This is a genomic window from Microseira wollei NIES-4236 (genome assembly GCF_020521235.1).
In the GTDB taxonomy this organism is placed as follows: domain Bacteria; phylum Cyanobacteriota; class Cyanobacteriia; order Cyanobacteriales; family Aerosakkonemataceae; genus Microseira; species Microseira wollei.
The window spans coordinates 1-57,671 of sequence record NZ_BLAY01000021.1 but is presented as its reverse complement, the minus strand read 5'-3'; the positions used below and the strand labels follow the sequence as shown (position 1 = coordinate 57,671).

At 44.4% G+C, this 57,671-nt stretch carries 41 protein-coding genes (1 of these 41 running past the window's edge); 20 read left to right on the top strand and 21 right to left on the bottom strand.

The genetic code is table 11. From position 1 onward, the window contains the following. From hoxU to ppsA, 5 genes are all read right to left on the bottom strand, one after another. On the bottom strand, positions 1–40 hold the start of the coding sequence (gene hoxU, locus MiSe_RS09185; protein WP_226577820.1) for a bidirectional hydrogenase complex protein HoxU. It extends 677 nt beyond the left edge of the window; the window shows 40 of its 717 coding nt (coding positions 1–40); the start codon lies at positions 38–40; its stop codon lies beyond the left edge, outside the window. Positions 41–347: 307 nt separating this feature from the next. Continuing rightward, positions 348–1,934 (bottom strand): NuoF family protein, encoded by a 1,587-nt coding sequence (locus MiSe_RS09180; RefSeq protein WP_226577817.1) that lies wholly within the window; start codon positions 1,932–1,934, stop codon positions 348–350. A gap of 151 nt (positions 1,935–2,085) precedes the next feature. Continuing rightward, on the bottom strand, positions 2,086–2,601 hold the full coding sequence (gene hoxE / locus MiSe_RS09175) for a bidirectional hydrogenase complex protein HoxE (RefSeq protein ID WP_226577814.1): 516 nt from the start codon (positions 2,599–2,601) through the stop codon (positions 2,086–2,088). 110 nt (positions 2,602–2,711) lie between these two features. After that, complete coding sequence (locus MiSe_RS09170; protein ID WP_226577812.1) at positions 2,712–3,251, bottom strand: universal stress protein; 540 nt, start codon at positions 3,249–3,251, stop codon at positions 2,712–2,714. Between the two features lie 205 nt (positions 3,252–3,456). Then, entirely contained in the window at positions 3,457–5,967 is a 2,511-nt protein-coding gene (gene ppsA, locus MiSe_RS09165) for a phosphoenolpyruvate synthase (protein ID WP_226577808.1), read from the bottom strand. A 469-nt stretch (positions 5,968–6,436) separates the two neighbouring features. Here ppsA and MiSe_RS09160 point away from each other — a divergent pair, with 469 nt between their 5' ends. From MiSe_RS09160 to MiSe_RS09115, 10 genes are all read left to right on the top strand, one after another. Next, the gene (locus MiSe_RS09160; RefSeq protein WP_226577806.1) at positions 6,437–7,897 is read left to right on the top strand and encodes a sigma-70 RNA polymerase sigma factor region 4 domain-containing protein; all 1,461 of its coding nucleotides are present in this window, start codon (positions 6,437–6,439) and stop codon (positions 7,895–7,897) included. Between the two features lie 15 nt (positions 7,898–7,912). Further along, entirely contained in the window at positions 7,913–9,274 is a 1,362-nt protein-coding gene (locus MiSe_RS09155) for a DUF1822 family protein (RefSeq protein WP_226577803.1), read from the top strand. 193 nt (positions 9,275–9,467) lie between these two features. Further along, complete coding sequence (locus MiSe_RS09150) at positions 9,468–11,948, top strand: ABC transporter substrate-binding protein (protein WP_226577800.1); 2,481 nt, start codon at positions 9,468–9,470, stop codon at positions 11,946–11,948. A 29-nt stretch (positions 11,949–11,977) separates the two neighbouring features. Beyond that, positions 11,978–14,494: an ABC transporter substrate-binding protein gene (locus MiSe_RS09145; protein ID WP_226577797.1), complete on the top strand. Its 2,517-nt coding sequence runs from the start codon at positions 11,978–11,980 to the stop codon at positions 14,492–14,494. A 19-nt stretch (positions 14,495–14,513) separates the two neighbouring features. Next, positions 14,514–17,057 carry an ABC transporter substrate-binding protein gene (locus tag MiSe_RS09140; protein WP_226577794.1) on the top strand — a complete coding sequence of 848 codons (2,544 nt, stop codon included), beginning with the start codon at positions 14,514–14,516 and terminating at the stop codon, positions 17,055–17,057. A gap of 20 nt (positions 17,058–17,077) precedes the next feature. Then, complete coding sequence (locus MiSe_RS09135; protein ID WP_226577791.1) at positions 17,078–19,633, top strand: ABC transporter substrate-binding protein; 2,556 nt, start codon at positions 17,078–17,080, stop codon at positions 19,631–19,633. Between the two features lie 217 nt (positions 19,634–19,850). Beyond that, a complete protein-coding gene (locus MiSe_RS09130) occupies positions 19,851–21,899 on the top strand; it encodes a S8 family peptidase (RefSeq protein ID WP_226577788.1) in 2,049 nt (682 codons plus the stop codon). Positions 21,900–22,029: 130 nt separating this feature from the next. After that, complete coding sequence (locus MiSe_RS09125; protein ID WP_226577785.1) at positions 22,030–22,392, top strand: DUF4359 domain-containing protein; 363 nt, start codon at positions 22,030–22,032, stop codon at positions 22,390–22,392. Positions 22,393–22,620: 228 nt separating this feature from the next. After that, complete coding sequence (locus MiSe_RS09120) at positions 22,621–23,358, top strand: PspA/IM30 family protein (RefSeq protein ID WP_226577782.1); 738 nt, start codon at positions 22,621–22,623, stop codon at positions 23,356–23,358. Positions 23,359–23,385: 27 nt separating this feature from the next. Further along, entirely contained in the window at positions 23,386–24,729 is a 1,344-nt protein-coding gene (locus MiSe_RS09115) for an ABC transporter substrate-binding protein (RefSeq protein ID WP_226577779.1), read from the top strand. 196 nt (positions 24,730–24,925) lie between these two features. Here the strand turns inward: MiSe_RS09115 and MiSe_RS09110 are convergent, their stop codons facing one another. The 3 genes from MiSe_RS09110 to MiSe_RS09100 form a co-directional block, all read right to left on the bottom strand. Then, positions 24,926–25,645: a DevA family ABC transporter ATP-binding protein gene (locus tag MiSe_RS09110; RefSeq protein ID WP_226577777.1), complete on the bottom strand. Its 720-nt coding sequence runs from the start codon at positions 25,643–25,645 to the stop codon at positions 24,926–24,928. A 13-nt stretch (positions 25,646–25,658) separates the two neighbouring features. Continuing rightward, on the bottom strand, positions 25,659–26,834 hold the full coding sequence (gene devC / locus MiSe_RS09105) for an ABC transporter permease DevC (RefSeq protein WP_226577774.1): 1,176 nt from the start codon (positions 26,832–26,834) through the stop codon (positions 25,659–25,661). Between the two features lie 170 nt (positions 26,835–27,004). Then, positions 27,005–28,645, bottom strand: coding sequence for an efflux RND transporter periplasmic adaptor subunit (locus MiSe_RS09100; protein ID WP_226577770.1), 1,641 nt, complete (start codon positions 28,643–28,645; stop codon positions 27,005–27,007). A gap of 145 nt (positions 28,646–28,790) precedes the next feature. On the opposite strand from MiSe_RS09100, the gene MiSe_RS09095 reads away from it, so the two are divergent. Beyond that, positions 28,791–29,417 carry a TetR/AcrR family transcriptional regulator gene (locus tag MiSe_RS09095; protein WP_226577767.1) on the top strand — a complete coding sequence of 209 codons (627 nt, stop codon included), beginning with the start codon at positions 28,791–28,793 and terminating at the stop codon, positions 29,415–29,417. 300 nt (positions 29,418–29,717) lie between these two features. Here the strand turns inward: MiSe_RS09095 and MiSe_RS09090 are convergent, their stop codons facing one another. Next, the gene (locus MiSe_RS09090) at positions 29,718–29,876 is read right to left on the bottom strand and encodes a hypothetical protein (protein WP_226577764.1); all 159 of its coding nucleotides are present in this window, start codon (positions 29,874–29,876) and stop codon (positions 29,718–29,720) included. Between the two features lie 101 nt (positions 29,877–29,977). Here MiSe_RS09090 and MiSe_RS09085 point away from each other — a divergent pair, with 101 nt between their 5' ends. The 3 genes from MiSe_RS09085 (at position 29,978) to MiSe_RS09075 (ending at position 31,317) form a co-directional block, all read left to right on the top strand. Next, on the top strand, positions 29,978–30,166 hold the full coding sequence (locus tag MiSe_RS09085; RefSeq protein WP_226577761.1) for a CsbD family protein: 189 nt from the start codon (positions 29,978–29,980) through the stop codon (positions 30,164–30,166). Between the two features lie 67 nt (positions 30,167–30,233). Continuing rightward, positions 30,234–30,671, top strand: a complete 438-nt coding sequence (locus MiSe_RS09080; RefSeq protein ID WP_226577758.1) for a hypothetical protein — start codon at positions 30,234–30,236, stop codon at positions 30,669–30,671. A gap of 115 nt (positions 30,672–30,786) precedes the next feature. After that, positions 30,787–31,317 carry a hypothetical protein gene (locus MiSe_RS09075; RefSeq protein WP_226577755.1) on the top strand — a complete coding sequence of 177 codons (531 nt, stop codon included), beginning with the start codon at positions 30,787–30,789 and terminating at the stop codon, positions 31,315–31,317. A 277-nt stretch (positions 31,318–31,594) separates the two neighbouring features. Here the strand turns inward: MiSe_RS09075 and MiSe_RS09070 are convergent, their stop codons facing one another. Then, a complete protein-coding gene (locus MiSe_RS09070) occupies positions 31,595–32,071 on the bottom strand; it encodes a hypothetical protein (protein ID WP_226577752.1) in 477 nt (158 codons plus the stop codon). A 53-nt stretch (positions 32,072–32,124) separates the two neighbouring features. Here MiSe_RS09070 and MiSe_RS09065 point away from each other — a divergent pair, with 53 nt between their 5' ends. Continuing rightward, entirely contained in the window at positions 32,125–32,574 is a 450-nt protein-coding gene (locus tag MiSe_RS09065) for a GNAT family N-acetyltransferase (protein WP_226577749.1), read from the top strand. Here the strand turns inward: MiSe_RS09065 and MiSe_RS09060 are convergent. From MiSe_RS09060 to MiSe_RS09050, 3 genes are all read right to left on the bottom strand, one after another. Continuing rightward, entirely contained in the window at positions 32,540–33,520 is a 981-nt protein-coding gene (locus tag MiSe_RS09060; protein WP_226577747.1) for a ferredoxin family protein, read from the bottom strand. The two genes, MiSe_RS09065 and MiSe_RS09060, sit on opposite strands and share 35 nt — an antisense overlap. A 131-nt stretch (positions 33,521–33,651) precedes the next feature. Beyond that, positions 33,652–34,803, bottom strand: coding sequence for a cupin domain-containing protein (locus MiSe_RS09055; protein WP_226577744.1), 1,152 nt, complete (start codon positions 34,801–34,803; stop codon positions 33,652–33,654). Between the two features lie 154 nt (positions 34,804–34,957). Continuing rightward, the gene (locus MiSe_RS09050) at positions 34,958–35,110 is read right to left on the bottom strand and encodes a hypothetical protein (protein ID WP_226577741.1); all 153 of its coding nucleotides are present in this window, start codon (positions 35,108–35,110) and stop codon (positions 34,958–34,960) included. A 423-nt stretch (positions 35,111–35,533) separates the two neighbouring features. Here MiSe_RS09050 and MiSe_RS09045 point away from each other — a divergent pair, with 423 nt between their 5' ends. Further along, the gene (locus tag MiSe_RS09045) at positions 35,534–35,722 is read left to right on the top strand and encodes a CsbD family protein (protein WP_226577737.1); all 189 of its coding nucleotides are present in this window, start codon (positions 35,534–35,536) and stop codon (positions 35,720–35,722) included. Between the two features lie 204 nt (positions 35,723–35,926). Here the strand turns inward: MiSe_RS09045 and rpe are convergent, their stop codons facing one another. Continuing rightward, a complete protein-coding gene (rpe, locus tag MiSe_RS09040; protein ID WP_226577733.1) occupies positions 35,927–36,628 on the bottom strand; it encodes a ribulose-phosphate 3-epimerase in 702 nt (233 codons plus the stop codon). A 130-nt stretch (positions 36,629–36,758) separates the two neighbouring features. Between rpe and MiSe_RS09035 the strand changes: the two genes are divergently transcribed. Continuing rightward, positions 36,759–38,348, top strand: a complete 1,590-nt coding sequence (locus MiSe_RS09035; RefSeq protein WP_226577866.1) for a S8 family serine peptidase — start codon at positions 36,759–36,761, stop codon at positions 38,346–38,348. Between the two features lie 145 nt (positions 38,349–38,493). Further along, a complete protein-coding gene (locus tag MiSe_RS09030) occupies positions 38,494–38,763 on the top strand; it encodes a hypothetical protein (protein ID WP_226577730.1) in 270 nt (89 codons plus the stop codon). Here MiSe_RS09030 and MiSe_RS09025 read toward each other — a convergent pair. Then, the gene (locus MiSe_RS09025) at positions 38,760–41,504 is read right to left on the bottom strand and encodes an EAL domain-containing protein (RefSeq protein WP_226577726.1); all 2,745 of its coding nucleotides are present in this window, start codon (positions 41,502–41,504) and stop codon (positions 38,760–38,762) included. The two genes, MiSe_RS09030 and MiSe_RS09025, sit on opposite strands and share 4 nt — an antisense overlap. A gap of 263 nt (positions 41,505–41,767) precedes the next feature. Here MiSe_RS09025 and MiSe_RS09020 point away from each other — a divergent pair, with 263 nt between their 5' ends. Beyond that, positions 41,768–42,112, top strand: coding sequence for a hypothetical protein (locus MiSe_RS09020; RefSeq protein WP_226577723.1), 345 nt, complete (start codon positions 41,768–41,770; stop codon positions 42,110–42,112). 202 nt (positions 42,113–42,314) lie between these two features. Beyond that, the gene (locus MiSe_RS09015; RefSeq protein WP_444980473.1) at positions 42,315–43,715 is read left to right on the top strand and encodes an LCP family protein; all 1,401 of its coding nucleotides are present in this window, start codon (positions 42,315–42,317) and stop codon (positions 43,713–43,715) included. 378 nt (positions 43,716–44,093) lie between these two features. On the opposite strand, the gene MiSe_RS09010 is transcribed toward MiSe_RS09015, so the two are convergent. The 6 genes from MiSe_RS09010 to MiSe_RS08985 form a co-directional block, all read right to left on the bottom strand. Beyond that, complete coding sequence (locus MiSe_RS09010) at positions 44,094–45,353, bottom strand: hybrid sensor histidine kinase/response regulator (RefSeq protein ID WP_226577720.1); 1,260 nt, start codon at positions 45,351–45,353, stop codon at positions 44,094–44,096. Positions 45,354–45,446: 93 nt separating this feature from the next. Continuing rightward, positions 45,447–47,180, bottom strand: a complete 1,734-nt coding sequence (locus MiSe_RS09005; protein WP_226577717.1) for a GGDEF/EAL domain-containing response regulator — start codon at positions 47,178–47,180, stop codon at positions 45,447–45,449. A gap of 265 nt (positions 47,181–47,445) precedes the next feature. Then, positions 47,446–52,803, bottom strand: a complete 5,358-nt coding sequence (locus MiSe_RS09000; RefSeq protein ID WP_226577714.1) for a trifunctional serine/threonine-protein kinase/ATP-binding protein/sensor histidine kinase — start codon at positions 52,801–52,803, stop codon at positions 47,446–47,448. A gap of 327 nt (positions 52,804–53,130) precedes the next feature. Beyond that, entirely contained in the window at positions 53,131–54,102 is a 972-nt protein-coding gene (locus MiSe_RS08995; protein WP_226577711.1) for an aldo/keto reductase, read from the bottom strand. Positions 54,103–54,266: 164 nt separating this feature from the next. Beyond that, positions 54,267–55,574 (bottom strand): histidine phosphatase family protein, encoded by a 1,308-nt coding sequence (locus MiSe_RS08990; protein WP_226577707.1) that lies wholly within the window; start codon positions 55,572–55,574, stop codon positions 54,267–54,269. After that, a complete protein-coding gene (locus MiSe_RS08985; RefSeq protein WP_226577704.1) occupies positions 55,558–57,414 on the bottom strand; it encodes an ABC transporter ATP-binding protein in 1,857 nt (618 codons plus the stop codon). Before MiSe_RS08985 ends, MiSe_RS08990 begins: the two co-directional genes overlap by 17 nt. Positions 57,415–57,671: the final 257 nt, after the last annotated feature.

Here is a 57,671-nt window from a genome sequence, read left to right as displayed (position 1 = left end):
CGATTTCACTGCCATTAATTGTTAAAGTCTTTACCGACATGTATCCTCCTCTGTTGTTTGCTAATGGCTAATGGCTAATGGCTAATGGGAAGAAAGACCTATTAGCAATTAGCAATTAGCAAATTGTTAAAGTCTTTACCGACATGTATCCTCCTCTGTTGTTTGCTAATGGCTAATGGCTAATGGCTAATGGGAAGAAAGACCTATTAGCAATTAGCACTTAGCAAATTGTTAAATTCTTTACCGACATGTGTCCTCCTCTGTTGTTTGCTAATGGCTAATGGCTAATGGCTAATGGCTAATGGGAAGAAAGACCTATTAGCAATTAGCAATTAGCAATTAGCCAATTATTTCTGAATCAACGCTAAATACTCATCTCGGAAATAACGCAGCGTACTCAACACCGGATTGGGCGCAGATTGTCCTAAACCGCACAAACTCGTGCATTTCACCATATCGCACAAAGCTTCTAACTGTTCCAAATCCGCCATTGTTGCTTGCTTGTTGAGGATTTTAGTCAATGCTTGATACATCTGTACCGTTCCTACGCGGCAGGGGATGCACTTCCCGCAGGACTCGCCGCGACAGAATTCCATGTAAAACTGGGCAACTTCCACCATGCTCGTAGTATCATCCATCACCACCATGCCGCCGGAACCCATCATCGATCCGAGTTGCACGAGGGAATCGTATTCGACTGGGGTATCCAATAACGATGAGGGAATGCAACCACCAGAAGGCCCCCCGGTTTGCACCGCTTTGACTTCGCCTTCGATGACGCCGCCGCCCATTTCTTCCACGATTTCTCGCAGGGTAATCCCCATCGGTACTTCGATTAAACCGTTGTTGCGGATTTTACCCGTGAGGGCAAAAACTTTAGTGCCTTTGCTTTTTTCGGTGCCGATGCTGGCGTACCAGTCTGCACCTTCGCGCACGATCGCAGCAATATTAGCGAAGGTTTCCACGTTATTAATCAGCGTCGGACAACCCCACAATCCCGATTGGGCGGGGTAAGGTGGACGGGGGCGCGGGTTACCCCTACCGCCTTCAATCGAAGCAATCAGCGCCGTTTCTTCGCCGCAGACAAAGGCACCGGCACCGATGCGGATGCTGACTTTAAAGTCAAAGGGCGAGTCAAAAATTTGACTGCCTAAAATACCGAGTTTTTTGGCTTGTTTGATCGCAATTTCCAGACGTTCGATCGCTAGGGGATATTCGGCGCGGACGTAGATGTAGCCTTCGCTAGCACCGACGGCATACGCTGCGATCGCCATCCCTTCCAACACCCGATGCGGATCGCTTTCCAATACCGACCGATCCATAAATGCACCCGGATCGCCTTCGTCGCCGTTACAGACCACATATTTTTGTCCGGGAGGCATTTTTGCCACCGTTGCCCATTTCAACCCCGTAGGATAGCCAGCACCGCCTCTCCCGCGCAAGCCGCTTTTACTAATTTCTTCCACGACTTGCGCGGGGTTCATGTCGTGTATGACTTTATACAAAGATTGATAGCCCCCGGCGGCGATATATTCTTCGATGCGTTCCGGGTCAATTTTGCCGCTAGTTTCGCGCACGATGCGCTTTTGACGGGTAAAGAATGGGTGTTTAAAATCACCTTCTTGTGCGGTTGTCGTGCCGCCATTGAGCGAGTCAATAATACTGGCAGCTTGTTCTGGTTCGACTCGTTCGTAGAGTTTATCTTGCGGATCGATTTCTACGAGTGGGCCATTGCCGCAAAAACCCATGCATCCCACGCCGACGACTTGGATGCGATCGCTCATTCCCAACTCTTTGACTGCCCCTTCTAAATTCTTCTTCACCGCTACAGAATTGGCAGCGCGACATCCAGTTGAGGTACAGCAATGCACGCGAATCGGTTTGTAATTGTTGCGCTCTTTTTCGGCAATTTCGAGTAGTTCTGGTAAGTCCATAATTGCTAATTGCTAATTGCTCATTGCTAATTGCTAATTGCTCATTGCTAATTGCTCATTGCTAATTGCTGATTGCTCATTGCTGATTGCTAATTGCTAATAGGTTTTTCTGTCCATTAGCCATTAGCCATTAGCCATTAGCCATTAGCCATTAGCCATTAGCCATTAGCCATTTTTCGATTCTTTCTAGTGCCTGTTCTGCCGATACTTTTCCGGCGACTTCGCCATCGAAAACAACGGCGGGGGCAATGCCGCAAGCACCAATACACCGCGCTGTCATTAATGACATTTGTCCATCTGGTGTGGTTTCGCCTTGATGAATGCAAGCTTTCTTTTCTAGCGCTGCTAACACTTCGCCGCTGCCTTTGACGTAACAAGCTGTTCCTAAACAAACTACGCAGCTATGAGCGCCGCTGGGTTTAAGGGAAAATAGATGGTAAAAAGTGGCAACTCCGTAGACGCGACTGAGGGGTAATTTTAGACCGCGCGCGATGTATAGCAGTACGTCTTCTTCTAGGTAACCGAAAGCTTCTTGCGCTTTGTGCAGGATTTCAATTAAAGCATCTTGGCGATATTGATTCCGCTTCATGGTAATATCCAGCGCTTTGAAGCGTTTATCGCCGCTGGGATGTTGTTTTTGAGTTGATTTTTCTGCGTTTGCAACCATGTTGTTTATTCCATTTGAAGAAGAATTATTTAACCGCGAAGACGCGAAGATCGCGAAGGAAGAGACAGAAGGAAGGGAGTAAGAATTTCTACGAGCGTGCTTTTTCCTGATTAATAACTAAGATTTGATTTTTCTAGGTTAGATTGTTCGGTTGTGGTTTTAACAGTTTGTACGGTTAAAACGGAGCAGGGGGCGTGGTGGAGTACGTAGTTGCTGACGCTACCTAGTAAGAATTCGCCCAAACCAGAAAGACCGCGACGACCGAGTACAATTAAGTCGGCGCCCCAAGTGCGAGCGATCGCGCAGATGGTTTTGCCGGGATTGCCGACGTTTTGAGTGAATTCGGCGCTGACGCCTGCGGTGTTCGCTTGGGCGGTGAGCGATCGCAGCATGTCTAAACACTGAGTTTCAAATTCATCCCACTGTTTGCGATAACTCATCAACATTTCTTCGGAGACTTCTGGTGCTAAATCTGGATAAATTTCCAAACCAGAAAAAGCACCGGCAATTCTGGGACTGCTTTCTTCAACTGGCGTTAGTACGTGCAACAGCAGCAGGTGGGAATTCATTGCCTTACCTAATGTCAAAGCTGAGTCAAAAACTTGCTGACTGCTGTCAGAATCCATTGCTACTAAAATTTTGTGAAACATAGTTTTTATGGGGAATTGGTAATTGGTAATTGCTAATTGCTAATTGCTAATTGCTAATTGCTAATTGCTGGTTGATTGGCGATTTTTCGCTTTTTTACTCCTTCCCTAGCCTTTTGGGAAAGGGAAAGAGTAATAGGAATTGCGACTCTGGTTCAATTGCTAATTACCAATTACCTATGAGCAATTAGCAATTAGCAATTAGCCATTAGCCATTAGCTATTTCGGCTTCGGTTTTGGCGATTTCCAGCATCGTCTTGAGAACGGTGTCCGGGTTCAAGCTGATCGAGTCAATTCCCTGTTCAACTAGGAAGCGGGCAAATTCTGGGTAGTCAGAAGGCGCTTGACCGCAAATACCGATCTTGCGATTGTTTTTCTTCGCCCGTTCGATCACCCAGCGCACCATTTCTTTGACGCCTTCGTTGCGTTCGTCGAATAGGTGGGCGACTAAGGCGGAGTCGCGGTCTAGACCTAATGTGAGTTGCGTTAGGTCGTTGGAACCGATGGAGAATCCGTCGAATACTTCGCTAAATTGATTCGCGAGGATGACGTTGTTGGGAATTTCGCACATCACGTAGACTTGCAAATTGTTTTCACCGCGTTTCAGGCCGTATTTTTCCATTTCCGCCAATACTCGGCGACCTTCGTCGGGGGTGCGGCAGAAAGGTATCATCGGGATGACGTTGGTTAAGCCCATTTCGTCCCGTACCCGTTTGAGGGCGATACATTCTAAACCGTAAGCGGCGCGGTATTTTTCATCGTAGTAACGAGATGCGCCCCGCCAACCGATCATCGGGTTTTCTTCGTGGGGTTCAAATTGCTTACCACCCAAGAGGTTGGCGTATTCGTTGGATTTGAAGTCGGACATCCGCACGACTACTGGATTGGGATAGAATGCGGCTGCGATCGTGCCGATACCGTGGGCGAGTTTATCGACGAAGAAGTCGGGTTTGTTGTCATACAATGCCGTCAGTTCGGCAATTTCTTTCTTCACCAACGGATCTTCGAGGGTATCGAAGTTCATCAAAGCTAATGGGTGGGCTTTGATGTGGTTGGCGATAATGAATTCTAGCCGTGCCAATCCAACGCCATCGCAAGGAATTGCCGATAAACCGAATGCTTCTTCTGGGTTACCCACGTTCATCAAAATCTTGGTGCGGGTGCGAGGTAGGTTATCGAGTTGGGTTTCTTGGACTTCAAACGGCACTAAACCCTCATAAACGCGCCCTTCTTCCCCTTCCGAACAAGAAACGGTAATTTCTTGTCCTGTCTTCAACGTGCCGGTAGCGTTACCGCAACCAACGATCGCCGGAATTCCCATTTCCCGTGCAATAATTGCTGCGTGGCAGGTGCGTCCACCTTGGTTGGTGACGATCGCACTCGCGCGTTTCATGATCGGTTCCCAATCAGGGTCGGTCTTATTTGTTACCAACACTTCACCAGGTTGGAATTCGTCGATGCGGTGAACGTCTAGAATTACGCGGGCTTTACCTGCACCGATCATTTCGCCCACTGCACGTCCGGTTACCAAAACGTTACTCGTACCGTTGAGCTTAAAGTTCTTGATGACGCTGGCGGATTTTTGCGATTGTACTGTTTCGGGGCGGGCTTGGACGATGAACAGTTCGCCGGTTAAACCATCTTTTGCCCATTCAATGTCCATCGGGCTGTACGTACCCCGGACATCGGAATAGTGGTCTTCAATAATGCAAGCCCACTTACCTAATGTGAGAATTTCGTCATCGTTGATGGCATATTTGCCCCGTTCTGATTCTGGGACGGGGACGTTCTTGGTTTGCTTACCGCCGCCCACGTCGTAGATCATTTTGATTTCTTTACTGCCGAGGCGTTTTTCCAGAATCGGCTTGAAGCCTTGTTTCAGCGTGGGTTTGAAAACAAAATATTCGTCGGGGTTGACGGCACCTTGGACGACGTTTTCACCCAAACCGTAGGCGGCGGTAATTAATGCCGCATTCTTGAAGCCAGTTTCCGTGTCGATGGAGAACATGACGCCGGAAGATGCTAGGTCAGACCGTACCATCTTTTGCACGCCGACGGAGAGGGCGACTTCAAAGTGGTCGAAGCCTTTAATTGTGCGATAGGAAATAGCGCGATCTGTGAAGATGGAGGCAAAGCATTTATGGCAAGCTTCCAATACTGCATCAACGCCGTATACGTTGAGATAGGTTTCTTGTTGACCGGCAAAACTGGCATCGGGTAAATCTTCCGCCGTGGCGCTGGAACGGACGGCTACGTCAACGTCGCTGCTGTAGCGCTTGCATTCTTCTTGTTCTTCCGGCGGGAGTTTTTCGCAGAATTCGGCGCTGGTGCCGTAGCGATCGCATAATTTCAGGTAAGCCTGAGTAATCGCTTCTTCTAGTTCTTCCGGGAATGGCGTGTTGAGAATTAAAGCACGCGCTTGTCGCCCCCGCATCCGCAGGTTCTTGACGTTTTCCACATCCAGGTCAGAAAATAGCTGGCGCAGTGTTTTTTCTAATCCAGCTTGTTCGATAAAGTACCGATAAGCATAAGCTGTAGTGGCAAAGCCAGTGGGTACGTTCACCCCTTTGGGGGTCAACTGGCGAATCATTTCACCCAATGAAGCGTTTTTGCCGCCCACTAATGGAATATCGGCGATACCAACGTCCTCGAACCACAGGACTAAGGCTTTTTCTTTCGGAGTTTGGAGAGTTTGTTCTCTTTCAGTTGCTTGCACCATAAAACTCAATCCGCCTCACAATTCGGTTTCTAGAGCTTTTGCATTCCTTGCTACCCCTGGCTGTTGAATCACCCACGATTACACTTCCTTCGCATCTCGAGCATCGCTCTGAGCGATCCAACAAACGCGATCTGAGAGACTCCGTAGGCTGAAATGCTTTTAGGCTCTACATCTTGAGTTATAGGACAACAATTTGAGGAACTTGTGAGGATGGGTAATGGGTAATGGGTAATGGCTAATGGCTAATGGCTAATGGCTAATGGCTAATGGCTAATGGCTAATGGCTAATGGCTAATGGCTAATGGCTAATGGCTTATGCTTCGGGTGTTGGGTTTGGTTCCTCAACCAACCTAGATTTTGCTCGCATAAATTTTTGCACCGGACTCAATCGATAAGTGTAGACCCCAATACAGGAGTCGAACGGAGAAGCTAGTTTAGAGCGCTCAACCTAGTTACTCAGGTCACTATTATGCCATTGGAATGTTTTTATACCTTACCCAACCGCGTAGAAGAACATCGCATTTTCTGGCAAATCAAGCCCCGATTGCAACAGAACATTGAATATTTGTGTCAAATCATACAACCAGTTGACTATTTAGTTAACGACCCGTGGGAGGCGGCGATCGCTCGCTATCTATTCGAGCAGTTCCAGCAGCATCCAGAGTCGGAACTATTGCGAACCCATTGGATTGCGTTTCTGCAAAGGCGTTGCGAAATACTAGCCAAGAGAATTTTGCCTCTGATCGACACTCATCAGAATCTTGGTTTCCAAGACTTATTTATGATGGCGTCTCTTGCAGCAATTGCTCCAGCTAAGTTCTTTAACAATTTTGACGAAAGTCGCGTTAAAATGCGCTGTTGGTATCCGACATTCATCAGGTTTACTGACATCAAACTCAAGCATCTTTTACTACCCGAATTAAGGAGGGCTACAGGAAACAATATGTTTGGACAAACTAAGTTAGGTTTAGTGGCACGCTCGAGTCGAACACGAGTCAGAGAAGCACTAGAACGCTCTGGTTACACAAAAGCACAAATCTCTCAATATCTGCTCGTTTGGCAATGTTTTAAGGAATACAGCGAGTCAGTCTACCTCAGCGTCAATACATTTAGAACCCAAGATTTTCAAAATATCGCCGACCGTTATAATGAGTTGAATGAAACTGAAAATAGCGTTAGCGGCTCGGAAATTAAAACCTGGTTGGAGAACATCTCTGAAGCGATTCGACGATTATCAGATCCAACCCGTAATTCTTTTTGGGATCGTTTTTATTCCAACTTTGAGCGGGAAACAAATTTGCTAGAAAACATTCCATTTGAGACAAGCTACGATGAGGAGATGGATGAAACTGTAAACGCATTCAGGCAAGCGATCGCTAATCTTTTGAATGGGTTACAAGAAGTGAAAGACAAACGAATTCTTTTTCTCAAGTATGGGTTAGAACTGAATCAAGGTCAAGTTGCTAGCGAAATAGGAGGTATAAATCAATCGACAATCAGTCGCTATCTCCAGAAGTTAAACAAGCATATTTTGTCGCAAATTTGGGATTGGGTCAGAAAAGAGCTAAAAATCGAACCGAGTTTTACAGGATTGGCTGAAATACAAGCCGTGTTGTCGCAACATTATTCTGAGGAAATCGACCGCTTTGTTCAAAATTCAATTCGTTCATTGGACGAGCAAAGCTGGGAATTCTTAAAGTTGTTTTATCTGGTGAAAAAGCCACTTTCAGACATGGGAAAAATGATTCAAAGAACTGAAGAGGAAGTGCGCGATCGCTTAAAAGCAATGCAACAAAGGTTATACAGCAACACGCTCGCTCAAATTCAAGCTGAATTTAACCTCGAATTGCAACCAGAGGGTGCAGCTATCAAGAGCATTCCTGCAATAGTCGAAACTCGACTAGAAACAATTCTGCAATATTTACACTAAGCGGGGGAAAAAACAATGAAATTGAGCAATACCAGCCTCAGCAATATTTATTCCGAGCATTTGTGCTTAGAACTTTCGGACAGCGATTTGGAATTAGCTCGCCCAAATCCTAAAAATTATTCAAACGATACGGGACGCAATTATGCTTTTTTCAATCTCCTGTGTTTGAATAAATTTTTGCATTGGTGCGAGGAAAACTTAGGATTAGAAACTCCCCCCAGTGTATTTCCCAATCGGGAAGTTTTACCCATGCTTTGGGAATTTTTTACTGGTTCTGGAATTAATCTTTACGGTAAACGACTGGTACTGATTCCCACCGATACCGTCGATATGGAAGATTTCGCCGTACCTCAAGAATGGGTGGATATTCCCAATTTAGCAGCGGATTATTATTTACCCGTCCAGGTTGATATAGAAAACCGCTCGGTTCATTTTTGGGGTTTTGTTTCCCGACGCACTTTGAAAGCTAAAGCAGATTACGACCCGATTTATCGCCTGTATTACGTCGAGGGAGACTGGGTTATTCCTAATTTAGAGATGCTGGAGGGTGCGTCTAATTTGTGCGACGAAAAAGGACAAGTTGCACCTTTAGCAACACTATCCAATCAGGAGGCAGAAAATTTAATAGCAGAATTGAGCAAACGTTCACCTTATTCTCCCCGCTTGAATAAAAAATTTCAAAAGTGGGTTGCATTGTTAAATGAGAGTCGTTGGTTACAGCAACTCTATAAACGGCGAGTTACCCCCGTCTTTAATCTCAACATATGGTTGGATGGGATAGTTGAAGCAGGTTGGCAAACATTTGATGAATGGTTCAATGCCAAAATCCCAGCATTTCGAGCCAAACAAGTGAAGGGAATTGAACTAGACTCACCAGAAAAAATTAAACGAGCAGTCAAGCAGTTTCGTAACAGTCAAAGTGATGTAAATTTTCCGGCTGACATTGAAGATCGAGAGGCGTTGGTGCATTTGTTACAGTATACTCGCGATGAAACAGTTCGCTGGAAAGCGGCTGAGTATTTGTGGGCAATAGATCCAAATTATACCTATCCGGCGATCAGAAGGGTGATGGATTTAGGCGTCCAGTTGATGGGGAATCCCATCGCTTTAATGATTGCTGTTTTGCGAAAAGTAGATGGGAGAATTGCCGTGTTGCTGCGAGCGTATCCAATGGAAAATCAGACTAAATTACCTCCCGATTTGCGATTGATTGCACTCGATGAAAATGGCGCTCCAATTCCGCGTTTGGAAGCTGTTGCAAGGCGAGAACCGCTGGATGATTACATTGCGCTTTATTTTACGGCGGATGTTGGCGATCGCTTCAGTGTCCGCCTAACTTTAGAAGACACCAGCATCACCGAACAATTCGTGGTTTAACCAACATATTATCTGCACAAACGTAGGTTGGGTTGAGGCAACGAAACCCAACTATACTGCTGGGTTTTTGGTTGGCGATCGCTCAATTAAATAACTTATGTAAAGGTTTATTAAAATAAAATAAACCTATTTTGTTTTATTTATTTTTTTGGTATCATACAACTCAATAATTATACCTCAAGGAAGAAGAGAAATGAGTAAGCGAGTCATCTTCAGAATTGACAATGGTGATATTGATCGAGGTTTTACAGTCACCTTAACGATTAAGGTGAATGGGGAAGTTTGCGCTGAAGAGGTTAAGGGTAAGCTTGCACCCGCACCAGAAATTCTCAACCTCTATAATGACTGGCAACAAGTCTATCGCTCTTGGGGACAAAGCAAGCGCTGGTGGAGAAGGAAAATTGTTGTTCCAGATGAAATCGTTACAAATACTTCGTCTGGTTCCAGTGAGAAAGATGTTATAGAGTCGGCTCGCCAAGTTAAAATTGCTCTAAATGAATGGCTTGCTGGTTCTTTCTTAGAAAAACTTAAAAATCGCCTCCTACGAACAGTTAATGAAACCGAATCAGTCAGTTTTATTATCCAGACTGACAACCAAGAATTACAGAAGTTACCCTGGGAGTTATGGGGTTTCTTGCAAGAGGAATATAACCAGGCTGAAATTGCTTTGAGCAGCAGAATAGCACCCAAAACAGGACGTTTGAGCAGTCCAGTCAAAATCTTGGTAATTTTGGGGAGTGATGAGAAAATTGATATTCAAACCGACTGGAATATTCTCCAAAAAAAGTTACCCAATGCCAAATTAGTTCCACTACAAAAACCTCGCGTCGATGAACTCAAAGACCAACTGAGGAGTCGGTCTTGGGATATTATTTTCTTTGCCGGACATAGTTCAACTCACCCAGAGGGGAATGATGCAGGCATTTGGATTAATGACAACGATTATCTATCGCCTAACGATCTAAAGACTTCTCTCAAAAAAGCTGTTAGAAATGGGTTAAAGCTGGCAATTTTTAACTCCTGCGATGGGTTGGGTTTAGCGCGACAATTGGCAGAGAAAATTCCCCATATCATCGTGATGCGGGAACCAGTCCACGATGAAGTTGCACAAAAATTTTTAGACTATTTTCTCACCAGCTTTGCGCGGGGCGATTCTTTACACCAAGCCGTGCGGGAAGCACGCGATCGCTTAAGATCGATCGAAGATTGCTCCCCCAATGCTTCTTGGTTACCTGTTATCTTCCAAAGCTCTTCGGAAGATCCACCCTTAGTTTATCCAAAAATCAATAAATTCCTGTGGTTTGGATTGGGTGGAATTGCAGTAACTCTGATATTGGCTACATCTGTCATCTTCCCGCCGCCACAAAAAGCTTGCGACGCGCAACTGAATAAAAATTTACCGCTGAGTTGCGGTGAGAAGGCGTTAATGAATCCAAAAGATCGTCCGCCGCAGTTTAAAAAGGAAGAGGGGATTAATGCGATCGCACAACATAACTACCAAGAAGCCGTCAAATTACTAACAGAAGCATGGCATGAGAAAAAAGACCCAGAAACGCTGATTTATCTGAATAATGCCAGGATTTTAGCTGACAATATACCCGCAGACAAAATTTACACTATTCCTGTAGTAGTTCCCATCTCGAATGCTCCAGATTTCCAAAGTAAGGATATAGTCAAAGGGATAGCTTGGCTGCAAGATCGAGTCAATCAAAACCCTGACAAAAAATGGAAAATTAGAGTTCTGATAGCCGATGATGGCAATCATATAGCACAAGCTCAAACAATTGCTAAAGAATTGGTGAAGCGGCAGGATATTTTAGTCGTTATTGGTCATTATTCCAGTCATCTCACAACCAACGCTAAACATATCTATCAAGCTAACAAATTAGTCTTGGTATCGGGTAGTGCGGCTTCTCAAGCACTCAGTTCTACCGATCCTGTTAACAATTTCTTTTTTAGAAGCGCGCAAAACACTCAATCTGCATCCAAACCATTAGCGGACTACTTGATCGAAAAAAAATATCAAAATATCGCGTTCTTTTACACAAAAGGCAAAGCATTTAGCGAGTCGTTTAAGAAAGAATTTAAAACTCATTTGGCTCGGCGGGTAAAAATTGTTGGAGATTTTGATTTAGGGGAAGATACATCCAAGGTAAAAAGTAACGTAGCCAGAGTGAAAAAAGAGTTTAAAGATGCTGCTATAGTCCTGAGTCCCGATGCCTATACCACTTCTAATGAAGGGGATAATCAACTAGCGGTAATTAAAGAAAACAACGGTGAATTGTTGATTGCTGGCAACGAGACAGTTAGAGATGATAAAGTTTTGGCTTTAGGAAGGCAAGCACTCAGAAAAATGGTTGTCACTACTCCTTTTTATCCCTCTAGTAGCAATTATAAACAATTTCAAGATTTTTGGGGAAAGACAGAAAAGCCAACTTGGCTGGTTATCCTGTCTTATGATGCCTTAAAAATGGCAATTCATGCAATAGAAAGCCAGCCAGGTAAACCCAATCGAATAGGAGTGCAAAAAGTCTTAGCAGACAAGGAATTTAAACTTGAAGGATTGAGCGGGAAGATTACATTGAACGGAAGCGATCGCCGAGAAGACACTAACGCATTAATCGATCCAGATTGTTCGTCGGACTCTTGCTATTGGCGGACAATTCAGAAGTAGCTAACAACCAAACTTAAAGGAGTATCGAAATGAGTAAGCGAGTAATCTTTAGAATCGAGCAAGGAGATTTCGAGCAAGGTTTTCCCGTCACATTGACTATTAGAGAAAATGGGAGGATGTGCGGTAAAGAAGTCAGGGGTAAACTTGCGATCGCACAAAAAACTCTCGAACTTTATAATAAGTGGCAAGACGATTACAAATCTTGGGGAGAAAGCTACCGTTGGTGGAGGCGAAAGATTGATGCTGCCGAGCATATGGAGACAAACTCATCGAGTTATGACTTACAGCATGAAGCTGAAAAATCTGCTTGCCAATTTGAAGAGTATTTTAATACATGGCTAAATAATTGTTCATTAGAACAAATTACGCGACAACTGCTACATACCGTTGGCAAAAATGAATCGGTGAGTTTCGTTGTACAGACAGATAACCAAGAGTTACAGAAACTCCCTTGGGAACAATGGAATTTCCTTCAGGAATATTATAACCATGCTGAAGTTGCTTTGGGGACTGCCAGCCGCTCTCCAGCAGCAGCTTTGAGCGGAAGAGTAAGAATCCTAGTAATTTTGGGAAGCGACGAAAACATTGAGATTGAAACCGATGGGAATATTATCCAGAATAAATTACCGAATGCCGAATTAGTTTTGCTGCAAAAACCTGACTCAAGCAAACTCAGAGATACCTTGAGGAGTCAGCCTTGGAATATTATCTTTTTTGCCGGACATAGCGCAACTAGACCAGACGGAAATGATGGCAGAATTTGGCTCAATGAATCAGAATATTTATCCCCCGCTCAGTTAAGAATTTCGCTGATTCAAGCTGCCAGAAATGGATTAAAGCTGGCGATTTTTAACTCATGTGATGGATTGGGATTAGCACGACAATTGGATAGTTTGGAAATTCCCCATATTATAGTCATGCGGGAGCCAATCCACGATCGAGTGGCTCAAATGTTTTTGAATGCTTTTCTAACTGAGTTTGCTAAAGGTGCTTCTTTACACGAAGCAGTGCGCGAAGCACGCGATCAATTAAGGTTATTAGAAAATGACTCTCCGAAGGCTTCTTGGCTACCCGTTATTTTCCAAAATCCTGAAGAACCACCGCTATTTTATCCGCAACCTGCGGTTACAATAATACAAGACCCTCAACCGAAACCGCCAGAAAAGAAACAAAAAGATCGGCAACTTGCATGGTGGGGAATGGGAGCGATCGCACTCATAAGCCTAGCATTTATCATCTATCCATTCATCGAGGATAAAGATTCGACGCGATCGCCAGGAATCAGCTTAGGAGAAGAAATCCTCAGCGAAAAAAATAGCACCCCGGAAAAACAAGCAGGTATCAAAGCATTTCGGGATAAAAAGTACCCGGCAGCGGTGGAATATTTTCAAGCATCGCTTCAGAAGAATCCGAACGATCCGGAGGCACGCATTTACTTAAATAATGCCAAAGCAGCAAACAGCAAAACAACCTTTAAAATTGCCGTCAGCGTACCCCTTGGTAACAATCAACCCATCGCCGAGGAAATTTTACGCGGGGTTGCGGAAGTTCAAGAGAAGATTAATCAAGAATCGGGAATTAATGGCTTGCCATTACAGGTGGTCATTGCCAATGATAATAATGACGGCGCTTTGGTTAAAGAAGTTGCTCGTAAATTTGTTGAAGACCCGACAATTTTAGCCGTCGTTGGACATAATGCTAGCAGTGCTTCTGTTGTAGCAGCACCTATCTATAAAGACGGGGAATTAGTTATGGTTTCCGCAACTAGCTTTGCTAACCAATTGAAGCAACCGGCTTATATTTTTCGGATGGTTCCTCAGATTACTTTTTTTGCCGCACACTTATCGAAAGCTATTGGCAACCGAATCTCTAAACCCAATGTTGCCATGTGTATCGATCCATCCCCAGATAATCAATCGTATAAACAAGAATTTCAGTCGGTTACTTTAGCCAATGGAGGGAAAACAGTCGATCTACCCTGTGACCTTGCAGACCTAAATTTCAATCCCAGTACTGTCGTTGAAGCGATTAAAGAAAACAAGGCTAACAGCCTGCTGGTATCACCCCATGTCAATAATCTGCCAAAAGCGATCGCCATCTTAAAAGCAGTGCGAGACAGCGATCTATCGATTCAGCTATATGGCAGTCCAACTATGTATACCAAGGAAACCATTCAGTTAGGAGGAAAAGCAGTAGAAGGATTAACAATCTCGGTTCCCTACTTCCCCAATACAGCAGAAAAAGAACAACAAAAGAAGGAATTTCATGCACGCTGGGGGATTGAACTCAACACTTGGCGATCGCCGATGGCTGAGGATGCGACGAAAGCGATCGCCACAGGTTTACAACAACTATTAAAGCAAAACAAACCAACGACTCGTCAGGCATTAGATCGTATCCTCAGAGATCAGAATTTTAAGGTCAAGGGGTTAACTGGAGAATTTTATTTCAACAGCAACACAGGCGAACGCGAATTCCCATCGCAGCAAGATCGTTCTGATGCCTTAATCCGAATTCAAGACGAGCAATTTGTCAACGTTGAATAGATTGAACGGGGATATCAATATGAGCAAGCGAGTTATTTTCAGAATAGATCAAGGTAATTTCGAGCAAGGTTTTCCCGTCAGTTTAGAAATTCGGGATCATCAGCGTAACCTTCTGGCTGGGGAAGCTTTTGGTACTCTGGTTCCCAACTCTGAAATTCTCACCAAATACCAGCAATGGCAACAAGCTTACTACGCTTGGGGTAAAGATGAAAATTGTCGCTGGTGGAGACGAGTAATTGATGTGCCACCAAGCATGAATCAAAACTATTCTACCAGTGAAGACAGTGTAAATCGCGTGAAAAATGCGGCTGGCGAGTTTCAAATATCTTTCAATAATTGGCTAAATCAATCCTTAATAAAGGATATAGAAAAGAGATTATGGCGAAATGTCCAAGAAGATGAACCTGTAACTTTCATCGTGCAAACTGACAACGTAGAGTTACAAAAACTTCCTTGGGATATATGCGATTTAATCGAAGGCTATAAGTATTTCCAAGTAGCTTTGAGCCGGAAAAAAGAACCGATAAAAGGAGAACTTAGCTTTCCTGTCAAAATTTTAGTTATTTTGGGAAGCGATGAAAACATCGATCTTGAACCTGATTGGAATAGTCTTAAGACATTACCCGGAGCCAACCTAACCCGGATAGACAAACCTCAATTGCCCGAATTAAGAGAAAAACTTAACTCTCAGCCTTGGGATGTTGTCTTCTTTGCCGGACATAGTGCGACTTATCCAAACGAAAATGATGCGCGAATTTGGATTAACGACCAAAAATCCTTATCGCCTAAAGAGATTGAGATAGAATTGCAAGAAGCTGTCACAAATGGATTGAAACTGGCGATTTTTAATTCTTGTGATGGATTGGGCTTAGCACGACAACTTGATAAGTTAAATATTCCCCACATTATTGTCATGCGCGAACCTGTCCACGACAAAGTTGCCCAAAAGTTTTTAGAGCATTTTCTGACTCGCTTTGCCAACGGGGAATCTTTACATCGAGCAGTATGTGAGGCAAGGAAAAAGTTAAGTCGTGATGAAGTAGAAGATCGTTCTCCTAGCGCCTCTTGGCTACCTGTAATTTTCCAAAATCCTGAAGAACCACCGCTATTTTATCCGCGAGAACAGCAGTCAACCCCAGAAGAAAAGCCAGCAGCAAAGCAAGAGGAAGACCAAAAACCACAACTGAAAATCAAAAAAATTGCGGGATGGAGTGTGGGATCGTTAGCGAAGCTTTCCGCAGGAATCGCACTCATCACCCTAGCCTTTGCCATCCATAAAATCATCGAGCTTGATAAAGATTCTACCCGTGTTTCTGGAATCAGCTTAGGAGAAGAAATCCTCAGCCAAAATAGTACACCTGAAAAAGCAGCAGGCGTAAAAGCTTTTGCCAATAAAAACTACTCGGAGGCAATAGCAAACTTTAAAGCATCTCTCGATAAAAACCCCAACGATCCGGAGGCGCGAATTTATTTAAACAATGCCAAAGCAGCGTCTCACAAAGAAACAATTAAAATTGCTATTAGCGTACCCTTTGGGCCTAATCAAACTAGAGCCGAAGAGATTTTACGGGGTGTTGCGGCAGTTCATCAGGAGATTAATCGCGACGACGGAATTAATGGCAAGTCATTACAGGTAGTCATTGCTAATGATAATAACGACCCCGTTCTGGCTCAAAAAGTTGCCCGTAAGTTTGTCAAAGATCCCGCTATTTTTGCAGTTGTCGGACACAATGCAAGCGAGGCTACCCTCGCAGCAGCTCCGATTTATCAGGATGGGAAATTAGTCATGCTTTCCCCCACTAGCTTTTCGACCGACATCAAACAGGCTGCGTATATTTTTCGGATGGTTCCCCAGATCAGTTTCTTTACCTCGCAGTTGTCTAAATCGATCGATCGGGAAATATCTGAACCAAAAATTGCAGTGTGTTTAGATGTCTCCTCAAATAATGAATCATTGAGAAGAGAATTTAAGTACGTTGTTTCAGCTTTTAAAGGACAGAACATCGATCTAGAATGTGACCTTTCAGTCCACAATTTCAATCCAAATACTGTAATTGAGGCAATTAGAAGGAACAAGGCTAACAGCTTGATGATCGCACCCCATTCAAATAACGTACAAAATGCGATCGCTCTCTTCAAAGCAGTTCGAGAAAGTCAGTTACCGATTAAGCTGTATGGCAGCCCAACTTTGCATACCGAGCAAACTCTTACAGGCGGGGAAGCAGTAGAAGGCTTGACATTACCAGTTCCCTACTACCCAGATGCGAAAGAAAAAGATGCGTTTCGCTCGCTTTGGAAAGCAGAATTAAACACTTGGCGAACGACGATGGCTGGGGATGCAACGCGAGCGATCGCCACCGCTTTACAACAACTATTGCTAGAAAAAAATCCCACTCGTGACCAATTAGACAATATCCTCATAACCCCCAATTTTAAAGTCAAAGGAGTCACCGGAGAATTTAAGTTCAACAGTAACACAGGCGAACGGGAATTTCTGTTTCATAAACAGCGCTCTGACGCCTTAATCAGAATTGAAAACGGTCAATTTGTCAAGATTGAATAGTTATAAAAGGAGTAGCATAAATGAGCAAGCGAGTTATTTTCAGAATTGACCAAGGTAATTTCGAGCAAGGGTTTCCCGTCACCTTAGAAATTAGGGGTGAAAATGGTAAACTTTGTGCTGATGAAGTTACCGAAACTCTGCTCCCAAACTCTAAAATTATAGCCAGCTACCGGGAATGGAAAGACGCTTACTACCTTTGGGGTAAAGATGAAAATTGCCGCTGGTGGAGACGACAGATTGAGGTTCCACCAAACATAATTACACAATCTAGTATAAACAGCGAACAGCGCGCGCGAGAAGCCGCTGACAAGTTTGAAAAAGATTTCAAGCATTGGTTAAGAAAATCCTCGCTAGAGAAGATCAACTGGACATTATCGCGGAACGTGACAGCGGATGAACCTGTAAGCTTCATCGTGCAAACTGCCAACCCAGAATTACAAAAGCTACCTTGGGAGTTATGGCATTTGCTGAGCGAAGAATATGACAACTTTGAAGTGGCGTTAAGCAGCAGTAAAAAATCGCAGGAAACAGGAGCTATGAGCTTTCCTGTCAAAATTTTAGTGATTTTGGGAAGCGATGAAAACATTGATATTCAAACCGATTGGGATATTCTTGAAAAAACATTACCTGGAGCAGAATTAAAGCCGCTCAGACAACCTGGATTGGAAGAACTCAGAGAAAAACTTAGAAAAGAGCCTTGGGATATTGTCTTCTTTGCGGGACATAGTGCAACTCAACCAGACGAAAGTGATGCGATAATTTGGATTAATGACCAAAAATCTTTATCACCTCAGAAGATCAAGGAAGAGTTACGAATAGCTGTCAAAAATGGATTGAAGCTGGCGATTTTTAATTCTTGCGATGGATTAGGTTTAGCGCGACAACTTGAAGAGGTCAAGATTCCTCATATTATCGTAATGAGGGAGCCAGTCCACGATAAAGTTGCTCAAAAATTTTTAGAGCATTTTCTAACTAACTTTGCTCAAGAAGGGAAGTCTTTACATCAAGCCGTGTGTAAAGCCAGGAAAAAGTTAAGTGATGAAGTAGAAGATTATTCTCCTAATGCCTCTTGGCTACCCGTCATTTTTCAAAATCCGGAAGAACCACCGCTATTTTATCCACGACAAGAACAGTCAAATCAAGCGGAAAAAGAGTTAGATCAAAAGCCAAAGGAAGATAGAAACCCAAAACTGAAAATTAAGCAAGTTGCGGGATGGAGTGTGGGATCGTTAGCGAAGCTTTCCGCAGGAATCGCACTCATCACCCTAGCCTTTGCCATCCATAAAATCATCGATCTAGATAAAGATTCTACTCGTGTTTCTGGAATCAGCTTAGGCGAAGAAATGCTCAGCCAAAACACCACACCTGAAAAAGAAGCAGGTGTCAAAGCTTTTGCGGATAAAAACTACGGAGTAGCCATAGCAAAATTTAAAGCATCTCTCGATAAAAATCCCAACGATCCGGAGGCGCGAATTTATTTAAACAATGCCATAGCAGCGAATAGCAAACAGACGATTAAAATTGCCGTCAGCATACCCCTTGGTAACAACCAACCAATAGCCGAGGAAATATTGCGGGGTGTAGCTTCTGTGCAAGAGGAAGTTAATCGCAACTACGGGATTAATGGCTTACCATTACAGGTAGCGATCGCGAATGATAATAACGATCCCAATCTAGTGAGAAAAGTTGCTAGTAAGTTTGTCAAAGATCCCGCCATTTTTGCAGTTGTTGCACATAATACCAGCGTTGCTTCTGTTGCAGCCGCTCCTATTTATAAACAAGGGAAATTAGTCATGGTTTCCCCAACAAGCTTTGCCAACCAATTGCAAGAACCTGCGTATGTTTTTCGCATGGTTCCGCAAATTACTTTCTTTGCCGCACAATTATCTAAAGGTCTTGGCAAGGAAATTCTTAAGACCAAAGTTGCTGTTTGTTTAGATGAGGTATCCCCAGATCAGAAATCGTTTAGAAGCGAATTTAGGTACGTTGTTTCAGCCTATGGAGGACAGATTATCGACATACCTTGTACTCTGGGAAAACCAAATTTCCAACCCATGACTGTGGTTGAAGAAATTAGAAAAAACAAAGCAAATATTTTGCTGATAGCACCCTATGTAGATAATCTGCGAAAGACGAGCGAGATATTTAAGGCGATTCGAGAAAATCAGTTACCTATTAAGCTGTATGGCAGTCCAACTTTGTATAACGATAAAACAATGGAGTGGGGAGGAAAAGCAGTAGAAGGTTTGACATTATCAGTTCCATACTTCCCCGATCAAAAAGAAAAAGATGCTTTTCGCTCGCTTTGGAAAGCAGAATTAAACACTTGGCGAACGACGATGGCTGGGGATGCAACGCGAGCGATCGCCACCGCTTTACAACAACTCTTGCTAGAAAAAAATCCAACTCGTGACCAATTAGACAATATCCTCAGATCTGCCAACTTTAAAGTCCAAGGTGTCACCGGAGAATTTAAGTTCAACAGCAACACAGGCGAACGAGAATTCCTATTTCAGAAACAGCGATCTGATGCATTAATCAAAGTTGAAAACGGTCAATTTGTCAAGCTGGAATAGTAGAAACGTTACATGTAACGCCTCTACTATTGTGGGATGGGCATCCTGCCTGTCCTAGTAATTTTTGCCAGACGTTTCTTTTGATACTACCTTTTCCCCAGAAACCCGGTTTTTCAAAAAAACCGGGTTTCTTTGCATAGGTTGCATATTTTTCTCATTCCATCCTAATCCTAAATTAAATGCATCCACTTTGCCCACTCCAACTAGGAGATACTTTATGTCTAATCAACCTATAGCCCTGGAAAACCTATTTGACGCAGATTTTTATCGAGCCAATAACCCAGACTTGCGTAACTTTGACAACCAGCGAGCATTACAGCACTGGAGAGATTATGGTCTAGCCGAGGGGCGAGTTTTCTCGCCCTTGGTCGATCTAAAATTTTACCGCAATAGAAATGGCGATCTGAGCCACTTGAGCAATCGTCAACTGTTGGAACACTTGGCAAATTTTGGTTTAAATGAAGGACGAGATTTTTCACCGATTGTAAACCTCAATTACTACCGCGCTAGGAACTCAGATTTAGCCAGATTTAATTTTAGTAATCGCCAACTTTTCGATCATTTAGTCAATTTTGGTTTGAATGAAGGACGCTCTTTTTCACCCTTTGTCAACCTCAATTTTTACCGTGACAGCAATCCAGATTTAGCCAACCAGACTCATCGTCAACGGTTCAATCACCTGCTAACTTTTGGTGTCGAGGAAGCGCGAGCCTTTTCTCCATTTATCGATCTCAATTTCTACCGCGCTACCAATCCCGACTTAGTCAACTTGAGCAATCGTCAACTGTTCAATCACTTAATTGATTGGGGTATAAATGAAGGCAGGATTTTTTCACCGTTTCTGGATATAAACTTCTACCGCGCGAGCAATGGCGACTTGGCTAGTTTTAACAATCGTCAATTGTGGGAACATTTCCAAAGTTACGGTTTTTTTGAAGGACGCTCTTTCTCTCCAATTCCATATAGTGCTAGCATTGGCTATGGCTTGGTGAATGCTTCAGCCGCTGTAGCCGCCGCCATCGGACAAAGCCCTTTTTCAGACGTTCCCAATTTAGGTGGCAATAATTGGAATTTGGATATGGTAAAAGCTCCAGAAGCTTGGAGTAAAGGTTACACTGGGCAAGGCATTGTAGTGGCTGTCGTAGATAGCGGTGTTGACTACACACACCCCGACTTAGATAACAATATTTGGATTAATACCAAAGAAATTACTGGTAACGGAGTTGATGATGACCGCAATGGTTTTGTTGATGATGTCCGGGGTTGGAATTTTGCAGATAGCAATAACAATCCAATGGATTTCTATTATCATGGAACTCACATAGCAGGGATTATTGCAGCAGAAAATAATGAGTTTGGTATGACAGGTGTGGCTTTCAATGCCAAAATTATGCCTGTAAAAGTTTACAATGGAGCTAATGGAGGCTATGGGGTAAATGTTGCTGCTGGAATTCGCTATGCTGCCGATAATGGAGCCAATGTAATTAATCTCAGTATGGGTAATGATATTACTAACGATCCCGTAACACAAGCGATTCGTTATGCAATTGGAAAAGGGACGGTTGTTATTTTATCATCTGGAAATGATGGCGACATAGTACCCGACTACCCAGCACGCTATGCTACCCATTTTGGAATTGCTGTTGGGTCAGTTGATCGCAATAATAATATGTCTTGGATTTCCAATCGAGCAGGAACAACCCGGTTAGACTATGTAACCGCTCCTGGGGTTGATATTTACTCTACATTTCCGTTGAGCAGATATGGCACTAAAACTGGTACATCGTATGCTGCACCTCACGTGTCGGGTGTCGCTGCTTTGATTTTAAGTGCCAATCCTAATCTGTCGCCCGTGCAAGTAGAAAGGATAATTACTGCCAATGCTAATTCAAACCGCAGTGGATTTAGCTTGGCTAATTCCACAAATCAGAGCCAAGAAGTTGCAGCTTTATCGGCAAGTTTTGACAGCGTAACTGGAGATTTGATCGAGCCTGAGAGTAATAATTTGCGGTCAAGCGATCGCATCCATAATACATCTGTTGTAGATGTAGTTGAAACAGCGATTCCTGCGGAAAGCTTCGCTAACGCATCCCCTACTCTACCATTTAATTCAATACCTATAGATGCAGGTATGACGCAGAAAAGTAATAGGGTGGCAGAGTTTTTTGAGCCAAACTCATTGGATGCGATCTCACCCATGTTCGCCCAGATGCAGCCAAATCTCGGTACAGATTTCTTACCCAGACTTGATATCTCTGTTGCCTAAAGCAGCTTTTCCCAGAAACCGGGTTTCTCTGGCTGCGAGGGTAAGAAACTTACTTCGCGACACTAAATAAACCCGGTTTTTTTAACCTTAATTTTTGTGATTACCCACCTTTGATATGAAGCACTTGTATATGATAAAATCGTTAGCGATCGCAACTCTGGCTGGACTGGGAATAGCGATGGCAATTACCAATCCCAGTCAGTCTGACTACGAAGAGTATGCGATCGCTCAGTTAACAGCCTACCTAAAAGACAATACCTGCACCCAAACTCTCAAAGATGGGGATAATTTGATCCAGCACTCCTGCACTTTGCTGGTTGATGTTGGGCGTCCTCAACTTCAGAAACTAATTGCCGAGCATACCAACCAGCGCGGCTTTATTTTTTTTAGCATTTATCGCACTGAGCTTTCTATCAGTCCTTTGTTGCCTGCTTATCGTTTTGAAACCGTGGCAGCGCTGCAAAAATTCTATACCTATCAAATTCGCAAGTAAAACCGGCTCTCCTCTCTCGTTTCCCAGGCTCCGGCCTGGGAACCTAGGATCTAGAGGCAGAGCCTCTATGTGGCTGCGAGGCAGCAGCCCTCTGTACATTGCATTCCCAGGTAGAACCTGGGAATGAGAAATGGGAATGAGAAAATGAGAAACCGATCGATCCAGAGATTGCATATTTTTCTCACTCCATCCCAATCATAGATCGGATGCGTTAGCAGTGAGAGCAAAATGAAACAACTTATCCGTTGGCTAATTGGTGAAGGTAAATTAAAACACTTCATCTACTGGTTAATTGGCGAAACAGCTGGACGGACTTTAGTAGGAATCTGGAATTGGCTGTGGGGTATCCCGGTCGAATCTGGCGGCAAAGTTGCCGTCGAAGTGGCGCGAGAATCCCTCGAATCAATGCAACTATCCATCGCCCAACTCACAGAATCCGTTGCTACGGTAGTCGCTGCTTATGAGAAAGCTAAAGCCAAATATACAGCCAAACAGCAAGAGTTTTTACTGGCAGAAAATCAGGCATTAATCGCGCATCAAAAAGGGAATGAAGAAGCCGCAAGATTGGCGATGAGTCGAGCGATCGCAATCGAACGCCTCCTGCCCAAAATGGCAGAACAAGTAGCCCATGCTGAAAAAGTTGTAGTGGCATCTAAAGACAAACTCAAGCGAGAACGAGAAAAGTTGGAAGCTTATCAAACAGAAATGCAAAATCTCAAAGCTTTAGCAGAAATCAACGAAGCCTTAGAAACAATCGCCAAAGTCGATAGTAGTTTAAACATCAACTCTGCTCGCGATCAATTTGAATCAGCACAATCAGCTATCGAAGGTCGATATCTCAAAACAAATGCCCAAGCAGAACTGTCTGAAAGTCATACGGAAAGACTGCAATCTGATTTAGACCGCTTGATGCTTAACGATGAAATTTCCCGTCGCCTTGCCCAATTGAAGGATGAACAAAACTGATTTTTAATTTTGGATTGGAAAACTGTTATGGCACAACCTAAAACCCCTAGACTCCCTCCCATTGTCTACATTTTTTTGGGACTGTTATGTCTAGTCGTATTTCCTCGCATTCAGGCGGTGTTTAAAACTGATTCTGGGCGCGGTAGTATCGGAAATCGTTTGTTGATTCAAGACAAGGCAACCCCAGACAAACAAAGGGGAGTTGAAGCCTTTGCGAAGGGAGATTACCAAAAAGCGATCGCTCACTTTAAATTCTCCCTCCTCGAGCAGCCAAATGACCCGGAAACCCTCATCTATTTAAATAACGCCCAAGCGGGAAACAACTCGCTCAAAATCGCCGTCAGCGTGCCAATTGGCAGCAATTTAAACGTATCGCAAGAAATCCTGCGCGGCGTGGGGACAGCCCAGGATGAAATTAACCAAAAAGGCGGAATTAACGGCAAGAAATTGCAAGTGGAGATTGTCAACGATGAAAACAACCCAGAAATTGCCCAAAAAGTTGCTCAGGAATTAGTTCAAGATCGAGCATTGTTGGGTGTCGTAGGACACAATGCCAGCAATGCTTCTCTCGCTGCTGCCCCTATCTATCAACAGGCAGGATTGGTGATGGTTTCACCTACCTCATTTGCCAATAATCTCTCTGGCATCGGTCAATTTATTTTTCGCACGGTTCCCACTAGCAAAGTCATGGCGGAAGCTTTAGCAGACTATACACTTAAAACTGCCCGCCAAACCAAAATTGCCTTTTGTTACGATTCCCAAGCACCGGATAATGTCTCTTTCAAAGATGAATTTCTGGCGGCATTTATTAGTAAGGGAGGGCAATTAATCCCCACAGTCTGCGATTTGTCAACGCCTAACTTTAACCCGACTGCGGCAGTGAATGAAGCTATTAACAGCGGCGCGGATGGATTGTTTGTTGCTAGTCACATCGATCGCGTAGAAGCAGCAATCTCTCTCGCCAAAGCAAATCAGAACAGATTAGCTTTATTTAGCAGTCCGACGCTGTATAATATCAAAACCTTACAAACTGGACAACAAGCAGTTAAAGGGTTAATCCTCGTCGCACCTTGGCATCCCCAAGCGAACCCTTCCTTTGCAGAAACGATCGCTCAAAGATGGCGGGGTAAGGTTAGCTGGCGCACCGCTACCGCTTATGATGCAACGCAAGCGATAATTGCCGGATTGCAACAAGGTACTGGGCGCGATCGCTTACAACAAGCATTGCACAGTCCAGGGTTTACCGTCTCCGGCGCGACGGGTGCAGTCAGATTTGCATCAACGGGCGATCGCATCGGTAATCCAGTCATCATCCAAGTCCAATCTAACGGCTCAAATTACGAATTCGTGATGCTATCCAACAAGCCTTAATTTGTATAAATTGCTAATTGCTAATTGTTAATTGCTCATGGGAATATTTGGCGGTTCTACTATTAGCCATTAGCCATTAGCCATTAGCCATTAGACCTCTCCAACAAAGATTCTCAAAGACAGGCGGGACGCCTATCCCACAAGAGTTTTTGGAGAAGTCTATTAGCCATTAGCCATTAGCCATTAGCCATTAGCATTACTCAACACCAACGGCAACATTTGGATTATCTGCTAAACGCCCATCTTCCATATAAACAATCCGATCGGCGATATCCAGAATGCGATTATCGTGCGTCACTAATAGAATCGTACAACTTTGTTCTTTTGCCAGTCTTTGCATCAAATCAACCACATCGCGACCCGATTTTTTATCTAGTGCTGCGGTGGGTTCATCAGCCAGAACTATTTTGGGATTAGACACTAAGGCGCGTGCGATCGCCACTCGTTGTTTTTGTCCCCCCGATAGGTCATCTGGATAGTAATTGATGCGATTTCCTAACCCCACATGTTCTAACATTTTAGCAGACCGGGTTTGCATTTCTTCTGGGGATATCTCCGAATGCAATTCTAAGCCCATTTTGACGTTTTGCAGCGCTGTTAAACTACCATGAAGGTTATGGGCTTGGAAAATATAACCGTGGTGGCGTCGTGCTTGGGTTAATTTTTCTGGACTGGCACCGCAAAGTTCTCGTCCTAATATTTTTAAACTTCCAGATTGGGCAGAACGCAATCCACCAACTAACGTCAGCAGCGTTGTTTTTCCCGACCCAGATGGCCCGGTCATGATAATAATTTCCCCGGCATTAATCTCTAAATTGATATCAAATAAAACTTGCTTCCGCAGTTGACCTTTACCAAAGTAGTGGTCTAAATTTTGAATCGAGATGACGGGTTCAGAGTCAATGATGCTTTGCATAAATCCATTTCTCCTAGAACATATCGGCAGGATCGGCAGATTGCAGTTTGCGGGTAGCGATCGCGCCCGAGATCGTACACATAATGATAGTCAGAATCAGTACTGTCACCGCTCGCGCCATCGTCATGTACAGGGGTAAATTCGTAGCATTTCGCGTCAATCTGTACAATCCTAAAGGCAGAAGCGATCCGGGGATAAAGCCGAGAAGTGCCAAAATTATCGCCTCTTCAAACACCACACCCAGCAAATATATATTGCGATATCCCATTGCTTTAAATGTAGCGTATTCTTTCATATGGGCGTTCACGTCGGTTGAGAGGACTTGATAAACAATAATCACGCCGACTACAAACCCCATCGTTACACCCAAACCGAAGATAAACCCAATCGGGCTATTTGTTTGCCACCAATTTACCTCAAAGTTAATAAATTCCTCCTGCGTTAGCACTCGGACATCATCAGAAAGGTGAGATTTTAACGCTGCTGCTACTTGCTTCGGATCGTAACCCGGTTCGACTCGAATTAAACCCAAACTTACACTCGCAGCATCTCGTTTGGGAAACAGTCGTAAAAAGTTCTGATCGCTGGTAATTAAGCTACCATCTGCGCCAAAGGATGCCCCCACTGTAAATAAACCACCAACGGTAATTGTGCGCCGTTCGATTTCGGTGGTGACGGATTTTCCTTGCTCAACTTGGGTAATGACTTCTTTGTATTCTCCTCTTGATTTGCGATCGAATAAGACAGTATCGGGGAGTTTAAGTTTATCCAATTGTTGATTCACTTCTGGCAAGTCAAACGCGGGTCGATCGGGGTCGAATCCGATAACTTGCACTTGTCTTTGGGCGCGGGTATTGGGATTTTTCCAGGTGATAATATTGACATACATTGCCTCTGCCGATTTCACCCCCGCAATATCTTCAGCTTGATACAATCTTCGCCGCGAAAATGTTGATAATCCTTGCCAGTTTCGGGCTTGGGGACTGATTAAAATGATGTCTGCTTCTAAACTGCGATGCAGGCGGGTGTTACTGTCGTAAAGTGCGGATTGAAAGCCGAGTTGCATGAATATAAGAACGTCGGCAAAGGCGATTCCTGATAAGGCAACTAGCAATCGACTTTTTTCTCGACTTAGTTGCAACCATCCCAGGGGAGTTCGTCGTCGCAGTTGTTGAATTAAACCTATCATATGGTAATCCTCTTTGATATCAAATCCGGCTAGAAAACCCCTCTTATCTTCTTTCTCTTCTTCCTCTTCTTCGTGTCCTAATTCGCTATCGCGAATCGCTTCGCTAACGTGTCTTCGCGGTTCATTTCTTCATGGGGACACAGAAAAGAAGAAAGAGAGGTGTTGGCGAATTATTTAGGGTTGTTTAGTTGTACGACTACTTTAACTTGCAGGTTGGTGAATTTTGCTGCTTTTTGGCTGGATGCTTCGTCGAGTTTGATGTGAACTTCTACGATTCTGGCATCAATGTTGGCGCTGGGATCGGTGTTGACGATGTTTTGTCGTTTGACTTGCCACCCAATCCAGTCTACGGTTCCTTGCAGTTCTTCGGGAAGGGAGTCGCTGCTAATTCGCACTGATTGTCCGGGACGGATGTTGTTAATATCGCTTTGGTAAATTTCTGCGATCGCATACATCTGCTTGGTTTCTCCAATATCGATAATGCCATCGTTTGATACTAATTCACCTGGACGCGCGTGAACTTCTAAAACTGTCCCATCTTGCGGCGATCGCACGATGGCTTTGTCTAAATTTACCTTGGCTTGATTCATGGCAGCGATCGCGCGCTTAACTTCTGCTTTTGCCGCTTCTACGTCTACCGGACGCACTTCGGCAATTTTGTCTAATGTCGCTTCTGCTTCGCCGATCTGTTCGCTACCTGTAGAATTGGTGCGATTTAAAACCGCTTTGGCTTCGCTTATTTGTTTGCTACCTGTCGTATTAATCCGATTTAAAACAGCTTCGGCTTCGCTGATTTGTTTGCTGCCTGTAGAATTAATCCGATTTAAAACGGCTTTGGCTTCGCTGATTTGTTTGCTGCCTGTAGAATTAATCCGATTTAAAACGGCTTTGGCTTCGCTTAATTGTTTGCTAGCGGTCGTATCAATTCGATTTAAAACGGCTTTGGCTTCGTTGAGTTGCTGGAGTGCTGTTTCTACGGCAAGACTCTTACTTTCATAAACAGACCGAGAAATTGCACCTTGTTTGTAGATTTCTTCGTAGCGTTGATATTCGGCTTGTGCGTTCTCTAATTGTGCTTCGAGTTTCTTAATCGTTGCCTGTTGTGCGGTGCGATCGCCTTGCCACTGCGCTTGGATGCGTTCAATGGTTTCTTGTTGTGCGGTGCGATCGCCTTCCCACTGTGCTTGAATGCGGGCGATCGTTTCTTGTTGTGCTGTCTTGTCGCCTTCCCACTGCGCTTGAATGCGGGAGATGGTTTCTTGTTGCGCTGTCTTGTCGCCTTGCCATTGCGCTTCGATGCGGTAGATGCTTTCTTGTTGCGCTGTCTTGTCACCTTGCAACTGCGCCTGAATCCGGGCAATTTCGGCTTTTTGCGCCGCAATTTCGCCCCTTTTGGCTCCCGCTTGCACTTTGGCGAGGTTTGCCTGCGCTACGCTGACGGCTTGTTCTGCTTCTGCCAATGCTGCCAACAGCCGATCGCGACTATCTAGAATGGCAATTTCTTGTCCTGCTTTGATGCTATCTCCCTCTTGCACCAGCAGTTTTTCTACCCGACTCCCTTCATTTGACACGGGTGCCGAAAGTTTAACGATTTCTCCCTTGGGTTCCAGTCTTCCCAAGGCTGTTACCGTTTTTACTTCTGGTTGAATCGCTTCTGGTACTGGTACGCTTGTTTCTGCGGGATTATGCCACCGCACGGCTGTATAAATTCCGACTCCGCTTACTAACAGAGATGTCGCGAGCGCTAGAACGCTGGGCGAACGGGAAAGGACATCAGAAGGTATATTTTCTAGCTTCCAGTGCTGAACCATAACTGCCTCGCAAAAGCAGGTGTTTAAACTAAACGGTTTAGTTTTGTTATACAATGATATTAGACTAAACGGTTTAGTTTAGTCAAGTACCTTCCCGGAGAGCGGACATCTTTCTTTAAGATGAAGAAGACACAAGGGGAAAAAAATGGCGCGCATCAAAGCTAGTGAAGCAGAGCGAGACAGTTCAGTAGATAAATCTGAGAAAATTCTGCAAGGAGCAATGCAAGAGTTCTTGGCACACGGCTATGCCGGTGCAAGCATGGATCGGGTAGCCTCCCGTGCCGGAGTTTCCAAAGCCACCGTCTACAGCTACTTTCAAGACAAAGAAGGACTGTTTAAAACCCTAGTCGAGCAAATGGCAACCAAGCGGTTTCAGTCTGTATTTGGCAAGCAACCCCCCGAAGGAGATGCTAGCGTCGTGCTGCCAAAGCTGGCAAAAGCAGCATTAGCTCAGATGATCGATGATAAGGAACATCGGGCGTTTATGCGGGTAATTTTTGGCGAATCGGGTCGTTTCCCGGAGTTAGCGCAAGTTTGCGTCCGCTGTCTGCCAAAACCAGCGATTGAAATGGTTACTCAATACCTGAAAGCTCATCCCGAATTGAACTTACCAGATCCAGAAGCCACAGCATGGATCTTAATGGGAACTTTGATTAGTTTTATGAATATTCAAGAGATGCTGCACGGGAAAGAGATTATACCAATGGAAAGCGATCGCCTGATCGAGTCCCTCACTTATCTAATTGCTGGTGCTGCCAATCCCAAATCCTAGCACCTCTGCAATAACTCTTGTGGGGTAGGCATTCTGCCTGCCTTTGAGGGTATTTATGGGAGCAGTCTATTAAACCTCTGCAATAACTCTTGTGGGGTAGGCATTCTGCCTGCCTTTGAGGGTATTTATGGGAGAAGTCTATTAAACCTCTGCAATAACTCTTGTGGGGTAGGCATTCTGCCTGCCCTTTTGTTGATATATCGCAAGTTGAAGCAACCGGGTTTTTGGGCTACAAATCAACACGACCCTTGCGACACAAAACCCGCCCAATAATAAGGACGATCCAAGGGCAAATCCTGATTACCGCATTGTTTTAACCGCCGCTGCTGCGCTGCAATTTTCCCCGCCGCCTCTTCTTGGTGAGAAACCCGGTTTCTGGTGCAACATCAATCTATCTGATAGCATAGGCCGTTGGGAATAGTAAATAGACCCGACAATGTTTCTTACGAAAGACGACATAGTTTTAACCTTTGAATTACATTAATTATTGTGATTAAAGCAACATTTCAACGCAACAATTAACGGTTGAAATCAAACCATTTTTCAAAGGAAGGTACAAAATGAGCCTGGAAGATAGAGCCAAAGCAACTGCCAAAAATATCGAAGGCAAAGCCCAAGAAGCAATGGGAAACGTTACCGGCGATCCAGAAGATAAAGCAGAAGGCAAAGCCAAGCAAGCCGAATCTGAACTGCGTCACGGCGTAGAAGACCTCAAAGATAAAGCCAAAGACACGATCGACCGGGCATAGTTGCAAACAAGAAACCCGGTTTTTTTAAGAAACCGGGTTTCTCCCCTAAAATAAGGAGGAAATTAAGGTGAATTTTCTCAAGCAAAGTCGCCAATTTTTAACCGCGCTGGTCTTAATTTTAGTCTTGACAATTACCACGGCTTGTGCAGGGCCAAGCGTCGCGACCCAAAGACCTCAGGTACCTTCAGTGGGTCAAATTTCTACGCAACTGCAACGGGGTAATACCTCGGCAGGTCAGAAGTATGGTGACTGGGTAGTGCAAACTGCCAAAGGACTGGTTAAAGATGCTTACGTGCGCGACAACAACAAATTGGGGGTTGTAATTGCGCCACAAGTCAAGCCAACCGAAGTTCGCGACTTAGCGCGAAGTCTCGTGCAAGGCTTCCACAATAATTTCCCCAATCAAGACGTATCAGTTTTAGTCTACGACCCCGATAAGCACCTAATTTTAACCGCACAGTACGACCATCAATCGAATCAAGTTCAGTACCAGGCTAATAGCTAATTGCTAATTGCTAATTGCTAATTGGTAATTGCTAATTGCTCATTGCTCATTGGTGATGGCGTTTTACCATTAGCCATTAGCTATTAGCAGGCATAGGATGAAAAAGGAGAACAACATGACTTACTCTTCTGACGATTACAAGCGTCAAATCATGAACGATTTGGCACGTGGGAATGTCGAATCCCTCGGCGATGTTCCCTCCGATCCATCGAGAGACTATCAAGATTTTGATGATTTTGCTCAACGTTCCAGCGTTGACGAACGGCGTCAATTATTTGGTCAATCTCTGCATCCAGAACGCATTCCCCCCAGCCAAATGGAACCGGAATTGCGGAAAGCAATCGAACAAATTAAACCCAACGAACGGGATGATGTTGCTCGCGCTTTCATGAAGCGGTTACACGAAAGAGGATTTAGCGATCGCCAACTAGAGCAACAACTCAGTCTTTCTACTCACCACCCTAGTCGCATGAATGCTGACGATGTTGCCAAAATGGCGACGTTCGTCTATCACAACCATCCCGATATCTTCCAAGATGTCCTCGCTGAAAAACCCGGTTTAATGAAGTTTCTCAGCAATCCGCTAGTTGCCGCAATTGTGGGTATCATGGCTGCGAAATGGCTCAGCGGTCGTCGTTCTTCGTAACGATTGTCCAATAGCAACGGTTGTGTAACTGCTAATAGCTAATCGCTAATGGCTAAATAAAAAAGAAACAGTCAATAATTACTGAGCAGCTCTGGAGGCAATTGACCATTAGCAATTAGCAATTAGCAATTAGCTATCCATACACTACCGATGCCTAAGGACATGATATCATGCGCTCGCCCTTTGCACGACTCACCCATCACCAAAGTTTCTTTGCGTCAGTCCTGTTTTAGTTCTGTAGGTTGGTTAGCGCAATCGCTTCACGCTTCACGATATGCTAAGACATTAACTCAAGTTCATCTAACAACATAAACTCGCAGCCTCCAGGACAAAACCAAATCTTACATAATTCGTCATCGCACCACTCAACTTCAACGATAGTCCCTGCTTTTAGAGTCTTGTCCCCTACAAAATCTAGATTTTCTACATATACATCGGCATCAAATCGCAGTTTTGCCGTTTTGAGTAAACCTTTTGCCTTGACTTGCTGGTAAGACTCAAGTAACTCAGCCTCAGAGGGTAGATTTTTGACAAAATCCTGTAAAAAATCCCATCTTTTTGACCCTAGCCTAGCCTTTAACCGCTCGGAACGCTCAGAACTCTCCTTGGCTTTGACTTCCAGTTGCTTTTTGTACAAATTAAACGCATCGCGGAGGCTAATCTCGTGCGCCTCTGCAATTCCCATAACGCGAGCGATTATTTCCAGGTCTTTGCTTAAATCTTCCTCCATATTTCCTCTTGCTGAAACTTGCATACAATACTCTAGCTCAGGATATTGAAATTCTAAGGATTTTTGCAAGAGGTGTAATGGATAACATCGAAGTGCGCCCCATACGGGATAATCTTGAACTAAATCAACTGTTCTACCAGCGCTGGCTGGTCCTGAGAGCGCCTCTTTCCATGGACATAGGAACCGAAAAGGACACTTACGAAGATAGCGCCTTTCATCTAGTTGCTGTATGCCACAACCAAATCGTCGGTTCCGCTAGACTGCGAGAATTATCCACAGAATTAGGCAGCATCGCCTATGTAGCAGTGCTACCCGAATTCCAAAACCAAGGAATTGGCACAAAATTAATCAAAAAATTGATAGAAACAGCCCAAGCAAAAAATCTCAAACGTTTAAGGCTAAGATCTCGCATCTCAGCCTTAAATTTTTACCAAAAACTAGGCTTTTCCCCAGAAGGCGAACCCTTCGATTACCTTGGCATTCCCCACACCTTCATGCACTTAGACATACCAACCTCTCTGAAGTAACGCGGAGATTTTCCACAGAATACTTCAGAAAGGTTGATTCCTTAACAGCGCCGCAAGAACCCTTCAGTTGCAGCGTCTTACTTTCATCTTTTACCAACTCAGCTTGGTAACTGTACCCCGAACCATCCGGTTTTTCAAAAGATATCTCTCCTTTAATTATACTCTTGTCTGCGCTTTGCTCTATGATTTGACCCGCCACTTTATAGTTAAACCAATCCCATCCGTAACGCCGGAGCATTTCTCTTTCCAAAACCTGGATGGGATTTGGTAAAATTCCCCAACCTCGATAAACTTTATTCAAGCAGTTTATATCCCCACTCCGCGTCAAAATCGACTTGAAAGAATCTGGATCTAGAACGCCATAATACCTGCCATCTGGGAAGTCTATCGCTGTCGGTGCAAAGCGATGTCCTCCAAAGTGACTCGCCTTCCACATCCTTACGTTATCCCAGCCTAATTCCGCAATACTTGCTAATGCTTGAAGGTAAAATCCATTGCCATACCTGGCACAACATTGGTCGTGACTTCCGTGAGTACAAACTAAAATATCTCTTGTTGGATCTGTCAAAACTTCCCAGTCGGAATTCTCGCCAGCTAAGTAGTTTTTCACCACCCCAGCTACTTGATCAATGCTACCTACATTAAACTCTCTTTTGTTGTATCCACGGCAGAATTTTTTCTGGCTTCTGTCGTAAATTAAAACCTTTGTTTCCTTTGTCTTTTTCCCTTCGTTATTGGTTATTAATAAAAACCGAATCTGCTGCTTAGATTGATTGATTTCTGCTACCAAACTCTTGAGATTATCGGGAACCTGTTTTGAATCAAACGCTTCGTATTCCCACGGAGTCGGACACTCCACTAATACATAAGTTTGGAAAATTGCTCCACTACCTATAATATCTTCTCCAGCTTGTCGAGAAGCTTCAGCACAAAAGAACTTATTCATTGATTTCTTCCTGTGTGTATAATTTACCTGATGACACTCCTCTCCTTAATATATTTTAACCAATTTCCTTTAAGCCGATATATAACCACTTATTTAAAAAGGCAATAGCTGCCATAGAAGAAAAAACATAGTTAATTGTCAACGAAGATAATCCCTTCAGTAACTAAACTAGATAAAAGAGGAACAATATCGCTCTCCCAGTCGAAATCGGGCAACCAATTCATCACATCGGTTCCTGTAAAAAAATCTTGGCTAAATAATTTTCTGACAAAACTTTCCGGCACTCCTCTAAGGGTTATTTCTTTCCCAGCAGCGATAATTTTATATCCACTGCCATCGGGTATTTCTGAAATTCTCACCCTTTGCAACTTGGGATTTTTGAATTGTGTTTCGCTCCCGTGTGGGAATATATTGAATCCAGCTTGGTAGGGGAAAGAGTATCTAGCACTTGGCTTGACTATATTTTCAAAATAGCTGATAAAATATTCGCGAATATTGTGGCTCGCCAGTAACTGATTTAAGTCTTGAATTAAAGTATCTACACTATCTTTCACCAAAGCTGTCTCTACAGGTAAGGGTAAACTTTTCCGCCACTCTTCTTTCTGGCGTAATTCGCTGACTAACCATTCGAGCAAGTCAATTCTTGTCTTGCAATGAACTCCTAATGTTAGATGCAGCGATGGTTCATCTAACGCAACTGCATAGTGCCAATGTCCGCGCGGAATGTATAAAATATCTCCTGGAACTAGGGTACAGCTTAAATAGGGATCTACTTCTCTTGGCGAAAAAGATGTTGATTTTTGGTCGGTTAAAGGGTATTTAATCGTATCTGTAAATACATACCATTGCTTTTTGCCGTCTACTTGTAATATCAAGACTTCGTGGGTATCGTAGTGACATGAAAAACCCTGTCTTCCAGGCCAGGAACAGTAGGCGTTGACTTGAGTACTATAACCTAGATCGTATTTGATTTCAGCCGCAAATTGCGTTACTTCCGGGATTAGCTTATGAATTTGGTCAACGATTAAAGTTGCTCCTGACTGACACAACTTTATCAAATTATCGTTGTCGCTTTCATTTAGTACTTTTTCATCTAAGGCAAGGCGCAGGTCGGGATATTTTAGTTTGTGATAGTTCAACAGATAGTTGAGTTTTTCCCAAGAAAACAGATGGGTAAATTTTTTCTTTCCTTCACCATAAATTACAACCGCTTTGCTCGTCCAGTTGTGTTGGAAAAACTCTGATACGCTATAAGGTTGCAATAAATTGGCTAGAAACAACATAGTTGATAATTTTTCTCAAAAGAAACTTAAAAAAATATTTGCCCTACGGGAGGTGGAACCTCCCATAACTCGTTCCCAGGTTGAACCTGGGAACGAAACCTCGCATAACTCGTTCCCAGGTTGAACCTGGGAACGAAAACTGCTGATTTTTCAGCTATTCGTTGCTGGCGTCGCCGCCGTCACCATCAACACCATGATGGGACTTGGTGTGGCGACTGGTAGTTGGTTGGGCAATTTCCTTGATTTCTAGCTGAATTTTGGTGGTACGGGGTTGTTTAATCTCTACTGCTTTGAATTGTTCTGACATGCTGTATCTCCAAGTGTAATACACCCATTTAGAGCAGATGATAGTGGTGCGATCGCTTCTCCACAGAAGCTTCGCCGCTTCATCTGTGTCTTTGGCAGCAAGTCTAGCACGCTGTCAATAAAAAAGCTATCTAGTTAAGAATTTTTTTCAATTAATTTCAGAAGGAGAGGAGGAAAATTGACGGATGAAACAATATACTATATAATAACGCAAGTTGCTAGTTATAAAATTCGGCGTTGCTAATTGCTAATCTTGGATTTTTACTGATTTCGCCGAGTTCCCAGGCGACTGCCTGGGAACTCGGCGACTGCCTGGGAACGCCATTAGCCATTAGCCGCTCCCAGAGAGATAACTAGCAACTTGAGTTAATAGCGGCTTTAGGGTACATCTAAAGTAGCCAAGTCTACAAAAGGAGATGGCAAAATGAGCTTACAAGATAAAGCCAAAGCGATCGCCAAGAACATAGAAGGCAAAGTTCAAGAAGCAGTGGGTGAAATTACCGGCGATCCGCAACAGAAAGCTGAAGGCAAAGCCAAGCAAGTTCAAGCTCAAGCAATGAACGTGGTGGAAAACGCCAAAGACAAAGTCAAAAACTTCATCGACAAAATCTAGTTTATGAACAAAGAAACCGGGTTTCTTTAACAATACCTGCGCCAATTTTCTGAAACGCCAAGATCCCCCAGGTTAAAACCTGGGGCTACACAAACAAAGCCCGCCTACGCGGGCTAAAATTCTAAAGCCCGCGCAGGCGGGCTTTGTTTGTATAGCGACACCCTTAAGGGTGTCGGATGCAAGGCTATCGGTTGCGGGATGATTTTAAACCGCAGCTAATTCAGGAGTGGGACGCTTGCTGTGGCGAATGCCTTCAATGGCGTCGGCATAATCCTTAGCCTTAAATACAGCAGAACCAGCCACAATCGCATTGGCACCAACTTCGAGAACCTGCCAAGTATTATCGCCTTTGAGGCCGCCATCGACCTCAATCCAAGGATCTAAACCGCGTTCGTCGCACATTTGGCGCAGCTTTTGAATCTTAGGCAAAACCGCCGGAATGAACTTTTGACCGCCAAAACCGGGGTTGACGCTCATGATCAGTATTAGATCGCAAACCTCTAACACATATTCAATCAGAGCTAGAGGCGTCGAGGGATTGAGAACTACACCTGCTTGCTTACCGCATTCCCGAATCTGGCACAGGGTGCGGTGCAGGTGAGGAGAAGCGTTATGCTCAGCATGAACCGAAATAATATCAGCCCCCGCCTTGGCGAAGTCTTCGACATACTTTTCGGGTTCCACAATCATCAAGTGGACATCCAAAGGCTTTTGGGTGACGGGACGAATCGCTTCCACAATCAGCGGTCCAATTGTGATGTTAGGAACAAAGCGACCATCCATCACATCAACGTGAATCCAATCGGCACCGGCGGCGTCAACGGCGCGAATTTCATCGCCCAGACGGCTAAAATCAGCTGATAGGATTGATGGAGCAACAACAATTGGCTTGTGGGTTTTGGTCATGACTGGCACTATTCTCCTGGGTTCTCGGTAACCAGTTTAACAAAATCTTTAGCAAGTCTTAAGAAAATTGCGCCTCACAATCAAAATAAGATAGCGATCGCGTGGAGAAGCTGCCGTGGTTCAGCAGAAGATGGTAAAAAAACTGGCATGGCTAATTTGTGGTTTCGGTGCAGCCTGTCTTTCTACACCCGTGCAGGCGACTGAAACCCCCATCGACGCAACGGGAATCGATGCTTTGCGCCTGCGTCAAGCACCCTATAATTTGCTGGGACGCAAAATCGCCATCGGTCAAGTAGAAATCGGGCGCCCCGGACAATTTGGCGTGGACAAAGCGGCAAACCGCAATCCCAATGCCGTACCCGTCACGCGAGTATTTTGGCGCGATGACCCAGCCAAAACCGATACAGATGTAGACCCCCACGCCTACAGCGTCGCGGGGATGATGATTGGCACTTCCAAAGAAGTACCGGGAGTCGCACCAAGAGCAAGGTTATATTCCGCTGCCGTGGGTTCGATGGAAAAAAGCGGACAACCCGAAGAATGCCTTGCCGCACAAAACTTAGCCTTGCAAAACGGCGGCGATTTGCGAGCAATTAATTATAGCTTTGGCGAATCCTTAGAACGCGACCCGCGCCCCGAGGCGATTTTAGACGGTAACGCCTTGCTTACCCAATGTTTAGATTGGTCTGCCCGGGTTTACGATGTGCTGCACTTGGTCGCGGGAAATCAAGGACGGGGAGGAATTCCCATTCCCACCGATAACTACAACGGTATTAACGTCGCGTTTACCAAGCGCGTCGATGGTATTTTTTCTAAGATTGACTTTGCCAACATCGGCGATATCGCCGAAGGAATTAGAAGGCGACTCGAAGGGAAGGAAATTAACCTTGGTCCCCGTCGCGCCATCGGTTTGGTTGCCCCCGGTCACGAAATTCCCGTTCTCAACCTCGATGGTAGGGTATCGGAAGTCAGCGGTACAAGTTTAGCAACGCCCCAGGTAACTGCTACCGTTGCTTTAATACAGGAATTCGGCGATCGCCAACTAGCCACGCGCAAGCCAAACTGGAGTGTAGAATCCCGCCGCCACGAAGTATCCAAAGTAATATTGCTCAACTCCACCGACAAGATCAAAGATCAAGGCAACGGTTTGCACTTGGGCATGACCAAGACAGTTACCGATAAAAGCAACCGCACTTGGCTCGAATCCGATGCCTATAAAGATGACAAAATTTCCAAAGACATGCAAATGGGAACTGGTCAACTCAATGCCTATCGGGCAGTGCAGCAATTTAGCGGCGGTCAGTGGAAACCCGGTAAAGAAGTCGCACCCGTTGGTTGGGATTACAACAAAGTAGAACTGAACAAATCCCAAGATTACGTCTTAGAAAAACCCTTGCAGCAGGGAAGTTTTGTCTCGATTACGATGGCTTGGGATCGGGTAGTCGATCTCAACGATGCCAACAAAAATGGAGTGTACGATATCGGGGAAGATTTTCGCGATCGCGGCTTAAACAACCTCGACCTCTATCTCGTCCCCGCCGACAGCAAAGACACCACCCGTTACACCTGCGCTTCGATTAGCGAATTAGATAGCACAGAACATATTTTTTGTCAAGTACCTGCAACGGGACGTTACAAAATCCGCGTAGCATATCGGCAACAAGTGAACGAAGCGAGTCAACCTTATGCGATCGCTTGGTGGACAGTACCGGCGCGATAATTTCCAGATTTCGAGGCACGGCATTATACAATCTGTGGGGAGAAATCAAAAGTTATCGACGCCGTGCCCCAAAAACCCACATTTTGCCTAAGAAACCCGGTTTCTCTGAGAAACCGGGTTTATGGAAACGAAGCGAGGGCGATAAATGTCGATCTGTAGGGGCACGGCATTCTACAATTTTTTTTGGGTACAAATCAAAAGTTATCGACGCCGTGCCCCAAAAACGACTTTAATCTGTGGGGAGAAATCAAAAGTTATCTACGCCTTGTCCCTCGTCGATAAATTTTCAGATTTCGGGGCACGGCATTCTACAATCTGTGGGTACAAATCAAAAGTTATCGACGCCGTGCCCCAAAAACCCTTGAAATTTATTTCAATGCTGATTTCAATGCGTATCCCAAAACCTAATAACTAACAACTAAAAGGACGCGGTTTAGCAATACCATAACCTTGGGCATAATTCACCCCAAGCATTCTCAGTTTATCCAGAATTGCGTCATTTTCTACAAACTCGGCAATCGTTTGAATACCCATCACTTGTCCGACGCGATTAATCGCTTCAGTCATTGCCAAATCAGTCGGATCGTCAACAATATCTTTAACGAATTGCCCATCAATTTTGAGATAATCCACAGGCAGATTTTTCAGATAGGTAAACGAAGACATGCCGCTGCCAAAATCATCCAAAGAAAAATAACAACCCAATTGCTTTAGTTCCTGAATAAATTGAACCGCTTTGCTTAAATTGGTAATCGCCACGGTTTCGGTGATTTCAAAACAAATCACTTGGGGTGGGATTTGGTACAAAGAAAACTGCTCGCGGACAAACTCAATAAATTGGTCGTCGTTAATACTTGAACCAGAAAGATTAATCGCATAGAGACAGCGATCGCCTTGCTTTTGACAACGCTCCCAAGCTTGGCGATAATGCTCTTTCTGACTGGAAAACAGGGTGGTGATGACCCAGCGATCGACAAGGTGCATGAGATTGTATCGTTCTGCCGCTGGAATAAAAAGATTGGGCGGTACTAGCTTGCCTGATTCATCGTAAAGGCGCAGGAGAACTTCGTAATGCTCCCCGTGGGAATCGGTGTTAGCAACGGGAACAATCGGTTGATAATAAAGACAAAAACGATTTTCTTCTAAAGCTTTAGTAATCTGCGATGCCAACTGCATTTCGCCGCGTTGTTGCGCCAATTCCGAATCGTCGGTTTGATAGATGTGGACGCGATTTCTACCTTTATTTTTAGCAGCGAAACAAGCCGCATCCGCAGCACTTAAAGTACTGGCTAAATCTTTACTATCAATGTCTATTGCCACCAAACCGATACTGACACCGACGGTAAAAGATTTGTCCTGCCAAACAAAGCGGAAATCCGACAAACTTTGGCGCAGCGCATTGGCAACTCCCGATGCATTTTCTAAGGGACAATGATTGAGCAAAAGGCCAAATTCATCGCCGCCGAGACGAGCGAGGACATCCGTGGAACGAATATGCATCCGCAACAAAGCACTCACCTGACGCAGCAGTTCATCTCCCGCCCCATGACCGCAAGTATCATTTATCACCTTGAATTGGTCTAGATCTAAATAACACAGGGAATGCTCTGTGCTGTCGCTTTTCGCATCGCTCAAAGCCAACTCCAAACGGCGCTCAAACTCTCGTCGATTAACCAATCCCGTCAAATCGTCGTGACTTGCTTGCCAAGCTAAGCGTTTCTCGCTCTCCCGCAGTGCTGCTTCAGCCCGCTTGCGATCCGTAATATCGCGGACAACGATGCAAAAAGCATTTCTGCCAGCATAGCGAATTAAGTTAGCACTCACCTCAACATCGACGATTTCCCCATTGTGACGGCGATAGCGGCGCTCGCTGGTCAAGTAGCGATCGCCTGTTAAAATATCCTCAATATCCCGGTCAATCGTCTCGCTCTCTTCTGAAACTACATCGTACAAAGTAAGTTGCAGAATTTCTGCCACCGAATAACCGAGCAAATTTTCAAACGCCGCGTTAATTTCCAGAAACTTTTTAGTATCTGCATCGAGCAAGAAAATCCCTTCCCTCGCTTGGACAACGACGGCTTTGTATCTGGCTTTACTTTCTTCCTGTTCTTGCCAAATCTGAATTAATTTTTCTGCAAGTAACTGAGTCGTCACGCCCAAAACTAAGCCTACCATTACCAAAGCAATAATCAGATACTTCAAGTTAGTCTGACCTTGGCGATGAATTTCTCTCGGCATATCCACCTGCACAAGCATTGCAGGCTTTCCAGAGAGATCCTTGAGCAAGGTATAACCCGAAATTAAATCTTCGCTTTGGGGCTGGATAAAAATCGGTGTTGCTGGCGAGAGCGAATCGCTGATAACACGCAGTCTGGGAGGCAGTTTAACCCTACCATCAAGTCGATGCAAGCGGATAGCCAGTCGAGTAGTTTTAGCTAATTTCTGGATGGTATTTGCGTTTAAGTAGCGCCCTAGAATCAAAGTACCGCGAATAGGTGCTTTTACTTGGCTGGTGACGACGGGGCGGGCGGTAAACATCATTGCCCCTTCAGGTAATAAAATAACTCCCCCATGGCTGACATTTGGAGCCTTGTGCCGCAAAACCCATGAATTTTCCCGGATGTATTTTGTTAACCCCTTTGAGAGCGGACCTTGGCGTTGCTGTTGCAAGTCGTAACCTTGACTGTGGACAATTTGCCCAGTGGCATTAATAAATAAAATCGCGTTGATTCCAGCTTCGGAGAAAAAACCTTCGTAAAAATTTCTCTTGATATAGTCTTGGCTGGGACGCTGAACGAAGTTGTAGGTATCGTCCCAAGCTGCCCAATAGTAGTTAGTCAGGTTCAGTTCATTTAAGCTGTTGGTATAGGCTTCGAGTACTCGTTCAACGTTTTGGTGCGTGTTTTGCTCTTCTAGCTTGGCGTAGCCTTCGAGTAAAATGGTTGATGTGGCAACGTACACAATACCGATGAGACTGGTTAGCGCCGCGCCAATAGCGAGCGCTGTTGTTTGACGCAAGGTTGACGTTTGGCTCTTTTCCGGTATATTTCGGCAATCAAACCCCATAAAGCCGGGTTTGATGTTTTTCCAAAAAGCGTGAACTTTTCCCAGTAAAACCATCACGGTTAAATTTGATTTACTTTTTTGTTGCAGCACCTTATAATTTGAAACTATTTAATCAATTTACACAGTATACTTTTACTACTTGAATATGGAAAGTCAGAATTAAGTTCAGTTCTAATCAAGCCTAGCTTTGGGTTTTGGCGGGCAACATCGGTAAAACTAAGGAAAAATTTTTAGAGAACCATAAAAATTCAGTTTTAACCAGCAATCAAGCGGTTTTTTCTACCCCACCTCCCAAGTAGCCCGATCTCCCCCTGGGTGCGTAACTGGGCTAGGATCGAGAAAAAGCGATCGCTATGCATGACATCGACCCGTTTGAGAATCCAGACATCAACCGCTTACAGCTGTATGTGTATTTAACCCCTGGGATCGGTTTTTTCCCTGCGCTTTGGACGCTCTACCGGCGCAATGGCAGCCGCCGACAAAAAGCAGTCAGTCGATTGGCGGTAAGTCTGGCGTTTTGCTGGCTATTGGGCTACATTTTGTTAGGAGCTTCTGCCGATGCTTCAGAATCTCTAAAATTACCCTTATTGGTAATGAATAGTTTGCTCACCTCCGGTTACTTTATCGTCAGCGTTTGGTTGATGATTCGTCTATCCCAGCGCCAACCCCTGACCTTGTGGAAAAAACGCCATTTGTAGTACGAAGTAGGGTGCAGGTGGGCAAGGGAGCAGGTGTGCAGGTGGACTGTTGAGAATTACACTTGCTTCATGCTCGATGCCCAGTTCCCAAGCTAATTAGCCGGATGAGTGTACCAAAAAGAAGGAAATACTGGTATGAGTATTCTGGTGGAAAACTCTCAGTATTTCAGACACTCCTAGTTTTTAGTGTGTGAGGAAGTCAGTGCCAACGCGAAACTTTTTTGATATGTCGTCTCTGGGACAGTTCCTAGCCCCGCCTTTTATGAGCCAGTCTTGCAAAGCAAACCAGTTACGTTGGCTCTGGCTGGGATTTGGCTTGACTGGGGTGGCGATGTTGTCCGCAACAGCAGGCGCTTTGCTGGCGGTGTCGCTTTCCACTACTCCGTTGATGCAAAGCCAGCTGACGGCTGAAGAAGCCGCAGTGTTTAATTCTGGTGGCATCTCGAAGACGAATCTGCGATTGCCAGAACTAACCCGACCTGTGAATATCTTGGTGTTGGGGGTCAAGGTTCTAGCTTCAGACTTGGGGGAGGAACCCGATCCAAAATTGGGGGGATATGACCCGGTAGTCAATTCCTTTGATGGTCTTTCGGATACAATGCTGCTGCTGCGGTTTAACCCGCAAACTAAAAAGTTAACCGTGCTTTCGATTCCCCGGGACACCCGCACCTTGGTGGAAGGACACGGGATGACTAAAATTAATGCAGCGAATGCTTATGGAGGCCCAGCCCTCAGCGCCCAAGCGGTGAGCGACTTGCTCGGCGGTGTGAGAATTGACCGCTATGTCCGCATCAACGTTCAGGGTGTGGAAAAACTGATCGATGCCTTGGGTGGGGTGACGGTTTACGTCCCTCAAGACATGAAATATACCGACAACAGTCAGCACCTATACATCGATTTGAAGGCTGGTAAGCAACACCTCAACGGCAATAAGGCGTTGCAATTGTTGCGCTTTCGCTACGACAAGCTTGGGGATGTGGGGCGGGTGCAGCGTCAGCAAATGGTGATGCGCGCTTTGATGGAACAAGCGCTCAATCCAGTCACTTTAGCTAGAGTGCCGCAAATTCTGTCGGTGATTGGGTCCCATATCGATACGAATTTAACCGTCGAGGAGTTGGTGGCTTTAGTCGGTTTTGGCGTCCAAACGAATCGCGATGACGCGCAGATGTTGCTGGTTCCGGGTGAGTATAGCGAAGTCGGGCAGTACGATGCTAGCTATTGGTTGCCTCACCGCCGTAGCATTGCCCCGCTGATGACCCAGCACTTTGACTTGGCTCAAACTAACTCCAGGAGGCGTTCATCTGTTCCTAGAGAGTTGAGTATAGCGATTCAAGATAGCACTCGCGATCGCAAAGCAGTAGAAAGGTTGGTGAAAAAACTCAAAAAAGCTGGCTATCGAAACGTCTATGTGGCTGAACCTTGGACTGAACCGTTGAGCCAAACTCGCATTGTGGCGCAGACTGGAGACGATAAGGCAGCCCAAACGATTCGCGAGACACTCGATTTGGGAGAAGTGCGGGTGGAAAGCACCGGACATTTAAACTCGGAAATTACAATTCAGTTGGGTCGGGATTGGTTGCAACCAAAAGATACATCTGATTAAGCTAGAAACCCGGTTTCTTAGATTGTCGGTTGTAGGGGCACGGCGCCCTACAACCTTCGATTTAAGGCAAAACCTATTCATGCCGTGCCCCTACAAAAAAAACCCAATTTGGTGATATCTGTTGATGAACGACCAATTTTTGATGATTCCCGCTAACTGGCTAGATTGGCTAACTGTGTTCGGCTATATAGCCGTGACTGTTTTTATCGCGTGGCGCGTGTTGACGACCAAGCCAAAGTGAAAGCTATTGACTCAATTACCAAAGCTGTTATACTTCAGACGGTCATAACCTGACAGAAAAGGTTACTCAGGAAAAGACTAGCAATTAGCAATTAGCAATTAGCAATTAGCACTATCTATGACCGCAGCAAGTATATGTTAACTCGGATCGATTGGTATCATTATCGTAAACTCCGATCCCTCTCCTTCCACTGAGGAGCAAGTTAAACTTCCCCCATGTGCTTCTTCCACTATCTGACGACTGATTGATAAACCTAACCCCGTCCCTTTCCCGATAGATTTAGTTGTGAAGAACTGGTCAAATATTTTGGATTTTATTTCATCTGATATCCCTTTGCCGTTATCTTTTATCTTAATTACCACACTAGGATCGGATTCGGATAATTCAGTTTTGATAGCGATCGTGTTAGGCGCGGCTTCAATTTCGGTAAACGATTTACCTTGATTTGATTCTTCTATCGCATCGATGGCATTAACTAAAATATTCATAAACACTTGATTCAGTTTTCCCAGATAGCATTTTACGGGGGGAATATCTCCATATTCTTTGATTGTTTGAATTGCCGGACGTTCGTTATTAGCTTTGAGTCGATGTTGTAATATCGTTAAGGTACTATCCATGCCTTCATGGATATTAGCTAATACTTTATCCCCAGTATCGCCTCGGTAGAAAGTTCGCAGAGAATTGCTAATATTACGGATTCGTTCTGCGCCAACTTTCATCGATGAAAGCATTTCTGGTAAATCTTTTAATAGATATTCTAAATCTATCTCTTCAGCATTTTCCTCAATCTCTGACCCCGGATTGGGAAATTCTTCTTGATACAGTCGTAAGTGATTAATTAAATCATTTATTGCTTCAGTCGTTTGTTCGATATTACCTGAAAGAAAACCAATTGGGTTATTAATTTCGTGGGCTACACCCGCCACCAACTGGCCCAGTGTAGACATTTTTTCACTCTGGATCAGTAAGAGTTGGGCATGTTGCAACTTGTTAAGGTTTTCTCTAACTTGTTGCACCTGGTTAAGAGTTCTGATAATAGTAATTACCAGATCTTCAAAGTCTATTGGTTTGGTGAGAAAATCAAAAGCGCCGCAGTGCATCGCCGTTCTAATATTTTTCCAATCGCTATAAGCGGACATGACTACGGTTTTAATCGTCGGGTCGATTTCGGCTATTTTAGCTAGTAAGGTGAGGCCATCCATTTCGGGCATGTTGATATCTGTCGCCACCATTGCTACAGAGCTATCGCTCTTCAGTATCTCTAACGCTTCCTTACCATTCGAGGCAAACAGCAACTCAAATTCATTTTCCCGAATAGTTTTTTTCAATCGCTGTTTGAGCAGGCGTTTTAAATCTATTTCATCATCAACAAATAAAATTTTGGCTGTTTTCATAAGCGATGGGGGTGAGAGAAAGAGCAATTTGTTAATGTCAGTTATAGTATCAAGATTTTTTCAGCTAGCCAAAAAAAGCAACGATGCTGGGTATTATAGCTCAAGTTCTGCCATGAAATTGACAACGGCTGCACCTTCGAGGGGGGGAGAGAACAGGTAGCCTTGTCCGTATTCGCAGCCGAGGGCGCGCAAGATCTCGAGTTGCTCTTGCGTCTCCACCCCTTCGGCAATCACATCCAACTCCAGGGTGTGAGCGAGGGTGATAATAGTGCGGGTGATATCTAAGTTTGTCTCCTGCTGTTCGATGCCGCTGATAAAAGAACGATCGATCTTTAAAGTATCGATGGGAAAAGATTGCAGGTACGCCAGAGAAGAATAACCCGTGCCAAAATCATCGATGGACAACTGGATCTGCCGTTGTTTCAACTGATCTAGCACTGCTGTAGCTTCTGACTCCTTATCCATCAAAATGCTCTCCGTAATCTCCAGCTTTAAGTATGACCCGCTCAAGGACAGCGAGTTTAGAATCTCGTCAATTGACTGTAGCACATCTGGATTCCATAACTGAATCCCAGACAGGTTGACGCTGATGCTGAGAGGCAAACGTTGAGAAAATTGCTCTTGCCAAACGCTTAACTGTCGGCAAGCTTCCGACAAAACCCATTTACCCAGGGGGATAATCAGTCCGGTTTCTTCTGCCAATGGAATAAACTTCTCGGGGGAAACCCACCCCCTCCCAGGATGCTGCCACCGCACCAGCGCTTCAAAACCGACAATTTTACCCGTAGACAGCGAGACTATTGGCTGATAGTTGAGGTGAAACTGTTGCTGTTCAATTGCCCTTTGCAAGTCAGCTTCCAACTCGAGGCGTTCCAGAATGCTTGCCTGCATCCCTGTATCAAATACAACTATATTTGGTCTTCCAGGCATTTTGGCGTAATTCATTGCCGTGTCGGCTGCCCGCAAAAAGTCTTCGGGTTGATTATAGTCGATGGTGCTGTTAACAATACCAATATATATATTCGAGGACACCACAGACCCGTTGAGTTTAAACTGAGTTCTTAGCACCTGACGCAGTTGCTCGGCCTTGTTTTCAGCTTGTTTGAAGTTTGGCAAATCCGTGAGCAAGATAGCAAATTCGTCTGTGCCACAACGAGCCACCATATCTGTCGGATGTGTGTAGGTTTCTAGACGACGCGCTACTTCTACTAACAGGCGATCGCTTAAAGCATGACCCAACCCGTATTTTACCGCTTTAAAGCCATCTAGACTCAAACATAAAACCGCGAATAAACTATTTCTCTGCTCTCTGCACTGGATACACTGGCGAATCCGACCGAGAATATAATTCTGGTTGGGTAAACCCGTCAGTGGGTCGTAAAATGCTTCGTATCGTAGTTGCTCAAGTGCTTGTTTCAGCTTTTCCTTCTGTTCTCTAATTTGTTTGACAAAATTTATAGTTTTGTCGATAGTAATTTCTAAATCTTGAAAATCTATCGGTTTGGTTATAAAGTCAAACGCGCCTCGGTTCATCGCTACCCTAATCGTCGGTATATCCCCATAAGCAGACAGCACCACCGCTTTGATAGTCTGGTCAATTTCGGGCAGCCTGGTCAGTAAGGTTAACCCATCCATTTCCGGCATATTGATATCGGTCAAAACCATATCGACCGCATCTTTTGTTTCTAGTTTCTTTATTGCTTCTACACCATTCTTAACAAAAATAAAATCCAATTGTTTAGCTATAATTTTTTTTCTAAACCGCTGTTTAATCAGCCGCTCTAAATCTGTTTCATCATCTACAACTAATATCTTAGCAGGTTTCATAAGAAACTTACAATCTCAACAAATAACTCCTCTACAAAATCCTATAACACTATTATGCTACGGCCAGCGGTGATATCGATCACTCAAGGGTAATTTCCAATAGAAAGAGTTGATTTATAAAGTTAACGTAAAATTGCTACAAACCTAACTGGATATACTTTTCCAGCATTCGACTTGTCAGAAAAATGATTATACTTTTGCAAAGGTGACGTTACAAGAAGCAGATAATTTTTAAGTTAACTTCATAAATCAACTTGAGGAAAAATCAGGCAGACAAACTGATGATGAATTCGGTATACTCTCCGAGTTCGCTTTCCACGTTCAAAGTGCCGCCTGGATGCCCTACAATAATGTCGTAGGTTAAAGATAAACCCAAGCCGGTGCCATCTCCTGCTGGCTTAGTGGTAAAAAAAGGATGGAAGATTTTATCTATTAGATCGGGTGCAATTCCGATGCCGTTATCGCGGATGCGGATTTCTACAACTTCCCCTTTGTTTTGGGTTTTCACCCAAAGTGTGGGGGTAAAGGTTTCACCAGAGTTACCCATCTGTGCCTCAAAATGCTTCTGCTTCGCCTCGACCGCATAGCAGGCATTGTCGATAATATTGATGAAAGCACGGTTGAGATCGGCGGATACCAGATTCAATAGACCAATAGAGTCGTCATAATCTTTGTAGATCGTCACGTTAAAGTTGTTATTCTTAGAACGCCTGCTGTGATACGCTAGCTGCACCGCTTGGTCAAGCAGAGCATTGAGGTTGGTGGGTTGGCGAGTATTGCTGTCAGTGCGCGCGTGCTGCATCATGTTGTGAATAATGCGGTCAGCTCTTTGACCGTGCTGTTGAATAATTGCGATATTTTCTTTAAGATCGCTTAAAGTTTCTTTGGTGTAGTTTAGGATATTGGCATCGAGAGGTTCGGCTTGGTTTTCAATTTCTGCAAGCAATTCTTCGGCTAACTCTACTGATAATTCGGCAAAATTATTCACAAAATTGAGGGGATTTTTGAGTTCGTGAGCAACCCCTGCGGTTAAAGTCCCCAGAGAGGCGAGTTTTTCTTGGGCAATAATTTGCTTTTGTGCGGCTTTGAGTTCAGCAGTTCTGGCTGCGACTTTTTCTTCTAAAGTGTGGGAATATTCTGCTAATTGGGCGTATAACCGTGCATTTTCCAGGGAAATAGCGGCTTGAGAACATAGAAGCTGGAGAACTTCGATGCGCGAGTTTGTAAATGCTCCCACCGCTAAGTTATTTTCCAAGTACAGAATCCCTTGCAGCTTAGATTGATACAAAATCGGCAAACAAAGGATGGATTTCGGCTGACATTCTTGAATATAAACATCTGCATTAAAGGGTTCGGTAACCGTTGCGTTATTTAAGACGAGATTCTCTTGAGTCCTCTTAACGTAATTGATGACCGATAGGGGTAAATCGTCACAGGTGGCGACGGGAATAGATTGTAAAACTTTGACGACATCATCGGTAGCGGTTCCCGATGCTTCGATATAGAGTTGGTCATCTTTTAGCAGTAGGAGAAAGCCTTTTTGAGCGGCGGCGTTTTCCAGCAAGATTTTGATTAACTGGGAGAGCAAATTTTCCAGGATAATTTCTCTGGCTATGGCTTGAGAAGATTTGACGAATGTGCTTAAGTCGAGAAAATCTGCCAACCTGCTATTGGTCGTCGTTGCCGCCGTAGTGGTTTTAACATCAAATTTACGGGTTTCTACTGAGCAAGTTTGTGCTGCTAGGAAAGGATAGTTTGATTCTAAGGCTTTGACTTTTGCGATCGCTCCCCAACGGATATAGGCATAATAAGCCTTGGTGAGGTATGCCTGAGCAATTATCTCTTTATCCAGGGATTGATAAAATTTTCCTGCCAATTCATAAGCTAATGCCTCTTCGTGAAGATAATTGTTAGCTGCGGCTCGTTTAATCGCCAGATCGTAATCATCTATTGCTGCAAGTTTATTGCCTAAAACGCGCGCTTTTTCTGCTGCTACTAAATCGTACTTATGCTGGAAGTTCATTGGGGCATGGTACGCCCATTGCTGCATTTTTTCCTGATTGGATGCCACCGTTTCTAGATATAGGCTTTGCTGACTTGCTTCAGCATGGGGATAGTGAGCTAAAAGCGCCAGAGATTGATAGAAATTACACTGGGCGCTGATGAACAATCCCAATACAGATTGTACGTAGGATTCTGCGGTTTGGGAATAAGCGATCGCCAATTCCGGTTGCTCGAACAAATAATGAAGCATCGCTTTAGCCAAATAGACAAAAAACAGCGTCGTTCCATTCTTTTGTTCGGTCAGAACAGGAATCATCTCCTGCTCATTAAACGCCTCACCCATCAGCAAGACTGGCTCCTCAACTTGACCAAGTAAATTGAGAATTAGTTGTCGGCAAATCTGACCATAAACCAAGTGATAATACAGCCGTTGCTTCTTGAATTCATCAATGTAAAGGCGATGTTTCTGCTCTAGAGATTCCAGGGATTCGCCGACAAAGAAGCTGTGCATGAAATAGTTCAGAATCGCGTAGCCCCCGGATAGGATTTCTCCAGATTCCAAACCGCAAGCATAGGCCACGCGCAAAGGATTTAAGGTGTCTCTAACCTGTTCTTTCCACAACCTGACATAACCATTAAACCCATTGAGGATTAAGACTTGTAGTTCCTTGGCATGAAATTGCTCCAAAAGTCTCAAAGACAATTGACCATAGCGATACCCTGCCTCAATATCATTCAGCGAACTGCTTAGAAGTATTCCATAGTAAACATAGACCTTTGCAGCTTCCGGCGAATTCCCATATTTTATGCAGAGATTTGCCATTGTAAACAATATGCGTGCCAACAGACCTGGATTTGCTATATAAGCTGCACTACCAATTTTAAGTAGTATCCACAGAGCTGCAATTTTATCAGGGTCAGTCATTTCGGGAAGGTTAATTAACTCCTCAATCTGCTCGACTTGTGGCGGTTCCTCTTCCAACTTGACCCCCAGCATTTCTATAACCGATAGCCCAGTGTCCAACGCTACTTGCATTTGAATTTGGGCGATGTAAACCTCAACTTTCAGTTTGTACGCTTGAGCCTGGTCGAGGAGGTTTTTGGCTTGAGTCAAGATAACATCTAAGAGCGCATGACTTCGCTCAAATTTGGTAGTGAGATACTCTGCTTCTGCTGTGGCAAGGTGGAGATTCAAAGTCAAGTCATATTGATTCTGCCAGCTATCAGACGCGAGCAATTCCAGTCCCGTATTGAGATAATTAGCCGCAGGTTCATAGGCGGATGCTGCTTTGGCTCTCTTGCCTGCTATCCAATTCAATTCAGCTAATTTGCATTTTTCTGCGGGCTGGCTAATTGTGTCAATTCCTACATTTAATTGATTGACAATATCAAAAATGTTTTCCTCTAGGTTTTGCTTGGGAGTATTTTCCAGGAGCAATCGACCGATTTTCAGATGGGTGGCTTTCTTCTGTTCGTTTGGAATCAGTGAATAGGCTGCTTGCTGCACTCGGTCATGCAAGAATTTATAACCCACCTTAGGGATTTTTGCTTCTATTATCTCGACTGTATTTTCTGACTCATCAAACACTAAAGGGATTTTGTAAGCTTCGCTCAAAGGTAAAATTAACCCTGCTTGTAAAGCTGAATAAAGTTCGATCGCTGTAACTGAAGGTAATTTTTCATTCACAATTGAAAGAACATCTAAGGTAAACCTATCTCCCACGCAAGCTGCCAGCTTTAGTACTTCTTGGGTTGATTTTGGCAGTTTTTCAATGCGAGAAGCTACCAGTTCCACCACATTTTTATCGGTAATCCCAATCGCCTGAATTTCCTCCAGATTCCACTGCCACGAAGCACTATTGAAGTCAAATGTCAAGAGTTTTTCTTGATAAAGTGCCTGGAGTAATTGCGTCAAGAAAAAGGGATTGCCCCCGGTTTTATTAGAGAGTAATTCTGCCAGGTCAATGACTCGTTGGCTGAGAAACCCGGTTTCTTGAAGAAACCGGGTTTCTTGTAGGGTGTCGGCAATTAATTGAGTGACATTGTCTAAATCTAAGGGTTGCAAAACAATATTATTAACAACCGTACCAGCCTTTTTAATTTCCTCTACAGTTTGCATCAAAGGATGGGTGGAACTTACTTCATTATCCCGATACGCACCAAGTAATAATAAATAGTTGCTATCCGGGTCGGTCATCAGCAATTGCATTAAGTTCAATGTTGCTGAATCCGCCCATTGTAAGTCGTCTAAAAAGATAACTAACGGATGCTCTTTTTGGGTGAAAACTCGGATAAATTCAGCAAATACCCGATTAAAGCGATTTTGGGATTCTGTTGGCCCTACTTGCGGCAATTCTGGCTGCTTGCCAATAATTAATTCTACTTCGGGAATTACATCAATAATTACTTGACCGTTAGCGCCTATAGCCGTTAATATTTTTTCCTGCCATTGTTGCAAATTTTCAGCACTTTCTGTCAGTAATTGCCGCATCAAATAGCCAAAGGCTTGGCTTAAAGAAGCATAGGGAATATTTCGTTTAAATTGGTCAAATTTACCGGAGATGAAATAACCCCGTTGTTTGGTAATGGGTTTGTTAATTTCATTGACAACGGCAGATTTACCGATGCCAGAATAACCAGAAACTAACATCAGTTCGCTGGTTCCTTGAGCAGCGCGATTAAAGCCAGATAAGAGTAAATTAACCTGATTTTCTCGACCGTATAATTTTTGGGGGATGAGCAACTGACTCAAGATATCTAAGCGTCCGGGAATAAAATCGGTAATCTCGCCTTTGGTTTGTGATGGGTTGAGACAAATTTCTAAATCCGCTAATATTCCAGCAGCACTTTGATATCGATCTTCGGCATTTTTTGCCATCAGCTTCATCACTATTTCTGATAAGCTTTGGGGAATGTCTGGAAGCAGTTGCTGCGGGGGGATTGGTTGTTTGGCAATATGGTTATAAACTAACTCTAAGGGGTCATCGCTCTGAAATGGTAATTGACCCGTGAGCATTTCATATAAGGTGACACCAAATGAATAAAAGTCTGTGCGATAGTCGAGGGTGCGATTCATTCTCCCTGTTTGTTCGGGAGACATATAGGCGAGAGTGCCTTCTACAATATTGGGATTAATAAATTGCGGGGTTTCTTTATTCAGTCGGGAGGCGATGCCGAAGTCGGTTAGTTTAACAATACCCGTTTGGGAATTAATGATGATGTTGCTGGGTTTAATATCTTTATGAATAATCTGGTTTTGATGCAAATACTCTAAAGCTTTAGCGATTTGGATGGCTATGTTTAAACAGGTTGTTATAGAAAGTTTTTCTCTTGGCAATAATTTTGACATTGATTCGCCGCCGAAGTCTTCTAAAAGCAGTCCTAAACGATTGTTGAAGGTTTCGAGGCTAATAACTTTGACAATGCCTGGATGGTTTAAGTCTTTGCGGATTTGATATTCGTGTTTGAGGCGGGTAATGGCGTCTACGGTGGGATATTCAGCTTTGAGGATTTTGAGGATTTTTGGCTTTTGGTCGGTTGGGGTTTGTACCCGATAGATGATGGTTTCGATGCCTTCGTGCAGAGTTGAATCGATTTGGTAGTTAGAGACAGCCAGCATGGGGGTTCCCTGGAAGTTATATCAAACATGATTATGCTGGCATCTGACCCATGAGTTAACCACAGGGAAAATACGCGAAATGTCTGACAATAGGATACGCGATCGCTTCCGAATTGCATAACCAGACCTGGGGAAGCGATCGCGTAGCAAGCTTGACGACTTAAGTCGCGCCTATACAAACAAAGTCTGCCTACGCAGACTTATAAACAGGACTTACAGAAACCCGGTTTCGACCTTGATCTCTCGAAACCAAACCAACGATTTTTCCTAGAAATCGGGTTTCTTTGGTCTGTCTACGCAGACTTATAAAAAAAGGTGGTGCTTTTCCTATTCTCTGGTTCCTATTACACTCAGTTCCCGTTCGCTGAACGGATTTTCTAAGCTGAGAATGAGTTTTTTTATCTCTTGATCGGATAACACTTTATCCCCTGCTTTAGCATTTATCGCTGCTTGTTCGGGAGATTTAGCACCGGGTATGGCTACGGGTTTTACTGGATGCGAGATGGCAAAGCGCAAAGCTGTTTCAACCATATTTTCTCCGGGTGGCAATGCTGCTTTGATGCGATCTACGGTTGCAATTTCTTGCTCGTATTTTGCCTGGGTTTTTTCTTTTTTGTGCCACTTGGAGCGAATCGTATCTTTAAAAACTGTATCGGTAGAATATTTGCCGGATAGCAATCCCTTTGCCAGAGGCCCGCGCGCTAATACGGCTATGCCATGCTCTTGACAATAAGGCAGCATGTCTAATTCTGGCTGGCGATTTAACAGCGAATAGTCAAATTCCACCACTTTACAGGTGTTATTAACATTGAAGCGTTTGAGGACTTCAAAATCATTTGTCGAGATGCCGTAGGCGCGGATGTGACCTTTTTCTTTCAACATTTCAAAGGCTTCTAAATAAACGGTTGGATCTTCAATATCGCCTTCGTGACAAAGCGCGACATCTACCCAATCAGTCCGCAATCGATAAAGGGAAGCGTGTAAGCATAGGCGAATTGTATCAACAGATTTTGGCAAAACTTCGCCGTTGCGTCTGCCCCAACTGCCAATTTTTGTGACTACATAAGCTTGGTCGCGAATCCCCTTCAAGGTGAGTCCTAAACGCTCTTCAGATAATCCTTGGGGAATGCCATAAGCTTCGGCGGTATCAAACAAATTTACGCCATTGTCGAAGGCACTGAGGATGGTTGCTAAAGCGGTTGTTTCTTCCACTTCGCCCCATTGATTGCCGATATTCCACGTCCCTAAACCGATAGCTGATACTTGCCAACCTGTTTGACCAAATTCGCGATAAAGCATGGAACCTCTTTTTTGTGAATGATTGGGAATTGCTAATTGCTAATTGCTAATTGGGAATTGCTCGCTTGCTAATTGCTAATTGCTAATTGGTAATTGTGAGCTAGTAAATAACTATTGACTGTTAGCGATTAGCGCTTGACCTATTACCTATTACCCATTACCTATTACCCAGCAATATTCATTGCTTGCAGCATGGGCGATCGCTCTGCCAAAGGATAATGGATAACGCTGACGGCTCCCTGCCGCAGTTGCAAATTGCCAATTTCATCGCAATTCATGCCTAATACTTGACGTATGAGACGCTGAATGATATAATTTATACCCACGACTAAACCAGTTATCAATTGGCTGGAGTTGGTGGTGAGGGAACTGCGGGCAGTAATAGCTTGTTGCCAGACTTGGGGGAAGTCGTCTCGCAACACCTGTAGCTGCACGGTTGCGGGATGGTATTGCAGAATTGTGGTGGCGATTGCCTCCGCCTCATGGTCAGTACCGCTAATGCTAAAGTGGATCGATTCTGTTTTCAGCAACTGCGCTACCCGCCGCATCTGTGCCTCATTTCCACTGGGTACAAGCAACAAACGCAACCCTTTAGGGTCTGCTTTGGTTGGGGGCAAAGTCTCGCCCAAGTGGGTGGTGAGATTCAAAGCTTCTAATTGCGCTGGCGCTTGGTAACCATCGGGGAAATTCAGGATACTGATACCGCAGTTAGATTGCTGGAGTGCGTGGTATCTTTCGGGGGTTAAACCCAGCGCTGTGGCAATTAAAGCGCGGATTGTGCCAGAATGACTCACAATCAGGAGCGTTTGATTGCGATGATCGGGTAGTATTTCCTGCCAAAATTGTTGGGCGCGCGAGTACAAATCCAGGACAGGGAAAGTATACAGCGGATTGCCAGCGAGTGAAGTCAAGCCTTTTGGCTTCGTTTGTGTAGCGGCAGCATTAATGCTGCCGCTACACAAAGGGGCGGCATCCTTAATGCTGCCTGCACACGGCTGTTGTACCTGATCCGGCTGCAAACCGCTATATTGTTCCGGGGTAGCCATGCGAAATTCGTGGGGGCACTGTCTCCAGCAGCGATAGTCTTGGGCAAATTTTTCTTGCACCTCGCGATGTGACAAACCTTGCCATGCGGGCAAATCAATTTCTCGCAAAGCATAAGTGGTGTGAATTTTATTTAGTTCAATTGCAGGTTCCATCATCGCTAGCATTTCGCTGGCAGTTTCCTGGGTTCGTTTGAGCGAACTGGTGTAAACTGCATCGAAAGTTATTCCCCTCAGAAAGGTTCCTGTTTGACGCGCCGCACTGCGACCGATTTCGGTTAAAACTGATTCATCGCTACTACCTTGATGGCGACCTTGAGCGTTGAATGTACTCTCACCGTGGCGCACGAGAATGACGCGAGTACCCAGGTTTATGCGGAGCATTTGTTGCAGTAAATTGCCTGCAAGTTCGTTATACTTCAATTGCATAATTATCTCCTTCGGGGCGAGTGCTGTTGTTAATTGCGTTCTGCATTTGATACAAAGCTGCGTAGCGACTTCCCAGACCCATGAGTTCTTTGTGAGTGCCGCGTTCTATGATGCTTCCTGACTCAACGTAGAGGATTAAGTCTGCATTTTCAACTGCTCGGAGATTGTGAGAAATTAAAAAGGTTGTTCGCCCTTTAGTAAGTCGATTGAGTGCTTCGCTGACAGCGCGATCGCTAGCATTATCTAGTCCGGTGGTAGGTTCGTCAAGAATCACAATTGGAGACTGACGGATAGCAGCGCGAGCGATCGCAATTCGCTGCCTTTGACCGCCGGATAAATTTGCCCCCCGCTCGCTTAATATTGTGTCGTAACCTTCAGGTAGATCCATAATAAAATCATGGGCATTGGCGAGGCGAGCCGCTGTTTCAATTTCTCGATTAGATGCCCCTAATTTACCATAAGCAATATTTTCCCGGACGCTCACAGCAAACAGCATACTGTCTTGCAAAACCACGCTAATTTGCTGTCTTAAAGAGTCGAGGGTATACTCGCGAATATCCTGTCCATCAATTAAAATCCGACCGTCAACCGGATCGTAAAGGCGGAGAATTAAGCTAATTAAGGTTGACTTGCCGCTACCAGATGGCCCAACTACCGCTACTTGTTGACCGGGTTGAATGGCAATATAAATGTCTTTTAAAATTTCCCGTTCCGGTTCGTAACCAAACGATACGCTCTCAAACCGCACCGCACCATAAAAAGGATGCGCTCTCTTTGCCCCAGGTAAGTCGCGGACGCGAGGTTCGTATTCTAAAATATCAACAACTCGCTCGCCGGAAGCTGTAGCTTTGGCAATTTGCCCAGCTTGTTTGGAAAGGTGGCGCATCGGATCGAAGGCAGATTTGAGATAGCTGGTGAATACTAATAATTCCCCTGGAGTCAATCCTTTATGCAGTACAACTAGGGAACCTCGCCACACCACCAGCGCCATCACAATTGCCATTAAAACTTGCACTGTTCCTTCTAGCAAAGTTGCCAGTTTGAGAGATTTTGCGCCTTCATCTAAACTTTGGCTATTTTGCTTGTAAAAATTATCCTCCAACATATCGTGGAGGGAAAGCGCTTGCACGACTTTAATCGCACCGATTGTTTCGCTGGTAGTATCTGCGATCGCACCTTCAGTTTTGCGATGTTTGCGGGTAACTTTGCGAATCCGAGCAACCAAATTCTTAGTGAAAAATACAAAGAAGGGAAAAATCGCAATCTCAATCAGCGTTAGTTCCCAATTCAGCCAAAACATCACCGCTACCATCCCTACTAAGGTGACGATATTAGTTAGGAATGGCAAGGCGGTTTTAATCGTCACTAATCGCAGGCGTTCTATATCATAAGTGACGCGAGTAATCAAGTCTCCGCTTTTGTGTTTGCTGTGAAAACAAAGCGAGAGACGTTGCAGGTGAGAGTAAAGATTGCTGCGAACTTCTGCTAATACTTGAATCACAGCCAAAGCCATGCCGTAGGTGCTTAAATAAGAGGCGAGGCTTTTGAGGGATGCGATCGCTATAATAGCGCCCGCCACATAAGTCAGTAGCATCATGGGACTAAGTCCGGCAGGAAGCGCTACATTCCAAGAATTAGCAGTCGTTCCCGGTAAGATAATACGGTCAAAAACAAACTTCAAAGGCCAAGGTTCCAATAACCCCAAACCAGTCTCGACCAACAGCGCCAATAACGAACCACCAATCAGAAATTTGCGTTGGCGAATGTGAGGCCAGAAATTGCGAAAAATCCGTAAAATTCCTGGTACAACTGCCTTAAGATCCTTTTCGGAGTTATTCATTCAATACCTCTCTTATTGCATTTGGCTAATTGCTAATTGCTAATTGCTAATGGTTAATTGCTAATGGTTAATTGGTAGATTTAGAGCGAGCAGGGGGTGGTTTTTACAGACAATATATGCTACACACATCGCCATTAGCCATTAGCCATTAGCCATTAGCCATTAGCCATTAGCCATTAGCCATTAGCCATTAGCCATTAGCCATTAGCCATTAGCCATTAGCCATTAGCCATTAGCCATTAGCCATTAGCCATTAG

Bases quoted from the DNA above. Each gene is read 5' to 3' on its own strand.
- MiSe_RS09150 (WP_226577800.1), top strand. From the start codon at position 9,468: ATGAGTAAGCGAGTCATCTTCAGAATTGACAATGGTGATATTGATCGA.
- MiSe_RS09160 (WP_226577806.1), top strand. From the start codon at position 6,437: ATGCCATTGGAATGTTTTTATACCTTACCCAACCGCGTAGAAGAACAT.
- MiSe_RS09115 (WP_226577779.1), top strand. From the start codon at position 23,386: ATGGCACAACCTAAAACCCCTAGACTCCCTCCCATTGTCTACATTTTT.
- devC (WP_226577774.1), bottom strand. From the start codon at position 26,834: ATGATAGGTTTAATTCAACAACTGCGACGACGAACTCCCCTGGGATGG.
- MiSe_RS09030 (WP_226577730.1), top strand. From the start codon at position 38,494: ATGTCGATCTGTAGGGGCACGGCATTCTACAATTTTTTTTGGGTACAA.
- MiSe_RS09005 (WP_226577717.1), bottom strand. From the start codon at position 47,180: ATGAAACCTGCTAAGATATTAGTTGTAGATGATGAAACAGATTTAGAG.
- MiSe_RS09100 (WP_226577770.1), bottom strand. From the start codon at position 28,645: ATGGTTCAGCACTGGAAGCTAGAAAATATACCTTCTGATGTCCTTTCC.
- MiSe_RS09155 (WP_226577803.1), top strand. From the start codon at position 7,913: ATGAAATTGAGCAATACCAGCCTCAGCAATATTTATTCCGAGCATTTG.
- MiSe_RS09045 (WP_226577737.1), top strand. From the start codon at position 35,534: ATGAGCTTACAAGATAAAGCCAAAGCGATCGCCAAGAACATAGAAGGC.
- MiSe_RS09110 (WP_226577777.1), bottom strand. From the start codon at position 25,645: ATGCAAAGCATCATTGACTCTGAACCCGTCATCTCGATTCAAAATTTA.
- MiSe_RS09010 (WP_226577720.1), bottom strand. From the start codon at position 45,353: ATGAAAACAGCCAAAATTTTATTTGTTGATGATGAAATAGATTTAAAA.
- MiSe_RS09170 (WP_226577812.1), bottom strand. From the start codon at position 3,251: ATGTTTCACAAAATTTTAGTAGCAATGGATTCTGACAGCAGTCAGCAA.
- MiSe_RS09180 (WP_226577817.1), bottom strand. From the start codon at position 1,934: ATGGACTTACCAGAACTACTCGAAATTGCCGAAAAAGAGCGCAACAAT.
- MiSe_RS09120 (WP_226577782.1), top strand. From the start codon at position 22,621: ATGAAACAACTTATCCGTTGGCTAATTGGTGAAGGTAAATTAAAACAC.
- MiSe_RS09130 (WP_226577788.1), top strand. From the start codon at position 19,851: ATGTCTAATCAACCTATAGCCCTGGAAAACCTATTTGACGCAGATTTT.
- MiSe_RS09055 (WP_226577744.1), bottom strand. From the start codon at position 34,803: ATGTTGTTTCTAGCCAATTTATTGCAACCTTATAGCGTATCAGAGTTT.
- MiSe_RS09075 (WP_226577755.1), top strand. From the start codon at position 30,787: ATGACTTACTCTTCTGACGATTACAAGCGTCAAATCATGAACGATTTG.
- MiSe_RS09125 (WP_226577785.1), top strand. From the start codon at position 22,030: ATGATAAAATCGTTAGCGATCGCAACTCTGGCTGGACTGGGAATAGCG.
- MiSe_RS09140 (WP_226577794.1), top strand. From the start codon at position 14,514: ATGAGCAAGCGAGTTATTTTCAGAATAGATCAAGGTAATTTCGAGCAA.
- MiSe_RS09000 (WP_226577714.1), bottom strand. From the start codon at position 52,803: ATGCTGGCTGTCTCTAACTACCAAATCGATTCAACTCTGCACGAAGGC.
- MiSe_RS09060 (WP_226577747.1), bottom strand. From the start codon at position 33,520: ATGAATAAGTTCTTTTGTGCTGAAGCTTCTCGACAAGCTGGAGAAGAT.
- MiSe_RS08985 (WP_226577704.1), bottom strand. From the start codon at position 57,414: ATGAATAACTCCGAAAAGGATCTTAAGGCAGTTGTACCAGGAATTTTA.
- MiSe_RS09090 (WP_226577764.1), bottom strand. From the start codon at position 29,876: ATGTCGTCTTTCGTAAGAAACATTGTCGGGTCTATTTACTATTCCCAA.
- MiSe_RS09085 (WP_226577761.1), top strand. From the start codon at position 29,978: ATGAGCCTGGAAGATAGAGCCAAAGCAACTGCCAAAAATATCGAAGGC.
- MiSe_RS09050 (WP_226577741.1), bottom strand. From the start codon at position 35,110: ATGTCAGAACAATTCAAAGCAGTAGAGATTAAACAACCCCGTACCACC.
- rpe (WP_226577733.1), bottom strand. From the start codon at position 36,628: ATGACCAAAACCCACAAGCCAATTGTTGTTGCTCCATCAATCCTATCA.
- MiSe_RS09065 (WP_226577749.1), top strand. From the start codon at position 32,125: ATGGATAACATCGAAGTGCGCCCCATACGGGATAATCTTGAACTAAAT.
- MiSe_RS09095 (WP_226577767.1), top strand. From the start codon at position 28,791: ATGGCGCGCATCAAAGCTAGTGAAGCAGAGCGAGACAGTTCAGTAGAT.
- ppsA (WP_226577808.1), bottom strand. From the start codon at position 5,967: ATGGTGCAAGCAACTGAAAGAGAACAAACTCTCCAAACTCCGAAAGAA.
- MiSe_RS09145 (WP_226577797.1), top strand. From the start codon at position 11,978: ATGAGTAAGCGAGTAATCTTTAGAATCGAGCAAGGAGATTTCGAGCAA.
- hoxE (WP_226577814.1), bottom strand. From the start codon at position 2,601: ATGGTTGCAAACGCAGAAAAATCAACTCAAAAACAACATCCCAGCGGC.
- MiSe_RS08995 (WP_226577711.1), bottom strand. From the start codon at position 54,102: ATGCTTTATCGCGAATTTGGTCAAACAGGTTGGCAAGTATCAGCTATC.
- MiSe_RS08990 (WP_226577707.1), bottom strand. From the start codon at position 55,574: ATGCAATTGAAGTATAACGAACTTGCAGGCAATTTACTGCAACAAATG.
- MiSe_RS09135 (WP_226577791.1), top strand. From the start codon at position 17,078: ATGAGCAAGCGAGTTATTTTCAGAATTGACCAAGGTAATTTCGAGCAA.
- MiSe_RS09035 (WP_226577866.1), top strand. From the start codon at position 36,759: ATGGTAAAAAAACTGGCATGGCTAATTTGTGGTTTCGGTGCAGCCTGT.
- MiSe_RS09020 (WP_226577723.1), top strand. From the start codon at position 41,768: ATGCATGACATCGACCCGTTTGAGAATCCAGACATCAACCGCTTACAG.
- MiSe_RS09070 (WP_226577752.1), bottom strand. From the start codon at position 32,071: ATGCAAGTTTCAGCAAGAGGAAATATGGAGGAAGATTTAAGCAAAGAC.